Raw genomic sequence first — 57,671 nt, 5'->3', positions numbered from 1 at the left:
GAAACCCCTGTCTCAAAGCGAAAGTCCTCTTAAGAGGACTGAAGAACTCATTAAGCTGTCGCGCCTTTAAATTGCATATTCAGGGCGGGCGGGACGCCCAACCCCTACTCCCCACAAGAGTTAGATTGTTTTTTGACAGACAATTTAAATGCAGAACAGCTTAGTCCTCTTAAGAGGACTTTCGCTATTAGACAGGGAATTCATTCCCTGGCGGACTCGCGGGCTGACTAACGGGCTGGGCTGGCTGACAGCTTAAGTTGACACGCCTTGGGCACAGTGCGGTGTCCCTACCCCAAAATAATATTGTAATATTGTAGGGAAACAGCACGTGCAGTCTCCTGATTTCTTAAAAAACAGAATACCAAAATCCCCGACTTCTCCAAGAAGTCGGGGATTTAAGATACAAACATTTAGAGAATTTAGAGTAAAGCTGGTGACAGGATTTGAACCTGCGACAGGCTGATTACAAATCAGCTACTCTACCAACTGAGTTACACCAGCAGTGAAACTTAATATAGCAAACTTATAGTCATTAGCGCAACCCCCCCAGCCAATTTTTTTTCAAATTCGCTCAAAACCCCTCCCCGTAAGGGTAAAACCGGAATAGTCTGCCCACACCCGACTGCCAATTAAGGAATGAGAATTAAATAATATCAAATCCGGTAGCATCGGAATTATTCCTCTCTGTATTCTCTCCCTCTGCGTTCTCTGCGCCCTCTGCGGTTAAATCATTCCGATACAACCGGAAACGATATAACTTCCACAAGATTGTGGGATGGGCGGGACGCCCATCCCACAATAACAATTAAAATTGTAAGTTATTTAATTCGCGATCCTAACTAATCGCAGCGCCAAATCTTAATCGTCCGATCCGCACTCCCGCTGGCTAGCAAATTGCCCGAAGGTGCGATCGCCACCGAGTACACCGTACCCGAATGTCCCTTAAGACTGGTCAACAACTCCCCCGTCTGCAAATTCCAAATATTAATCGTATTATCATCGCACCCGCTAGCCAAAGTCAAACCGTCCCCACTGATAGCAACCGACTCGCCCCGACTCACATAATTCTGCAAAATATGCAGCGCCTCATTCGTTCCTAAATTCGTTACACCGTTTCCCCTCCCAGAATTAGTATTTAAAATCCGCAACAAACTGCCCGTCTGCAAATTTCGCAGCTTAATCGTATAATCATTGCTGACGCTAGCAAGAATCTGACCATCCGGCGCGATCGCCACAGAATTCACCCCAACATTCAACCCCGAAAGAGTCCGCAGCAACTTACCACTTTCCACATCCCAAACCTTGCTCGTCGCATCCGAACTGCCACTCGCCAATATTTTACCGTCCGGGCTAAAAACCACCGCATTCACATTATCAGAATGACCCCTCAAAGTCCGCAGCAACTCACCACTCCGCAAATTCCACAGCTTAATCGTATTATCAGCCCCGCCGCAGCTAGCAATTACCAGGCCCTTCGGGTTAATCGCCACCGAATTCACCTCCATAGAATGTCCCGGAAAAGTACACAGCAAATCACCATTGTGCAAATTCCAAAACTTAATTGTTTCGTCCGAACTGCCGCTGACCAACATTTTTCCGTCATAGCTAATAGCAACCGAATTTACGCGATCGGAATGTCCCGTCAGAGTGCCAATTAATTCCGTTGTTTCTAAATTCCAAATCTTAATAGTTTTATCCCAACTACCGCTAGCCAAAATTTTGCCGTCAGGGCTAATCGCCAGAGAATTCACAAACGATGAATGTCCCGGCAGCGTATATACACACCGCCATTTCTGATGTTTTAATTTGTGAGCTAATTCCTTCACCCGCTTAGCTGCAGCCTCAGCTTCCTCTCTGCGTTTGAGTTCAGCCTCCTCCAAACGCTGGCGTTCCGCCCTAGCTTTCGCCTCTCGCAGCGCCAGCCGCCGCATCTCTCCCTTAGAGACTATTCGCTGCTGCTCCTGAATTTCTTTAAGAGTTTCAATATACGGTTTTGCCCAATCTTTAGAAAACCATTCCTGAGCAAATTCCGCCTCTAATGTAAATAACTGAGGTTCGTGAGTAAAATCGATATTTAAATAATACAAATCCGCTAAAAAAGCGGCCAATAACTTGTGAATAGTCACAATTATTTGCCGAATAATTCGCAGGCTCAGCTTTCTATCTTTTCCCTCTGCCTCCAACTGTTGATAAACCTCTTCCCAATTCCAAGGCTGCATCGCTACTAGAGAAACGCTCTGATTGATGACTCCCCAAAAACCAACATGAAAATTCACTTCATAATCGCTGATATCGCTGTACAGTATAGCTGTCGGTACGGGAGACAACACAGTCTGCAACCGCTCCACATCAATATCAGAAATGGATTTTTTGAAATAGTCTCCGTAAAACTGAACCGGGCACAAATCTCCGTGCGGGGGGTAGTGCTGGTTCAAAAAAGCTCTTAACTTAGCCGGCAACTCGATATTCAGATTGTGGCGAAACGAATCGGGGCAATCTTGGCTAATTTTTGCGGGAGCAACTAACAGCAGCAATCGGTGCTGTTGCTGCTGCAAAATCTGTTCAGTTTCCTGCCTGCTCAAATTAGAAAACCAGTTGTCCCTGTCCCAAATAGTTTGAATTTCGTTCAGCTTAACTCGAATTGCTTCTGATTGAAATTCCCGCATTAAGTCGCGGCAAAGTCGGCTAATTGCCCGCTTATCTCTTACTTCTTGTGCCTTAATTCGATTAGCGCGTTCTTCTTTTACCCTTTCTTCTGCGCCGGCGATCGCGATTAATTCTTGTTCTCTAGCCTGCTGCCGCTGCAAATATCTCACTTGTGCTTTAATCCAGCGGGGGTCTTTTTTGATTTGCTGGTTCAAAGCTGAAGAACCAGAGGGCTCAATTTCTGCATAGCGTTCGTTGACAGCGCTTGCTCCCAATCTTTCTCCCAATTCAGAGGCTACAGGCTTCAACAGTTCAATTAGAGTGTCTGAGACTGGGCGGGGTAAGGACATACCAGTTAAAACTTTTTCTTACTTAAGGACGATCGCGCGAGTCAATCGATTTTAGATTTTAGATTTTAGATTTTAGATTTTAGATTTTAGATTTTAGATTTTAGATTTTAGATTTTAGAATTGAAGCATGACCCCACGGATAAATTCGGGAGCAAGTTTATCGGATACAGGTTTTTTATTTCTGGACGGATGAATCACGTGGCGGGTATCCTGGATGCTTTCGCTCAGGCATATCTCGATGGGGCGTGGGATCTTGGCATGATCCCTACATTTGGGCGATCGGTCATTCGATTTTAGATTTTAGATTTTAGATTTTAGATTGACTTGCGCGAGATAAATTCGGGGGCTTGAGGATTTTAGATTTTAGATTTTGGATTGATTCCACGGATAAATCACGTGGCGGATACCACATGAAGAAATTCGCTTGTCAACGTATCTAGAAGGCGTATCGTGCTGCCGCGCAAGTTTAGCACCTTAACTCAATCAGAGTATTTATACACTTTACATTTTACCCCGAATCTGAATCCAAAGCACCGACGGAAAAGACTTCAGGATATGCGATCGACCCTGAGTTCCCCCAATTTGTTTTTTTTGTTGCCTTTTGACTCGCTCTTGTCTATAATCGTACTTCACCACCCTAATTACGGTATTCCGACCTAATAACCGTACATTCACTAGAGGAACAAATATAATGAGCCCGTGGCAACGCCTAACTCAACACCTTCACTGGCCAAAACAGCCATCAGCCAGCACAAATCAATCATTTACTGCCATGAAAAGATTTGTATCGCTATTTTTAGTGGGAATAACTTTAAGTCTCGCCGTTGCATCCTGCGGCCAGGGAACCACCAACAACCCCGCAGGCACTCCAGGCGGTGCTACCCCAGCAGCCAACAAAGGCAACGTAGAATTAACCCTAGTATCCTTCGCAGTCACCAAAGTCGCCCACGAAGCCATAATTCCCAAATTCGTAGAACAATGGAAAAAAGAAAAAGGCCAAACCGTCACCTTCAACCAAAGCTATGGCGGTTCCGGTTCCCAAACTCGCGCCGTAATTGACGGTTTAGAAGCAGACATCGTACACCTAGCCCTCGCCTTCGACACTCAAAGAATCGAAAAAGCCGGACTAATTGAGCCTGGATGGGAAAAAGAAGTCCCCAACGAAGGCATAGTCAGCAAATCCGTAGCAGCAATAGTCACCCGCGAAGGCAATCCCAAAGGCGTCAAAACCTGGGAAGATTTAGGCAAAGACGGAGTAAAAGTGATTACTGCCGATCCCAAAACATCAGGCGTTGCCCGCTGGAATTTCCTCGCACTTTGGGGTTCGGTTGTTAAAACCGGAGGAGACGAAACCAAAGCATTAGACTTGACTACTAAAGTCTACAAAAACGTCCCCATCCTGACTAAAGATGCCCGCGAAGCCACCGACGTATTTTTCAAACAAGGCCAAGGCGACGCCTTAATTAATTACGAAAACGAGGTTATTTTGGCTGGTGAGAAAGGCGAAAAACCGACTTACACTATTCCAGACGTGAATGTGTCGATCGACAATCCCATTGCCATTATCGATAAAAACGTTGATAAACACGGTAATCGCGAAGTCGCCGAAGCATTTGTCAAATTTCTGTACAGCCCAGAAGCTCAGCGAGAATTTGCCAAAGCAGGCTTCCGCCCAGTAGATGCGACAGTAGCGGCGGAACCGGAATTTGCCCAAAAATATCCCCCCATCAAAACCCTATTTACAGCTCAAGACTTAGGAGGTTGGGGAGATATTCAGCAGAAATTCTTCGATGACGGAGCTATTTTTGACAAAATTCAAGGTTCAATTAGACAGTAGTGGCCGGGGCGGGTTTACCAGATGATTGGTTTTAGGCAATTATTTTTGGTAAAACCAGCCCCCGATCGCAATTATTCTTTCCAACTCAAAACTATTCACTTATGGCTGAATCATCTGCAATCAGTAACCCTCAATCTCCGATCGAAAATATCAAAAGGGCGATCGGCAAAATCACATTACCTTGGGGAATCACCCTAGGCTACCTCAGCTTAATGCTATTGCTCCCAGTTGCAGCATTGCTGCTGAAAGCCAGCACAGCAAACCCCGCCGAATTTTGGGCAATTGCCACCAGTCCGATCGCCCTTTCCGCCTACGATGTCACCTTCTTTACGGCATTAATTGCGGCATTAATTAACGGAGTCTTCGGCACATTAATTGCCTGGGTATTAGTCCGCTACGACTTTCCCTTAAAACGGATTATAGATGCAATCGTCGATTTACCCTTTGCGCTCCCTACCTCCGTCGCCGGTTTAACCCTCGCCACAGTTTACAGCGATAACGGCTGGATTGGTTGGTTTTTTGCACCTTTGGGAATCAAGATATCGTTTACTCGCTTAGGCGTAGGTATAGCAATGATATTTATTTCCTTGCCATTTATCGTTAGAACCGTACAGCCAGTTTTAAACGAGATGGAAAAAGAGATCGAAGAAGCAGCTTGGTGTTTAGGTGCTTCTCAATTTGAAACCTTCTGGCGAGTAGTTTTACCGCCGTTATTTCCGTCTATTTTAACCGGAGTAGCACTCGGCTTTTCGCGAGCGGTAGGCGAGTACGGCTCTACTGTAATTGTAGCTTCTAACATACCGTTCAAAGATTTAATCGCGCCCGTATTAATTTTTCAAAGATTGGAACAGTACGACTATGCAGGAGCAACAGTTATCGGCACTGTCATGTTAGGTATTTCCCTGGCAATGTTGTTCGCCATTAATCTCTTACAAGCATGGAGAAGACGCTATGACGACTAATATCAATTCACCCGCTGGTTACAAAAGTCCGCCCGCAGGTTCTAGTCGGAGCCAGGAAAAAGCTTGGGTAAAACCAACTTTAATCGGAATTGCGATCGGCTATCTCGCTCTTGTCTTATTTATCCCCACTCTCAACGTTTTTTATCAAGCCTTCAGAAAGGGATTTGAGCCATTTTTTTCTAATTTAACCTCACCAGATTTTCTTCACGCAGCGCAACTAACCCTGATAATTTCTCTGATAGTTGTGCCAATAAATACAGTATTCGGTTTGTGTGCAGCCTGGGTAATTGGCCGCAACAAATTTCGGGGGCGCACGCTATTAATCAGCCTTTTAGACGTGCCTTTTGCCATCTCTCCCGTAGTTGCAGGTTTAATGATTGTACTGCTTTACGGTCGGCTGGGATGGTTCGGGCCGTGGCTGGAGGCGGCAAATATCAGGGTTATTTTTGCCTTCCCTGGAATGGTGCTAGCGACTGCTTTTGTTACCTTGCCTTTTGTGGCCCGCGAAGTAATTCCTGTTTTGGAAGAAGTCGGAACAGATCAAGAAGAGGCGGCGAAAACTTTGGGAGCAAATGACTGGCAAATTTTCTGGAATGTCACGCTTCCCAGTATTCGCTGGGGATTGCTTTACGGAGTAATTTTGACCAATGCTAGAGCAATGGGAGAATTTGGAGCCGTCTCTGTGGTGTCGGGAAATATTGCTAAAAAAACACAAACTTTGCCTTTGTTTGTAGAGGATGCTTACAAGCAGTACGCGACGCAAGCCGCATTTTCGGCTGCGGTAGTTCTCGGTCTTTTAGCAGTTGTTACTCTCGTGCTTAAGGAGATTTTAGAACGAAAAACTAGGATTAAAGAAGTTGAAGAATAGTCATTAGTCATTAGTCATCAGTCATTAGTCATCAGTCATTAGTCATTAGTCATTAGTCATTAGGGTGCGCGCTGTGAACCTCATCCCTCAAACCACTCATTAGTAAGGTGCGGCGCTATCGACAATCTAGTGGGAAGCTCGAAAATCTCGCAGCAACGCACCCTACAAGATATTGGTACAAAATGTAAACTGAAACAAAAATTAGGAGTCCCAAATGTTAGCTCACAACACTAGCGAATCTCAATTTGAGCCGATCGACAATTTTCACAAAACCCAAGAATCAGATATTCCCAAATCTGAGATTGGCGACAGCAGACCAACTCAAACCCGCATTCGCATTCGTGTTCCTAAAGAATACCATCAGGAACCTGTAATCTCTAACCTGATTTCTGAATACGGTTTGACGGTAAATTTTAATGCCGCTTTGTTGGGTGTCAAAACTTTAGATGACGGTTGGTTTGATCTGGAACTTAACGGTACAAGTAAACAGATTGAAACGGCTCTGATGTATCTCAATGATTTAGATGTGGAAATCTGGAGCAATTCCAATTATCCCGATGAAGAAACTTGGTAATTAGTGAGTCTGGGACGCACCAACCTGGAAGATCAGCTAAGGATCGCGAATTAAATAATTTACACTCTTGAAAGTGGGATGGGCGTCCCGCCCGCCCTTTCTGGACGGGCGGGACGCCCATCCCACAAGAACCATCACGCATTCTAAGTTATTTAATTCTCATTCCTAATATTCTGGACTGACACGCATATTTTTTTCGACCCGATTTATTGAGCCTAATAGTCTCAAGTAATGTTAGTCATGAGTCAGCCTATCTCTTCCTGTAAAATAACCGTTATCAAGGTTCTAGTGAGGAATGCAAGCCTTCATAAAACTCAGAGGACTTGTTGCATTCCTCCCTACAAAGCAATTTAATGGCGGTTGTTCGTTAGCGAAGCTTGCAGAAGAGGATCGCAGGGAGCATCTCATATTTGTAAAAATACTTCTTCTGGCTCCTTCCTTCTTCCTCTTTCCTTCTGCCTCCTGCCTCCTGCCTCCTGCCTCAAAACTCCAATTTATAGCTGGGCTGCAAAGGTGAGATGCTCCCGGATCGCACATACCGATCATTCAGCAGGGAACAACTACCAAATAACACCAGCTTACAGCTAATAATCGTGATTGATGACTCTTGATTAAAAAATATCGATCGCCATCAATTAACTATTGGATTGACAATTTTTATAAAATCTGGTTTTTTCTCCATCTCTGGCATATCAATAAACAGCGCGCACGTCTTCTCCAACATTGTTGTAACAGCCGGAACAATATCCCCCTATAAAACTTCTAAACAATCAAACTAACTCAGTTATGGCAGGGCAGCATAAAAAAAAGTTTTTGTCAATATTCAATTTAGGTGAAAGTTAGGTTAGGTGAAATTAGGAGCGATCCTCTTCTGCAAGCTTCGCCAACGACTCTCATCCGCACTCAGCGGGAAAGCTCGATCGCTGCTGCGGTTGGTTTGTGATATGAATTTGATGTGTGCGTGTACCAGGAGAATTTGAACGTGGAACTCTATAAAGAACGGAAACACCAAATAGTTTTTGCTGATTCACAAGTTAAAGATTGCGAAAGTTTAACAGAAACGGTCAATTCCGATACAGAAATTGTTATTCTCAAAGCCGATCGCGACGGCATTGAGCAAATTGCCGAAACACTTAAACAGCGGAAAAACATTGCAGCCGTCCACATTTTGTCTCACGGCGCAGCAGCCAGCTTGCAACTGGGAGCAACAGAACTAAATCTGTGCAACATTGAAAGCTACCGCAATTATTTAGAAACATGGTTTGCTTTGCCAGCAGCCGAAACAAACTCGAACTCTTCAATTACAGCTAAACCCGAAATTCTACTTTACGGTTGCAACGTCGCCGCCACAGAAGCAGGTGTCGCTTTCGTCCAAAGGCTGAGCCAGCTCACCGGGGCAAATATTGCCGCTTCCGATAACTTGACTGGGAATGCTGCGTTGGGTGGAGATTGGGAACTCGAAGTAACTACGGGAAACATTGAAACACCTTTGGCATTTTCGGCTGAGGCGAGGGAAGCTTACAGTGGCGTACTGGCTGACTTGAACCAAAGGACTGGCGACTTTAACGGACTGGTAAATGCCATCAATGTTGCCAACATCAACAGTGGCATTGACACGATCACTCTCACTGCCGATATTACCCTCGCAGGGCAATTGCCGAGAATTACCGACACCACCACTATTGTTGGCGGTGGTTTCAAGATCAGCGGCAATAACAACCGTGCCTTTGTAGTTGATAACACAACATTTAACATCTCAAACCTCACCATTGATTCCGCACAAGCAGTAGGCAACGCAGGAACCGCCGGTGGTGGTGGCGCCGCAGGCTTAGGTGGCGCCCTTTTTATCAACAGCGGTACAGTCACAGTTGACAGAGTTACTTTTTCTAATAACTCTGCCGTTGGCGGTGCAGGTGCGGCGGGGAATGGTGGCAAGGGTGGTAGCGCGGATCTGGCTACTGTCTTTGGAGGCACAGCAGGGACAAATGGTAGAAATGGTAGAAATGGTCTACCAAGTAATGGCGCTGCCGGTGGGGTTGGCGAAGATGGCGAGGCTGGCGGTACTGGTAATGCTGGCGGTACTGGCGGTATTGGCGGCACTGGCGGTACTGGTGTTGGCGGCACAAACGGTGGTGCTGGTGGCATTGGTGGTGCTGGTGGTGCTGGTAGTGTTGTCGGTAGTGGCGGCGGTGGTGGTGGTGCCGGTGGCGGTGGCGGTCCTGCTGGTACTGGTATTCCAGGTAATGGTGGCAATGGCGGTGTTGGCGGTGCTGGCGCCTTTGGTGGCGGCGGTGGTGCTGGCGGTACTTCTGGTACAGGTGCGGTGCTTGGTGCTATCGGCGCTGGAGGCATTGGCGGCTTCGGCGGCGGTGGCGGTAGTGGCAATATTGCAAGCGCTGGAGGCACTTTTGGCGGTGCTGGTGCTACTGCTGGCGGCGGCGGTGCAGGTTTAGGTGGCGCGATTTTTGTTGGCGGTGGCACTTTGACCATGACCAACAGCACCTTATATAGCAACACAGTTACGGGTGGCAATGCTGGTAATGTTGCCGCAGGTGCGGGTACAGCCGCAGGTGGTGCAATTTTCGTCAACTTAGGTGCTACAGCTACCCTCACTAACAACACGATCGCTTATAACTCTGCAACAGCCGCCACAGTTGGCACACCGGCTAGTCTGATTGCTAGTGCCGGAGGAATTTACAACAACGGCGGTACAGTTACAGTCAAAAACACGATCGTCGCTGGCAACGTTGCTACTACCGACACTGATGTTACAGGGACATTCACCGGGAACAACAACCTGATTGGGGTTCTCGGCAGTAGCACTGGTTTTACAGCGACTCAGCAACTAACCGGTGCTTTGACAAATGTATTAGCACCAGTCGGCTCTGCCGGATTGAATGGCGCAACGGCTCCGGCTCCTTTCACCCTTGCCCTAGTTGATAACAGCCCGGTCACAACTAGCACTAACCAAGCCATTGGCGGTGGCAACAGCGCCGACGCAACAGCGGCCGGTTTAACTACTGACCAACGCGGTACAGGTTTCCCTCGGAAAATCGACAATACTCTTGTCAGCAAACCTAGTGTTGACATCGGTGCTTACGAGTACGGCCCAGTGGTCGTGGGTCAGAAATTCAACGACCTGAACGGGGATAGCCTGCAAGGTGCTGCGGCAACTGAACCAGGTCTAGGCGGCTGGACTATTACCGCAGGTACGAAGACTAATGTAACATCTGCGGTTGCTGCCACTCTCGGCCAATACACTCTCACGGATACTAAGGCCAATACAGCGATCGCAGAAACGTTACAAACCGATTGGGTGCAGACTTTAGCACCAACGGTGACGACTGGTACTGCTGATGTTACGGGTGCTAACTTCGGCAATTTCCAACTGACATCGATCGCGGGCAAAACCTACACCGATCTCGTCGGCAACAAAGTCTTAGACCTTGGCACCGACACCACATTAAACGGCGTCACGGTAACTTTATACAAAGACACCAACAACAACAACACGCTAGAAGTCGGCACAGATACGGTTGTGGGCACTCCACAAACCACTGCGGGAGCCGGAGATTACACATTCGCGGATATAGGCCCCGGCAATTACCTGATACAAGCCACTGCCCCAGCCAACTCCACTATCTCTTTCCCCGCTGCCGCACTTCCCGTTACCGCCCAAAGCGGTACTCCCGTCACCGGTCAAAACTTCGGCATTTTCCAAAACATCACCGTTAGCGGCACCAAATTCACCGACCTCACAGGTAATAGCTTCTCTGCTGACGACACCCCCCTCAACGGCACTACCATTCGCTTGTTCAAAGATACTAACGATAACAGCACTTTAGATAGCGGTGATACGGAAATTGCCTCTCAAGTTACCGGTACAGCGCCAGCGGCGCCTGGGACGTATAGCTTTGCCAACGTCGGCTCCGGTCGGCACTTTGTGAGAGAAGACGTGCCGGATGGTTTCTCACAAACCGCCGGCCCGACTTTTTATCCAATTAACCCGGTCAGCGGCACAAACATTACGGCTCAAAACTTCGGCAATTTCCAACTAGGCAAAATCAGCGGGATCAAATTTAATGACCTCAACAAAAATGGCATCCAAGATGGGCCAGAAGAACCACCGCTAGGAGGCTGGACAATTTACTTGGATGCCAACGACAGCGGCAGCCAAGATGCAATACCAGGCGAAACAGGCACCAACGCCACCGTCACCGATGTCGCCGGTAAGTATCAGTTCACCAACCTGCCAGCCGGCACTTATACAGTGCGGGAAGTGCCACAAACCGGCTGGACGCAAACTGTACCCCCCGTCAACCCAGCTAGGCCTACTGTTCCCGGCGCGTTTACGATCGCCGTCACCAGCGGCACAGACTCCCAAAACAACAACTTCGGCAACTTCAAGCCCAACTCGATTAGCGGTCTGAAGTTCAATGACCTCAACACAAATGGCATCCAAGATGCGCCAGCAGAAACAGGACTACCCAACTGGCAATTCTTCCTCGATACCAACGATAACGGTACTCTCGACACTGGGGAACCGAACACCCTCACCGATGCCACCGGCAACTACAAATTCCTCGATTTGTCAGCCGGAACCTATAAGGTGCGGGAAGTCTTGCAGCCTACTTGGACGCAAACTACCTCCGACCCGGCGGACATCACTGTCACCAGCGGTCAAGATATCGCTAATATCAACTTCGGCAACTTCCAGTCGAGCACTATCAGCGGTCAAAAATTCAATGACCTCAACAACAACGGCGTTAAGGATGCCGGAGAATTGGGGCTAGCTAACTGGCAAATATTCCTCGACAGTATCACTCCCGATGGCATCTTTCAGCAGGGCGAACCGACTACCATCACTGATGCAGCGGGCAACTACACTCTGCGAGATATACCTGCAGGTACTTACCAGGTAAGGGAAGTCCAGCAAAACGGCTGGACGCAGACGACCCCTAACCCCGCTCCCGTTACGGTTAATCCCTCGGATAACATCACAGGCATTGACTTCGGCAACTTCCTGCCCCAACCGGGGGCGATCCGAGGTCTGAAGTTCCAAGACACCAACAACAATGGCACTCAGGATGCTGGAGAACCGGGTTTACCCAATTTCCAAATTCAGTTAACCAATGTCGTAGCTGGAACTGCTCCTGCTCCTGTTACTACTACCACAGACAACAGTGGCAACTACCTGTTCGCGAACCTAACGCCGGGAACCTACCGCGTCAGGGAAGTCAACCAAACTGGGTTTACCCAAAGCACACCCGACCCTGCCGACATCGCCCTAACTTCAGGCGCTATTGTTACGGGCATCAACTTCGGGAACTTCCCAGCGCCGCCGCCGCCGACGCCGACTCCGACGCCGACTCCGACTCCGACGCCGACTCCGCCGCCAGTGCCACTGCCACCTGTACCGACGCCGACGCCTGCACCTGCGCCGACGCCTGCACCTGCGCCGACGCCTGCACCTGCGCCTGCACCTGCACCTGCGCCGACGCCTGCACCTGCACCTGTAACGACGCCGACGCCTGCACCTGTACCGACGCCGACACCGACACCGGAACCTGTACCGACAGATTTGGTTTGCCCTGAGAACTTCCCCAGGATAGCTACTCCCACTGAACCAGGTACTCCGACCGCGGGTAATGTGATCAATGGCCCTAACGGGGACGATACGATCGTGGGTAGTGCTGGCAGTGACTCTATCTTCGGGTTGAGCGGCAACGATTTGATCTTTGGTCGAGGGGGCGGTGACTATATCAATGGCAATACGGCCAACGATACTGTCTATGGAGGCATCGATAGCGATACTCTCTTTGGTGGCAAAGGGTTTGACCTGATTTTTGGCGATCGCGGTAACGATACGATTTATGGCAATCGTGGCAACGACTCTATTTCTGGCGACGAAGGCAATGACTTATTGTACGGGGGCAAAGCCGATGACGTAATTTTGGGAGGCGCTGGCGACGATGTGCTCTTTGGCGATCAAGGCAATGACACTCTCTGCGGCGACGACGGTAACAATACCTTAATTGGCGGCAGCGGTGATGATTTGCTCTTTGGTGGCACCGGCGATAACTTGCTCTTTGGTGGCATTGGCAGCGATACCCTCGTCGGTGGCAGTGGCAGCGATGGTTTTGTCTTATCAGCGGGGGGAGGAATTGACACGATTTTCAACTTCACTGCAGGAGTTGATTCGATCGAGTTGGTGGGAGGCTTGGACTTCAATCAACTGTCGTTAACCGAAACTAATGGCTCGACGGCGATCGGAATTGCCAACAGCGACCAGATTTTGGCTATACTGACGGGCGTACAGCCGAGCCAGTTATCGGCTCAGAGTTTTAACTTGCTGGTTTAGTCTGCCGATCAAAGTTTCGAGTGTCAGCCAAAGAAGGGGAACGAATTCCGTTCCCCTTCTTTGGTCAAATTTGTTCGAGATACTTCAGCAAGTCGGCCATTTCTTGCGGACTCGGTTGAAACTGCGGCATTGGTGGGGTTTGCCCGCTGGTGACTTGCCGGATCAGATCCAATTCGGATTTGCGCTCGGAAACTCCGTGCAAGTTGGGCCCGACTTGACTGTCTGAAACGGAGATGTGACAACCCGCACAGTTCATTTGAAAGATGGCGGAACCCTGAAACGGGTTGCCCGTGAGGGATAGGACGCTTTTGACGTAAGGATCGGCGACTTGAAATTGACGTATTGTGATAATTGCCAAGATGATGGCAAGCAACACCGCTAGCGCAAATATGGCAAGTCGCTCGATCGGGTTTTTAATTTCATTCCTGGCAAGTTGGTTATTCAAAGGAGTTCAATTAAAAATAGTATCTACAAGAAAATTTATTTCTCATAACATAGCTTAATCGTTCGCAGCGGGGAGAGCAAGGTCTGAGACCCACGGAAGGCTGCTTTTGGGAAAATTCATCTGTGTAAGTGCTGGTAATATTAAAAATAGGTTGTTAAATCTTAACGTTGAGGAGCTCTCATGGTAGAACCGCTACTTTCAGGTATTGTTCTGGGTCTAATCTTTGTTACTCTGGCGGGGCTGTTTTTTGCTGCTTATCAGCAGTACAAGCGCGGCGATCAGTTGGGTATCAATAAGTAAAAGGCTTGTAGGGGCGGTGCCTTGAGTGCCCGCCCTGCCTTGAGTGCCCCCCGACTCATCCGTGTATCCGTGTCCAAATCCGTGTTGGGCTATTCGCCTTTGTTTGTTAAAGATATCGATCGAGAATAGCAGCAGTTTCCAAGCCTGTTTTTTCCCAGCTAAATTGTTTTGCCCTAGCCAAACCGAGCTCCCGCAAGTGCGATCGAACTTTGGCATCGACTGCAAGCTCTTGCATAGCAGAGGCAATTTCCTCGACGCTGTAGGGGTTGACTAATAACGCGCCGTCCCCCGCCACTTCGGGCATTGAAGACAGGTTAGAGGTGATGACAGGAGTGCCGCACCCCATTGCTTCGAGCACGGGGAGCCCGAATCCTTCCCAAAGACTGGGGAAAACCAGGGCGATCGCTTGGTTGATGACTTTGGGTAAGTCTGCCGCGGGGAGGTAATCTAGGAATTTTACTCGATCGGCCAATCCCAATTCTTGAACCTGCGCCTTCAGTAGCGGGGTATAGCGTTTGTCTTCCGAACCTGCTATCCACAATTCGTACTCGGAATTATCATGCAAAGCAGCAAAGGCTGCTACAACTCGCTGCACGTTTTTATACGGATTGTGGCGGCCGATATAAAGAAAATAATTGCTTGTTGGCAAGTCTAAAAAACGGAAAAAACTGGTATCGTATCCGGGGAAAATTGGCGTAATTAAATTAGTAGGAATATTGCAAAAATTAGCGATATCTTTGGCAGTTGATTCAGAGTCACAAATGACGTGTTGAGCCTGCCGCAGCACTTGGGGAATGTAGTAGCGGTGGTAAGGTGTCAGAGGATCGAAGCGGCGGGGAAATCGCAGCGCTATCAAGTCATGTACTGTAATTATATAGCGGCAACCTGCAAATAGAGGAGCTTCGGGAATTGGGGAAAATAACAGGTTAGATTTTAGCTGTTTGTAAATTTTGGGGAGTTGGGTTTGTGTCCACAGCAATCGGTTGATGTGTCCTTTGGTTCCTTGTTCGGGTGTTAGGTTGGCGGGGATTTGGTAGCAGTTGTTATTGGGAATTTTTTCGGCTGTTAGTAATGTTGGGTTGAGGGGTTTTAGGTGGGGAAATAGGTTTTTGGCGTAGATGGCTAAGCCGGTTGGTTTGGAAATTAGGAAGGAGAGGTTGATGAGCAGGTTGGATTGGGGATTGGGCATGGGATAATATGTAGAGTGCGGTTTTTGGGTGGGATTTTTTTTATTTAACCGCAGAGGGCGCAGAGGACGCAGAGAGGAGAAAGGAAGAGAGGGAAGATTTAAAGATATTGTTGTAAGATGTTGGCGGTTGCTTTTCCGGTTTTGTGCCAACTAAACTGAGATGTTCTGGCTAAACTAGCAGTTTTTAAGTTCGATCGCACTTTTGAATCTGTGGCTACTGTTTGCATGGCTTCGGCTATTTCTGGGATGCTGTAAGGATTGACTAATAATCCGGCATCTCCGGCTACTTCTGGCATTGATGACAGGTTGGATGTGATGACTGGTGTGCCGCAAGCCATTGCTTCTAAAATTGGTAAGCCGAATCCTTCCCACAGTGTAGGGAAAACTAGGGCGATCGCCTGATTCATCAGTACGGGCAATTGAGAATAGGGAACGTAACCGAGAAATTTTACCAAAGATTGTAAACCTAATTCTTCAACTTGTGCTGTCAACTGCGGCGTGTAGGCATTGGGAGGCCCTGCTAGCCACAATTCGTAGTTTGCGCGATCGGGTAAACTCGCAAATGCAGCAATTAATCTCTCCAAGTTTTTGTAAGGATCGTGTCTGCCGGTATAAAGAAAATAATTTTTGGCGGGCAAGTCGAGATATCTAAAATTAATATTATCGCAAGCTAGGGGAATGGCGGTCATTTTCTTAGACGGAATCTGGAAAAAGTTAGCAACATCTGCCGCCGTTGCTTGAGAATCGCAAATAATGTGTTCTGCTTGTCGCAAAACCTGCGGTATGTAGTAGCGGAAATAAGCTGTTAATCGAGAAAACCGTTGGGGAAATCGCAAAGGAATTAAATCGTGAACTGTGACGATGTAGCGGCAGCCGGAATATAAAGGTGCTTCGGGAATTGGGGAAAATATCAGGCTTGACTGCAATTTTTTGTAAATTTTTGGCAAGTTGAATTGAGTCCACAGCAGCCTGTTAATTTGTCCTTTTGACCCTCGATCCGGTGTCAGAGTTTCTGGGATTTGATAGCAAGTATAATTGTTAATTTGCTGGGAAGTCAGTAATGTTGGTTCTAGCGGTTCCAGTTGCGGGAAAAGATTAGCGGCGTAAGTCCCGATTCCAGTTGGTTCGGGTGTTAAGAAGGACAAATTGATTAACAGTGAATTAGACATGATTTTAGGGAAAGATATCCGGCGACTGGAAGTCGCGACTACACATACAAAGTCCGCCTACGCGGACTAAAGAAAACGCTAATAAAATCGACTTTGATATTAGTCCTATGCAAGAGGACTTTAGCTTTGAGCCCGGGGTTTTAACCCCTGGTGGACTATTTAATTAGCCTTTAAGTTCGATCGAGCATTTGAGCTATATCGGCAGGATTTGGCAGCCGAATTGTAGCATACTCTTCGTGAAGAATATCAAAAAAACTATTGACTTTTTTCTCAAAATGTGCAAGTCTAAAGTTCTGACTGCGTTGCTGTGCACCAGCTTGAAGTTCTGCTAGCAAATCAGGATTAACAATTAGTTGATGTGAATGCTGGCACAGTTCCTCAACGGTATTGAACAAAAAGCCCGATCGCCCATGTTCCACAATTTCCGGTTGGCCGCCACCGTTGAAAACAATCGGAGCACAATAGTTGTGCATTGCTTCCACAGTCGCCATCCCGAAATGCTCAAATCTTTGAGGATTGACTTCACCCAAACCGCAGCCGTGCCAAAATATACTTGCTCTAGCATAAAGTGATTTTACCTCATCAAAGTCAGCATTGACTTTTAGCTCGATCGCCCTTGAATCTTGCTTCAATAAGTTCTGAACAGTCTTTAAATAAGGATTTTTCGGAATGCTGCTGCCAACCAAAATTAGTCGCCATCCTTGAAAATCTTCGGGATAATCCGCTAGCAAACTGCGGAAAGCTTTAATTAGTTCAATTTGCTTTTTTGTTCCCCCAGCTTCAAACTGTCCCACAGCCAAAATTATTTTTTCTTTCGGCACTTTAACTGTTGCCATTTCCACGGGCGGATAAAGCAGAAAAGTTGGCTGTAGGTTCCAGCGTTTTTCCAACCACTTGACGGTAAATTGACTGTTGACAATAATGAAAGTGTAATCATCGACAGCAAAGTGACGGTTGCGGAAGGTATTGGGAAAGTGACAGAAAAATACTGAAATTGGCGACAGTGGTTTAACTTTTTCCAGTTGGTTCGCGTTGATGAAAATATCGTAGTTTTTGCTTTCTCTGGCAATTTCATCAAAGGGATTTTCCATATCTTCCACGATGATGCTGGAATCGATGCACTGCATTCCGCGTTTATCGTAAAACGCCAAGGGCATAATTTTAATTTTGCATCCTGAAAGGTTGAGTCCGTACCACGATTCTAAGTCGGAAACAGCAACTGGTTTGTTGGCGATAAAAGTAATGTCAAATTCATTTTGCAGCAGCGAGGCGAGGGTAGCAACGTATTTTTGACCGCCACCAATAAAATGCAGTCCGTGATCGTAAATGGCGATCGACATTTTGCGATCGCCCCGAACCACCTGTAAGCGAGACAAAATGCGATCGATCTTCATCCGACTGTAAATCACCGCCAACTTTTCCGACAACTGTGGCAATACAGTTTCGATGATTTCTGGTTTCTGATAATCTAGAAGTTTTTTAATCGCTACAAATAAACTCTCGAACAGCAAATCGTACTGCTTATGGGTAAAAAAATCTGAAGTATGAATTGAAGATACTAATTGCAACGGTTCATGTTTCGCCAAATACAAAAACCGATTGCGGTTGCAGAAATACTCGGTGAGTTTGCTGCCTTTACTCGAACCCCGATACTCGTGATGGGCGATAGCGGCGGGAGTATAAAGCATTTTCCAACCGCGTTTGTGGCAGCGTTTGGCAAACTCTACATCCTCAAAATACATCACAAAATCTTCATCTATCGGCCCCACATCTTCCAGACATTTCCTGCGGAAAAGCACCGCCGCCCAACAAAGTCCTTCGACTTCCCGTTCTGTATCGTACTGTCCCGCATCTTTTTCGCCAAAACCGACATCTTGCCAATAAAAATTAGGTAATTGCTGAATACCAGCGCTGTTAATTCGCCCGTCTTTAAACAACAATTTGCCGCTAGTCGCACCTACTTCTTTATTAGTTTCTAGCCGTTTTACAAGAATCTCTAACCAGCGACTGTCAAGGGTAGCATCGTTATTTAGAAACCCGATATATTGCCCTTTTGCTTCGCTGATGCCGAGGTTGAGGGCTTTCGCAAAGTTGTTGGCGGAGTTGACAAAAATCCGAACTTTGGGAAATAGTTCGCGCAGGGAATTAACGGAATCGTCTTGAGAACAATTATCAATTACAATTAAATCAAGTTGCGATTCGGGATACGCAAGTTTTTGTAGAGATTTTAAGCAATCTTTCGTGTGGCGCAGACCGTTATAGTTGACTATAATTAACGAGCATATGGGCAGTGCAGTCATTCGATTTTAGATTTTAGATTTTAGATTTTAGATTGAGGAATTTAAGGATTGAAGAATTTTCGATTTGGGATTAAATCATTGAAAATTTGAATCATTGAAAATTTGAAGAATTGAGGAATTTTCGATTGGGGATTTAGGATTTTAGATTGAGGAATTGAATAATTTTCGATTTTTGATTGAAGCATTGAAGCATTGCTCTCGCGAATAAATCTGGGGCCTTGTGACCAAATTATTTTGGGTCATCTTTGATGCTTTATTTTTGTCGATCGAGCAATTGAGCGGTAATCTTCTCTAAAATAGCAGTATGTTGCTGCTGCACTGCTTTAATTTGCTCTATTTCAGACTGAAAAGTTGCGATCGCTCTTTGTTGAGTCTCAAGCTGTGCTGTAACTTCGGGATATTCGCTGCTGAATTCCGATTCAATTTTTTCAAAGATAGTTTGTTGATTTTCTTGCAATTTTTGCAATTGTGTGCTTAATGTATGCACGACCCGCGTATTAGCAAAATTGTAAATTACTTGTCGTTCGAGTACCGGTCTGAGCAATTTTCGGACTATTTTCCTAACGACGATGACTGCGGAACCGAGTCGCCTTTGGTAAGAGGTAATGGGGATATTATAAATGTCGAAACCTGCTTTTAAAAGGGCGATATCTTCGTCATCTTCATTTTGGGCGATCGCACTATTTTCTGTTCCCAACAGCGACAGCTCAGCAATACCAATTCGCGGCTCCAAAGTTTGCCGCAATTTATGTATTATCTGTTGAGTTGGTATTTCTTCGTACTGCAAACTTTCCTCTCCTTTAGATAACTTACTATGACTTATTATGGAACAGGAATCTTTGCTGTTTCCATCATTGTAATTAATTGTGGAACAGGCCGGAAAGCCTGTTCAAGGGCGGGCAGGATGCCCAACCCCTACTCCCCACAAGAAAATTTATCTCTTGCTAAATCAGGATTATTGCTTCCGATATTGGCAATATCTCAATTTAAGCTATAGCAATCCTAAATCATTTGTGAATTTCTTACTCCCTCCCCGAACCCGCGGGGAGGGTTGGGGGGGGGTAAAAAGTTGACGACTCCTGCAAGGATTGCTATAACTCAATTTGACTGTCATCACCAATCATAAACCGCAGAGCTTTTGGACGAGCCGGTGCATTGGTGAGTTGAGCTCGCTGCCCGATCACGCTGTCAACAATTCGCTGGTGAATGCCAACTATTTTCGCCCCTTGCAATATTACACTGTGTTCGATATCAGCATCAATCATCGTCACGCGATCGGCAATACTGCTGTAAGGCCCGATAAAGCAATTTTCTATGCGGCAATTTTCCCCAATTACCACTGGCCCGCGAACTGTAGAATTAATGATTTCCGTTCCTTCTCCTATTTGCACTCGCCCGATAATTTGACTTTTCGCATCTACTTTTAATTCAGTTGAAGCTACGATACAGCTATCTAAAATGATTTGGTTTGCACTCAGCAAATCATCTTTTTTACCCGTATCCAGCCACCAACCCTCTAAATTGCAGGCTTCTACCTGTTTTTCCTTATTGATGAGTTGTTGAATGGCATCGGTAATTTCGAGTTCACCCCGGGGCGAAGGTTGAATTTGATCGATCGCCTCGTGGATAGTAGGAGCAAAAAAGTAAATCCCCACCAGTGCTAAATTGGACGGCGGAACCTTGGGCTTTTCTACTAACTGCAAAACTCGGCCTTTCTCATCAACTTTTGCCACACCGAAAGCAGAGGGATTGGAAACGGGACGCAGCATAATCAGAGCGTCTAGTTTCTGCGTGTTAAAAATCTCTAAAAACGGATCTAACTGATTCTGAATTAAGTTATCTCCCAAATACATAATAAATGGAGAATCGCCCAAAAACGGTCTGGCAACTTTTACCGCGTGAGCGAGCCCTGCCGGCTCTGCTTGCAAGATATAAGTAATTTTCGCACCGAAGCGAGATCCATCTCCTGTTTTCGTCTTCACCTCTTCCCCGGTTTCGGGACTAATAATAATCCCAATATCCGTAATCCCAGCCGCCACAATTCCTTCAATTCCGTACCACAGTATCGGCTTATTTGCTACAGGAACCAACTGCTTAGCACCCGTATAGGTGAGGGGACGCAAGCGTGTTCCTTTACCGCCAGAGAGGATGAGTGCTTTCATTGGGTGAACTCTGAGTTATGCTTTAGGGTTTGCGGTGCTGGCAACTATTGCCTGCACTTGTTGCTCTTGTTGATTTTAAACTACCGCTACCCCGCTGGCAATAGTTGCAGTGTCTCCTGACACCAATGATTTATTTTGCTCATACTTTTATAGTGCTGGACACACAGAGTTTCAATCGATTTTAGATTTTAGATTTTAGATTTTAGATTTTAGATTTTAGAATTGACTTGCGCGAGATAAATACGTTCGGCAAGTTTCATCGGATACAGGTTTTTTATTTCTGGACGGATGAATCACGTGGCGGGTATCCTCGATGCTTTCGGTCAGAAACCAGGTTTATTGCCACAGGAAGCAGTTAAAAGCTGAGTTTTTTGTCAAAAAAACCCTTTCTTAAGGTTGCAAGTGCGCCCGTCCCGATTTAATTGTCTACCCTTTTAATAGCGGCCATATCGGGCAATCAATTGACTACCACTATTGTTTTGATTTGTCAACCAAGCCCACATCTGATCGCCCAGACAAAAATGCCACCATTCGTTTGGATGCTGCTGAAAACCCGCAGCTATCATCGCATCTTTTAATATTTTCCTGCGACGGTGATATTCTTGTTTTTTCGGATCCTTACTATTACAGAAGTAATCTGGATAAGAACGTTCTGATATTTCATCAATCGGAGAACCCATATCAATTTGCAGATTGTTTTCATCCACTAAAGTTATATCTAAAGCTGCACCTGTACTGTGAGGGGGCGGCGTTGCGCGATCGAGGCTGGGTAGTGCCCAAAATTGATATACGTGTTCTATAATCACTTGGCGTTTGTCTTCGGAAACCGGAAATTCGCAGCCTTGAGCTATGGCAATTTGATTAAAAGTATAATCTACCATAAATTGCTGCACTTCCACGGGTCGATAAGCGTCAAATATCAGAATTTTCCAATTTTGATGATTTTGCTGTAGCTGGGTTTGAGCGGCGATTAAACTATCTACAACTCCTTGCCGCAAGTAGAAAGGGGAATCTGCTTTGCTGTTGTGATAGGGTGCACCCAACTTTTGATAAGGGTGCGGTATTTCAAAGGCAAAATGTTCTGCTGGAATAGGGACTAAAGGTTCGCCACATTCGTCGATCGCTATTTGCTGGTATGGTTTCATATCAAGGTGTTACCCTACTTTATGATTACTGATGAACTACAATACTCAGTATATGCTTTTCACTTGAGTCAGCCGCGCGGCAAATAGCAAAGCAGCTAGAATATCCTCATGTTCTAAATCGTCATAGTCATCTACAATTTCTTTAGCATTCATACGAGAACTGAGTAATTCAAGAATTAACTCTACTGGATATCGGAGACCGCGAATACAGGGTTTTCCGTGACAGATATTTGGATCGAGTGTGATGCGCTGCAAAAGTTCGTTTTCCATATTTTAGGAGCACATATTAAATATATCCTAACCTAAAGAGCGTAGCTTTCGATCGGTTTGTAGTAAGGACTTTAGTGCTTTCAATCTTCACCTAAAGTCCTAAAGTCCTTACAGCCAAAAAATCCTAACTTTGGCGGTAAGCAACTACCGCATAAAATGGATCGCCGCTTGGTATTCGCAGCATTTGCATAAAACTCGGCAAGTTAGGCTTGCGAGCAATTACTTCCGGCTTGCTAAATCCGGGTATATTCGCTCCTTTGACAGAATCAAAGTAACTCTTGACTAATTCTACCCGATCGCCCTCGGAACCTTCCCGCCAAGCCGCGATCGCCTTTTGATAAAACATCCGGTTGGAAAAGCTCATAATTGCTACGCCACCAGGCTTCAAAATGCGGTGAATCTCGGCAAAAATCGCATCCGGGTGCTGCAAATACTGTACCGAAACACAGTTGACAACGGCGTCAAACTCTGCATCCGGCAGTGGCAATTTGGGATTTGCGTTCAAATTCTGCACGAAATAATGATTCAGTCTGCGATTTTTTGCCAACTCTTCTTCATTCATGCCGTGCCCTTCAACATGGGCAAATTGCATCTCGTCGGGCAAGTGAGAAACCCAACTGCTCATCATATCAAAGACCCGAGTATTCGGTTTCAGCCGTTCCCGATACAAATCGGTTAGTTGCTGAATGAATCCATCGTCTACGTGCGTTACAAACCGAGGATAGGAGTAGAACAAATTGTCGTCGGTGTCATCTAACTTGGTGCGCTGGTCGGCTGGAAGCAACATAAATTCAGATCGCGAACTAGATTTACTCTTTCTAGTTTAAGAACAATTAAGAATTGTTAACATATCCGGCAGAGGGTGGATTCCCGCTTTTAGCGTAGCATTCGATCGCCAAAAAACTGACTTGCACCCTTTGGGGCTTGTGGCAAGAAGACGGTTTGCCGACTTCCAGCATTGGCGACAAACTGCAAGAGGTAGGCCAGACGCTGACAGGCGCGATCGATCGCATGGAAGAAACAGGCCTAGTCCGCCGGGAGAGATCCACGCGCGGCTGACAGATGCAGGTAGGGAACTGCAAAACGTCCTACCGCCGCTAGTAGCTGAAATCCGAGACAAGTCAATGACTGGAATTTCACAGCCCGATCAAGAACGCTTCTGAGAATCGATCGGGCGATCGTCAATCTTTCCTAAACCGACAAATCGCTCTTTTGGATGAAACGCAGGAGCCTCTACCTCTACTAAATTATAAATAACCGCAAAATACTACGCACTCTTAAAAACAGCAGTCTTAATAAATACTTGGACACGGATACACGGATGAATTTATAAGTCGGGGATTTGAGTTGTTTAGGGTTAAGGCCGACTAGCAGCAGAAATCCCGGACTTCTGGGAGTTGGAGAAGTTTGAGAAGTCGGGAATTTGATTATTTTCGGTTAAAGGCGATCGCCCTTGCAATATCATCTTAAAAAGTTAGGTATCTGGTATAGCGATCCTCGCATCATTTCCATAATTCTTGTAGGGGTAGCACTACCCCTACAAATCCTCATGAATGATGCGAGGATTGCTATAGTGAAAACCCAACCGAAATCTCGTTCACCAGCTAGAAAACGTATTGTTGCTTTGTGATGAGTGGCGATCGATTCAAATCGGAAAAATCTAATTGCCAAGAAAACCCTTCTATGGTATACTAGAAGATTGTGAATATTAATCAAAAGTAAAGTAACAAGCCGGGAGAAATCAAAATGACACAGCAAACCCTGCACGGAACCAGCCGCAAAAGAAAAAGAACATCCGGTTTTCGCGCCAGAATGCGTACCGTAACCGGTCGATTGGTAATCAAAGCTCGCCGCAGCAAAGGTCGCCACCGCCTCGCAGTCTAGCACTGCATCAAGGTTGAGAGGCCTCAACGATCGCCCTACGCCATGTTGCCCGATACAAACCGACTTAAGCACCGAAAAGACTTCAGCGCCGTATACCGCAAGGGAATGCGCCGTAACTCGGCCCATTTCAGCTTAAAAGCTCTGCGTAAACCAAAAAGCGCCGACTTTGCGAAACCGACAGCCGAAAAATCCTTGCAGCCAACTCGCACAGGCATTTCCATCAGCCTGAAAGTCAGCAAACGCGCTGTAGTCCGCAATCGGATTAAGCGTCAGATTCGGGCAGCTTTGCGACAGCTATTGCCCCGATTAAAATTCGGGTGGGATTTAGTAATTGTCGTGCGTCCGATCGCACAAGAGTGCAATTATGCAGAAATTCTGCAAGAATTAGAGCAGTTGTTGGTAGAAGCCGAGGTACTAGATGGGAATTCGAGAGGAAGTATATTATGAAGGCGGCCCCGCGCCCGGAGACTTGATCCTCAATTTACTCCTGGGGCTGACTGTGGTGGGAATCCCCCTAGCAGTAGGAGCAATTGTCCGGGCTCTGTGGCTGCGGTATCGGATCACGAGCCGCCGAGTGTCCGTAACTAGCGGTTGGATGGGGGGCGAACAGACAGACGTTATCTACTCAGATATAGTCAAAATCGTCACAGTACCTCGCGGTTTCGGGACTTACGGAGACATGGTGCTCACCATGAAAAATGGCAGCCGCTTGGAACTCAGAGCTATGCCGAAATTTCGAGCAATGTATGACTACATTAACGAAAAACTGCCCGCAGCCGCTCAAAAAGCAAACGCGGCCCAAGCTAAATAACCGAACCGCTTTCACCCAGATTAGAGGCCCAATTCAGTGCGAGTATTGGCAAACTCATTAAAACAAACCCGCAGACCGGGCGGTCGATCGACGGGCAATGTCCTAAGATAGAGACAAAACCCTAAAAATTGAGGCGGCTCGCCTTCAGCGGGTAAAAATAGTTCTCAACAGCAAACATAGAGCACCTAAATTAACTCAAAGCGAATGGATTTCGGTATCTCGTTTCTCTCCAACAACCTCATGCTTCCGATCCTAGATTTTTTCTACGGGATCGTGCCAAGCTACGGTTTAGCGATCGTAGCTCTGACGCTCGTGATTCGCTTTGCTCTTTATCCTCTCAACGCAGGCTCTCTTCGCAATATGCGGCGCATGAAAGTAGCGCAGCCATTGATGAAAGAGCGAGTAGATCAAATTCAAAAACTCTATAAAGACAATCCTGCCAAACAGCAGGAGGAAATGAGCAAAGTATACAAAGAATTTGGTAATCCTCTAGCAGGATGCTTCCCCTTAGTGCTGCAAATGCCAGTGCTGTTTGCACTGTTTGCAACGCTCAGGGGTTCGCCGTTTTCTGACATAAATTACAGCGTTAACGTTCAAGTTTTGCCCAAAGAACAAATCGAAACTGTTCAACCGCAAGCTTTTGCTACACCGCCCCAAAATATTTACGTCACAGGTACTTTTCATGCTCCAGTTGTGGGGGTAATTCCAGGGGGCGACAAAATCGCAGTCGGCGACACAACAAAGATAAATTTTCAAACCCCAGAGGGCAAACCTCTAAAAGTTTTAGCTGCAGAAAATAAGAGCGAAATCGACTTTGAACCCGGCTGGAAAGTCATCAAAGGCGAAGAAGTGGTCAAGGTAGATGAACAGGGCAACATCACAGCCTTAGCGCCCGGTGAAGCCACAGTTCAAGGCACAATCCCCGGATTGGCTAGTAACAAAGGATTCCTGTTTATTGAAGCTCTAGGCCGCGTTGGCGCGATCGACTCAGACGGTACACTCCACTGGGATATTTTGGTGATGATCCTGGGCTTCGGCATCAGTTTGTACATCAACCAAACCCTTTCAGGACAAGCACAAGGGCCAAACGACAACCCCCAACAGGCTACAGTTAACAAACTGACGCCAGTCATATTTTCAGGGATGTTTTTGTTCTTCCCGCTGCCCGCCGGCGTGTTGATGTATATGCTGATTGCTAACATCTTCCAAACAGTTCAATCGTTTATTTTGTCGCGAGAACCGCTGCCCGAAAACCTCCAAAAAATAGTGGACGAAGCAGAGGCGAAAACCCAAAAAGAACAAGGATTAGATGCACTTCCCTTTGAGCCCAAGCGTTCTAAGAAAAAGGCTTGATTTTAACAACAATGAAAGACTCTCAAATGCAGCGCGGACAGGCATGGTTAGAAGAATTGCTACAACTGTCCGCAATTCCTTCAAAAGTGGTATGCGAACAACAAAAAGATTGCTATTGGATGACAATAGATGAAAGCAATCTGACTCCCGAACAAGTTGCAATCTTAGTCGGGCCAAACGGTAATGTAATAGATGCCATTCAGTACCTCTGTAACACGGTTCAGAATATAGGTCAGGAAGTAGAGGAGTCAATTCCTTATACAGTTGAACTAAATGGCTATCGCATCCGCCGCCAAGAAGAATTGCGATCGATGGCAGAGTACGCAGCAGATCAAGCCCGATCGACGGGAGTTGAAGTTGAAATAAAATCGCTGTCTTCGGCAGAACGCCGTCAAGTCCACAGCTTTTTGAGCGAATGTGAGGATATAGAAACTTACAGTCAAGGACAAGAACCCGATCGGCGTTTGGTAGTGCGGCTGCGCTGACGCTAAAGAAGGAAGAAGGAAGAAGGAAGAAGGAAGAAGTTAAAAATTAACTATTCCTTTTGACCTTTGAATTCAAGAAGTAGGAAGGCAAAAGATTATGGAGACAATTTATATCCCTCATCTCCTCACAAAAAGTGAGCGGAAAGAGGTCATTGATTTTGAAGAATTTATCCCCGATTTAGAAACTCTTACTCCGGTGCGAGGACGACTGCAAGTGACTCACCAAGGGAATTATCTTGAGGTGAAGGCGAAAGCAGAAACAATAGTTACTCTCACCTGCCACAGATGCTTGAAACAATACAATCATCGTTTGGCACTCAACTCATCGGAACTAATCTGGCTCGAAGAAACAGCAAATCAAACAGATTCCAGTTCAGCAGAAATAGAAGTGGCTTTAGAAGATTTGGTGGAAAATTTGTCCCCAGGTGGCTATTTCTCTCCGGGCGATTGGGTGTACGAGCAAATGTGTTTGGAACTGCCGCACAAACAGATATGCGATATTGAATGTCCGGGAATTTCTTTAACTGATGATGCCAATACAGAAAGCACCGAAACAGTCTCAGACAGTCGCTGGGCGTCTCTGGAAGCACTTAAACGGCAATTGCCTTAGTCAGTTGGCAGTGGGCAGTTGGCAGTGGGCAGTTGGCATTAGCTAATAAGAAATAACAAAGAACAAATAACAAATAACCACTGACAACTAACAACTAACCACTGACAACTGACTAATGACTATTTTTAGCGACGAGTTTGAACTACTCCTGCGATCGCGCTACCCCCTAATTTACATTCCCACACGGGAAGAAGAGCGCGTAGAAGCCGCGATCGCCCAAAGTGCCAAAAAACAAGGTTCTCGCGCCGTCTACATCTGGGATTTTGTTGATGGCTACCAAGGCAATCCCAACGATACAGGTTTTGGCAAGCGCAACCCGCTCCAAGCTTTGGAATTTCTCGAAAAATTGCCCGCCAGCGCGCCGGCAATTTTTATTCTGCGCGACTTTCAGCGGTTTTTGGAAGATGTCTCGATTTCCCGCAAGCTGCGGAATTTGGCGAGACTCCTCAAATCAGTACCCAAAAATATTGTCATCATATCTCCTCTAGTTTCGATCCCCGAAGACCTCAGCGAAGTGATGACTGTTTTGGAGTTTCCCCTGCCTGCGGCGGCGGAAATCAAAATTGAGGTAGAAAGGCTATTAGGGGCTACCGGACAAGCCATTGAGGGGCGTTTGCTGGACGAAATAGTACGCTGCTGTCAAGGGCTGTCGATCGAACGAATCCGTCGAGTTTTGGCCAAGGCGATCGCCACCAGAGGCGAACTCCATTCCGACGACGCGGAACTGATTTTAGAAGAAAAGCGCCAAACAATTCGCCAAACTCAAATTCTGGATTTTTACCCAGCCCGCGAAAATATTTCCGATATCGGCGGTTTGGACAATCTCAAAGAATGGCTGCTGCGACGTGGCGGTGCTTTTACCGATCGAGCTCGCCAATACGGTTTGCCCCATCCCAGAGGTTTGTTGTTAGTCGGAATTCAAGGAACCGGAAAATCCTTAACAGCAAAGGCGATCGCCCACCACTGGCATTTGCCTTTACTGCGGTTGGATGTCGGGCGCTTGTTTGCCGGATTAGTCGGAGAATCGGAATCCCGCACCAGGCAAATGATTCAGCTAGCGGAAGCTTTGGCCCCCTGCGTGTTGTGGATTGACGAGATTGACAAAGCTTTTGCCGGATTAGACGGTAAAGGGGATTCCGGGACAACCAGCCGGGTGTTCGGGACATTTATTACTTGGTTGGCAGAAAAAACTTCGCCGGTGTTTGTAGTCGCAACAGCCAACAACATCCAGTCTTTGCCGCCAGAAATGCTGAGAAAAGGCAGGTTTGACGAAATATTTTTTGTGGGTTTGCCCAGCCAGGAGGAACGGCGGGCGATTTTTGAGGTACATTTGTTGCGGTTGCGATCGCACAGCATCAAAAATTACGATGTAGAGCGCTTGGCTTACGAAACTCCCGATTTTTCAGGGGCCGAAATCGAGCAAACTTTGATTGAAGCAATGCACATTGGGTTTAGCCAAAATCGAGACTTTACCACTGATGATATTTTAGAATCAGCTAGTCAGATGGTGCCCTTAGCCAGAACGGCTCAAGAACAAATCCAGTTTCTCCAAGATTGGGCCGCTGCTGGGAAAGCTCGCCTTGCTTCTAGATACGGCAGTCTGAGCCGCCGGATTCAAGGCTAACCTTTTGAAGTCAGTAGTCAGTAGTTCGTAATCACTTGTCAGTGGGCAGTTACCAGATTTTACTCAATATTCAGCAGTCAACACTCAACCTTCTTCCTTCTTCCTTCTTCCTTCTTCCTTCTGCCCTCTGCCTTCTGCCTTCTGCCTGACATCCGTTACATCCGTTACAGCATCCGTTGCCGAACTTCCTTCATTTGCGGTTTTATGAACACTGTATATAGCGTTTTCAAATTTTTAGTGGGTTTTCTGCTCGCGATCGTCCTGATGGCAGGTGCTAGCGTGGCTGCTGCACTTTACTTTGCCGCTAAGCTAACTACTATCCCCGAAAAACCTGTTTTTTCCAACGACAAAACACCAGCTCAGGTTGCGGGCGCTGCGCCGAAGTCAACAGCCCAGGCTAGCCCTGTTTCTACATCTAGCGATGCCCCGTCTCCCAAACCGCTGGAACCGGGAGCTTACCGCGCGATGGTGACTCAGCCGATCGGCTTAATTCTCCGCGATACTGGTAGCCGAGACTCGAACCGCATTGGCGGTGTTGCTTACAAGGAAAGAGTCGTAGTTTTGGAAGAGTCGCCCGACAAAGAGTGGCAGCGAATTCGCATTGAGGATGGCAATCGCGAAGGTTGGGTCAAAGGTGGCAATACTGAAAGAATTGAGGGCGAATAGGAATTAGATAACAAATATACTCATCTCATTGTGAGGGCAGCGAACCAATCGCAGTGTGAAAATTGTTCACCAACGCCGGGTTTTTTCCTGTGTATTGTTGCCAAGGGCTATATACACATTTATTGCAAAAAGTCAAGTTAAATTTATTTTCGATATTTGAGATTGCAGTTTGATGCGCTGAGACTGCGGGTGCGATCGCCCCTGCCAAATCCTGAATTTGACATAAAAGCCCAGCAGACAAAAGGTTTCAAGAGCTCAAAGTCAACATAAAAACTTGAAAAAACATAATTTTAACTTATGTAATTCAGGAGAGTATGTTAAGAAAATTAGCAAAATTTTAAGGTTAGTTGCAAAACCCAGGCTGTTGTCACCGCTGAACAGGTAAGAGTGGTAGCTTGGATTACAAGATGTAAGTTTTCTGCTATTGAGCTAGCAACAATAAAAAATATGTACGACAAACGTCCCGATCGAGATTTGGCGACTGCTGCTGTTACTGCGGCTTTGGGAGCTGGGGTCGTTACCTCTTTTGCCGTGAGCAGAGGCCAAAACCCGCTGGTAGCCCTCGCAATTACTGTTTTTGCAGCAGGAGTAGCTGTAATTTGCGATCGGTTCGGCTTAATTTAAGCGAGCGTCGATTTTTTAATACACAGTCAACTTACGAGATGTTACACCATTCTCAATAAGCTTTTTATGAACAGGCAAGAAGCCTATTCCACAAGAAAATTCACTCTTTGTGGAACAGGCCGGAAAGCCTGTTCTTAAGAATGATGCAAGATGTGAGCTTATCAAAAAATCCCCGCCCTATTTGCAACTAGCAAAAGTGGGGATTTTTAGTGGCTAGTTTTTGGGTTAAGCAGCGGTACTTTCCTAGGGCGTCGGTTCAGTATTCGGACTTGACAAAACTAAAGGTCTATGATAGGGGAATTGAGAAGCCGGTTAAATTCTAACAATCAGGAAGAAAGAAGAAATTTTATGCGTCCTCCCTCATGGCATCCTCCCATTGAACTGTCAGACTCAGAAGCGTTGATTATCAAACGCATCAAGAGAGCCAAGCTATTCACATTTCTTCGGCTAAACCGTTCATCCATATTTAATGATGAATTCCAAGACGAACTCGCTACAATTTTTAAAGACAGCACTGTTGGCAACTGTCCAGTGCCTCCTGCACAACTTGCGTTGGCAACAATCCTTCAAGCCTATATGGGGATTTCCGATGATGAAGTGATAGAAGAAATGGTAATGGATCAACGTTGGCAGTTGGTTTTAGATTGTCTGGGTTCCGAAACTCCACCCTTCAGTAAAGCTACCTTAATTAGATTCCGGAAGGGGTTAATCAAAAAAGAACTCGACCAACGTTTAATTGACCGCACCGTTGAAATTGCTAAACAAAAAGGTGGGTTTGGCTCATCTCAATTAAGACTCGCCTTAGATTCCTCACCATTATGGGGGGCCGGTAAAGTCGAAGATACATATAATCTATTGGGTCATGCTTTGCGTAAGGCAGTGAGTGTGATAGCTCGTCAGCAGGGGCGGGGGCTGACAGAAATGGCTGATGAAGCCGGTGCGCCAATTCTCAAGAATTCCAGCTTAAAAACTGCCTTACCATTATGGGGGGCCGGTAAAGTCGAAGATACATATAATCTATTGGGTCATGCTTTGCGTAAGGCAGTGAGTGTGATAGCTCGTCAGCAGGGGCGGGGGCTGACAGAAATGGCTGATGAAGCCGGTGCGCCAATTCTCAAGAATTCCAGCTTAAAAACTGCCTTAGACTTAAACTGGGATGATCCAATCGAGCGTCAAAACGCACTTTCAATTATCCTAAACAGCTTAGATTCTGTAGAAAAATGGATGCAAAGCCAGTCCGATTGTGATGAAATTGAAGTTGCCAAAGAAACTCTGGATATTGCTCGATTCATTGAATCCCAAAATGTGACTTTAGATTCTCAAGGATCTCCTATTCTCACCAAAGGGGTTGCCAAAGACCGTCGCATTTCTATTGAAGACCCAGATATGCGGCATGGACGGAAAAGCCGGTCTAAGAAAATAGATGGGTATAAACGTCACGTCCTCAAAGATTTAGATATAGGTGTAGTTCGGGCTGTGGCTTTGACGAAAGCAAATACTCCAGAATCTGCTGCTACGGTTGACCTAGAAAGTGACTTAAGATTCCAAAATCCTCACCTAGCTGAGTTACATATTGACCGAGCTTATTTATCCAGTCATTGGGTCACACAGCGGGATGAGCAATTAAAAATATTTTGTAAGGCGTGGCCGGTCAGAAATTCTGGCCGGTTTGATAAAAATGCCTTTTTCCTAGACTGGGATACGCATTTAATTAGCTGCCCAAATCAGGTAAGTATCCCATTTGAACCTGGAAAAGTTGTTCATTTTCCTGAGAGTGAATGTGCAATTTGTCCTCTGAGGGAAGACTGTACGAACAGTAAAAAAGGACGCAGTATATCAATTCATGCTGATGAAGCCTTAATGCAAGAGTTGCGAGCGCGTCAATCCACTACTATTGGTCGTCAAGAATTGAGAGAGCGTACTACAGTTGAACATTCTTTAGCTCATATTGGTCATTGGCAGGGGAATCGTGCCCGCTATATTGGACAACGTAAAAATCTCTTCGATCTACGCCGAGTCGCTGTTGTCCATAACCTTCATGTCATTGCTCGAATGGATAAGGTTCTGCCAGTTAAACCGAGCATAGAGTCGAACTCATTGACAGGGTAACTGCATACAGCCTTTTTCTTGTCAATACCTAATACTGAACCGACGCTCTAGACGCACTCGCCACATCAAGAAGCCGCGTTTCTTAACAAAAAACCTGCGGTTTCAAACTCTTTACCCGACAACAAATTAAGGTGATGACAGCCTGCGCGCAACTCTTGTGGTAATTTCTGCAGCAGCCAGATAAAATATTAGCCACCACTACCCCAGAACTTATTGTCTTTTAGCCTTAAAGGCTAAGACTATGCCTGCAAACTTTTTTGCTGAGTCTCGCGTCTCTAGAAGCAGCGATGCTATCTTGGTTGTTACCTGTAATTATTTTTGACAGTAAATTTTTTAGAAAAACGGGTGCTTCGCGCTTTCCCAGTAGAACTTAGCGTTGATAAAATCCAAGCCAAGCGTGCTAAAAATGATTTTTGGCAGTTTGCTCCCACAATCCACCCACAATTTCACACTAAAAAATTATGGAATCTCTTGCTTACCTCGAACTTGCTCTTGTTTGCGAAGCACCCCCAGAGTCGAAAATTTTTGATGAACCCAAGTGGCAAAACCTATCGAGTCAGACTTACGTCCGTTTGCTGTCTCTGGCTTTGATGCTGTCGGTTTTGAGTGCAGCCGGTGCGGCTTTTGCTCAAATAGATCCGGGATATCCAAATGTGCGCTCTGTTCAAGACAGGTTGCGGGAACTCGGTTATTTTCCCAGATCATCGACAGGTCAACTCGGCCCGGTAACAAAACAAGCGCTGACTAACTTTCAGCGAGACTATCAACTGTCGCTGACTGGTAGGCCCGATCGAGCTACTGTGATCGCACTCAACAGTTTTGCCGGGGACGATCGACCTTTTAATACTATTTATACAAATTATCGGGAGCTGCGTTTTGGAGACGCGGGTGCAGATGTTTCAGCTCTCCAGCGCAGGTTGCAGCAGCTAGGCTACTTCAGCGCCCATCCCACAGGGAGTTTTCGCGAAGTTACTCAAAATGCGGTTAGATACTTCCAGCGAATTAATCGACTGCGGGTAACTGGAATTGCCAATAGGCAAACTTTAGCTTTGCTGTTTGGTTCCACCCGGCCGGTTCCCCCCGTGACGCTTCCGGGGGATATTTCGGGAAATGGCGGTTGCAAGGGGCTGCGGTTCGGGGACAGAGGGGCGACGGTAGACTTGATCCAGCGGCAATTAAAAGCTTTGGGCTATTTTGAAGGCGGCGTTGACGGCAAGTTTCGGGAACGCACTCTCTACGCTGTGACTCGTTTTCAGCAAGATTACAATCTCGTTTCTGACGGCTGCGCTGACACTGCTACTTTGACTGCTATAGATGCCCAGATGAGGCAAGCTCAAATTACCTCATGGACTGAGGAAGATTATCAACAGAGTAATGCCGGAGATTTTCTGGAGTTGGGCGACAGAGGCCGAGAAGTAGAATTTGTCCAGCGGCGGCTGCAAGAATTGGGTTATTACAGGAGCCAGATTCACGGTTGGTTCGATCGACCAACTCAAGCAGCTTTGATCCGCTTTCAGAGAGATAGCGGGATGTTCGGGACTGGAAGAGTCGATCGCAGCACTCGATCGGCTTTGTGGCAAGGCAACAGGCAGGCCTCCGCGCCTGTGCCGCAAATTGCCGCTGGTTTGCGACGGGGCGATACTGGGCCTGCTGTCCGACAACTTCAGTCTGCGCTCAGAAGTCTGGGCAAAAACCCCGGCCCGGTGAACGGAGTATTTGGAGCCGAAACCGAGTTTGCCGTGCTGTCGTTTCAGCAGGAACGCAATTTGTCACCGGCGACGGGTATTGCCACTCCGGCGACTTGGGCTGCGCTCCAAAACGGATTAGCTGGGCGGCTAGCTGTTCCTGCTGTTCCAATTAGCAGCAGTTTCAACTCTCGTCGATCGAGCATTCAGCAATTACAAAGGCGGCTGCAAGACCTCGGCTTTTACACAGGCTCGATCAGCGGAGTTTTTGATACTCCCACGAGAGACGCCCTCGATCGAGCTCAGCGCAGTTACGGGGTCAGCAGCGACGATTTGTTGAGCCAAACTTTTTAGCCCCAGCCTTGCGGCTACATCAAGGAAATCGGGTTTCTGCTTTCCGACTCATTCCTGAAATGATGTATTTTTCCTAAGAAACCCGGTTTCCGCGTAACTGCGATCGCACTTGGGCTACCGATTTTTGTTAAAAATTGTAACAAGCCGTACTTAAAATGCGAAAATAGTGTACCGTCACTCGATTGAATCCGGGGCGCTGCTGCCGTTTTGGGCGATCGACCTCGGACAAGACCAATTGCTAGAAACCAAAGACGGCCATCCCATCCGCAAAGCTTCGTGGCACACCGTATGAATGGTTAGCTGGCAGTCTAGCAGGTGCAACCCAGACTTTTCAGCTTGCTTCATGCCAATTTTCAAAATCGAATCGTTGTTAAATTCGATCGTTCTGTTGCACTGAACGCAGACTAGGTGGTGGTGGTGATGCGGGTAAGGCTGGTTTATTTCATAGTGTTTGTGACCTTCTGCTAGTTCGAGTTCGCGGAGGAGGCTCATCCTTGCCATTAACTTTAAAGTTCGGTAAATGGTAGACAAGCTAATGTTTTCGCCGCGATTTTTTAACAAAGTGTACAAATCCTCCGCACTCAGGTGATTGCCTTTGGGGAGGTTCTGAAACACGTGCAAGATGGTTTCCCGTTGGGGAGTCATCCGCCAGCCTTTGTCATTGAGTTCGGATTTGAATGAGGACGCGGTATAAAGTGCCATAGTGACCCTCTCAAGAAAGTCTGCCTATTGACAATAATACACAACGATCGAGATATTTTGCAAATATCGCAGCTTATTGAAAAAAGATTGAGGAAAAAATTTGGTTTATGATATTTATTGACTTTTAACCAGCTTTATGAATGATATCAAATCCGGTAGCATCGGAATTATTCCTCTCTGTATTCTCTCCCTCTGCGTTCTCTGCGCCCTCTGCGGTTAAATCATTCCGATAGAACCGGAAACGATATGAAAGCATCCAGGATACAAGCCCCCGGATTCATCCGTGGGGTCAATTCTTTAATCTAAAATCTAAAATCTAAAATCTAAAATCGATTGACTTGCTGCAGAGGACAGAGAAGCTGTTGAGAAGTAAATATTGTTACTTCTGCCGAATGCCTCATGCCTTCTGCACAAGTGCCAAATGCCTTGATCCCTGATTAATCGCGCTGACTGACCGCCCAAATTTAAGTCAAAGACTCCAGATAGTCGCGGACGCGGTTGCGACGCTTAGGTTGGCGGAGTTTTTGCAAAGCTTTGGCTTCAATTTGACGCACTCGTTCGCGGGACAAGTCGAGGGCGCGACCGATTTCTGCCAGCGAATAGGGGTGTCCGTCACCCAAACCAAAGCGCATCAGAATTACATCTCGCTCGCGGCTGGTCAAATCTGCCAGCAATTGCTGCAAGTCGCGGTGCAGAGCTTCTCGCATCAGCATTTCTTCTGGGGAGATGCTGTCGGTTTCGAGCAAGTCGCCCAACTCTGTATCTTTTTCGTTGCCCACTTTAGTTTCCAAAGAAACAGAACGGGGGACTCGCAGCAAAACTTCTCGGACTTGGGGCGCCGTCATGTCCAACTCAACAGCGATGTCTTCGATCGTAGCTGTCCGACCTTTTTCTTGAGAAATTTTGCGCTGGGCTTTTTTGATTTTGTTCAGTTTTTCGGTGATGTGGACGGGGAGGCGAATGGTGCGGCTTTGAGTGGCGATCGCCCGCGTAATTCCCTGCCGAATCCACCAGTAGGCATAGGTGCTAAACCGATAGCCCCGCGTCGGGTCAAACTTTTCTACAGCTCGCTCCAGTCCGAGAGTACCTTCTTGTATTAAGTCGAGCAATTCTAAACCGCGATTTTGATATTTTTTCGCCACCGAAACCACCAGGCGCAGGTTCGCCTTAATCATGTGGTCTTTCGCTTCGATGCCTTCAGCTTGAACTCTTTCGATCGTCTCAACCGTCATCTCGGCTAACTCGGCCCACTGGCGCTTGCCTTCGGCCATAATTCGCTTGAGTTCTGGCACGTCACCGACGCCGGCAGTTAATGCCCAGCGTTCCAAGGAAGGTTTGTGTCCCAACTGTGCGGACAAGCGATCGCGCACTTCAATTAAATGCACGAAACGCGCAATTAGCCCTTCTTCCTGGGAGGCGACGGTGTTGCGTAATTCCAGCAATTTGATATAGCGCTGAACTTTTTGAGCTTCCGAGACTTCTTCGTCTCTACCCAAGAGACGAACCCGACCTATTTCTTGGAGGTACAGGCGCACTAAATCTGTAGTGCGACGGTTGGCATTTTTTTGCAATTTGGCTGCTGGGTCTGCATCTTCTGTCTCTGCTGGGTCTTGGTCGAGCAGTTCGTCTCCAGCTTCTTCAACATCTTCATCCAACACATCACCTGGCAAGGGATTGACTCGCAGTTGTTCGTCGAATTCAGCTTCAGCGTAAAAAGAGGTGGCTGGCATAGTGATTTTCTCAGTGGCTCCGGTGAAAAGATGCTACGCTTGGCGGTTATTTATAATTAAGATGCCCACTTGGTTAAGACGAAGCATCACCGCTTTGTGTTTCTTTAGTAACTTTCCTGACTTTTTTGCTGTTGGAGAGATCGAACTTTTGCTGCCCCACTTGTTTTACCAAGATTCTGGAAAACGCTAAGAACTTTCTGATGTAACAGGTTGAAGGCCCGAAAAGTGTGTTGTACTTCTTTGTTTATGTAGCTAGTATAGATAGTGACTCGCTATAAACAAGTGACGTTAGTCAGAAGTTAAGTTAATCTTCATCACCGATTACCTGGTTCCCGATCACTTCGGAAAATTAGCCATTTTTTTAATAAAACTTTATATAACTCGGCGCTCTTGATTAAATACGCTGCCGTGAGCGCGGAAGTTTAATCCATTATAGAATATGGGTCTCAGAGTTGCTAGAGTCCCCTGTACCGAGTTATTGGCTGACGCAAAAACCGGGTTTCTCGATGTCTTTTGCGTAAGTCATGAGTTTGAGGGGGCGATCGACCGATAATTGTTTTGCTATGGGCTGCTGCTTCGGGCTTAACATCAGGCCGAGAACCCCAGCATCAGAAACGGGGTTTTTTGCACCATGCCGTCACAGAAAGCGCAGGTTTTTCGTTGCTGTTGACTCGATCGGGTCTTAAAGCCCTGGACGTAGGGGTGCGTCGAAACCGGGTTTTTTCACCAAAATACTTGATTAAAGCCCTAAATCTCGGTTAAAAAACCCGGTTTCTTTGTGGGCGAGTGGCTCAATCCTATCTTACTGAGAATGGTGCGATCCTCTTCGAGGGCTTCGCTAACGGGCGCGAGTCAACTCAAATTAAAATTGCTAGCGTGGGTAAAGTTTCATCAGTTCCCTCACCTGTTCGGCGTGATAGGAACTGCGAGTTAAGGGAGAAGCGACAACTTGCAAGAATCCCAAAGATTCGCCAAACTTTCTCCAAGCATCAAACTGTTCTGGAGGCACAAAGTTTTCGACGTTCAAGTGCTTTTGAGTCGGTTGCAGGTACTGTCCAACTGTTAAAATATCGCAGCCGACAGCCCGTAAGTCCTGCATCGCCTCCCGAATTTCGGCGTCTGTTTCTCCGAGTCCCACCATGATGCCGGATTTGGTGTAAACCCCAGGTGCGAGTTCGCGGCTTCGCTGCAATAGTTCCAAGGTGCGATCGTACTTTCCTTGCGGCCGCACCTTCCGGTAAAGTCGCTTTACGGTTTCGGTATTGTGGTTGAGTACCTCTGGCCCGGCTGCGAGAATAATTTCTAAAGCTTGCCAGTTGCCACACAAGTCGGGAATCAAAACTTCTATAGTTGTATCGGGCATCGCCGATCGCACTGCTTGAATGCACTCGACAAACTGAGACGCGCCCCCATCCGGCAAATCGTCCCGGTTGACAGAGGTAATCACGACGTGGTTGAGTTTAAGCCGCTGCACCGCTTGGGCCAATCTTTGGGGTTCTGTGGGATCTAAAGGTTGGGGCTTTTTCTCAAAATCGATGTCGCAGTAAGGACAGGCGCGGGTACAAGCCGGGCCCATAATCAAAAATGTCGCAGTACCTGCGTTGAAGCATTCGCCGATGTTCGGACACGACGCCTCCTCGCAAACCGTATTCAGGGATAAATCCCGCAAAATTTCTTTGACGTTGCCGACGCGCTCCCACTGGGGGGCTTTAACTCGCAACCACTGGGGCTTAACTGTCACGTCTGTCTCCGCCTGAGTAGTGTTTTACAAATAATTATATACGAGGTTGCTAAATTTTTACTTGAATGTGATAAGCTTAAAATCTAGTGACTAATTTCGGGATGTAGCGCAGCTTGGTAGCGCACCTCGTTCGGGACGAGGGGGTCGCAGGTTCAAATCCTGTCATCCCGATTATAAAATTAAATTGGATATGCTCCAGCAAGTGAGTTTGTTTTGGGCGATCGTCCGGCTGTGTATATTTCTGGTTGGGATAAATTAAAGAATCGGGCGATTCCCTACGGGATAGCTGCGCTTCACGGGCGGGTTAATTTTCCTTTGCCAAAAAATCAACTCTAGCGACTGTTTTGGCAGACGGAATTATAGAATAAAACGTAAACAATCAGAGCAGCAGTAGAGAGTAGAGAACAAGTCTTTGCCTTCTCCCTCTGTGATGATTTGGGACTGTGTTCGATCGCAGGTACTTACTCAATGCTGAGAACTTTGAGCAAGGTTTGAAACCGGAGGCAAGTATAAATACTGCAATAATTCTTAAATACAAGTTAATTAAGATTTACATCTTGAGATAGATGAATTAATAGCTGAATGAGCTTATAATAAAAGATAGTTCTTAGCGGGTCTAAAATTAACCCGAAAACCGGAGGATATTCCAATGCAAATAAGTGGCAAAGCCTTCGGCTCCTGCTCTCGCTGCGAAACAGTACCCGCAAAAATAGAGGGCAGCGGAGGTCTATACCTGTGGTTTCCAGTATCGCACACGCTCAAAAAGGTTATTTCTGCACTAACCAAGGCTAAACTTGAATTCAAGCTTTTAGAAGAGAGCAAGTGTTTGTACGTTATGCTTGAGGGAATAGCGAGAGAAAATTTTAGCGCACTAGCATCATCGGTGCTGACAAGTCAAGAGTTGAAAGAGACTAAAGTTTTGTGGATGCGGGAAGTTGAACAGCCTAAATTTAGCGATTTTTATCGCAGCACTTCCTTAGACTCTTTTATTAATTTCAGCAAGTCTGATTGGCTGTTAGATTTATTGTCCGAAGAACGAATTACTACGCATTTTCAGCCCATTGTTTATACTTCAGATACTTCTAAAATTTTTGCTCATGAAGCCCTACTCCGAGGAATTGACGAGCAAGGAAACTTAATTTATCCGGGTCGGATTTTTGCCCAAGCAGAATCAGCAGGCATAATTTTTCAACTAGATGCTTTAGCCCGGACTCGCGCTATCCGGGAAGCCCATGTGTACGAGCTCAAAGAATTACTTTTTATTAATTTTTCTCCGACTTCAGTTTACGATCCCGCTACGTGCCTGCGAATGACTGTACAGGCTATTGATGAAGCGGGAATTCCTCACAGCAATATTGTTTTTGAAGTAGCGGAATCTCAGCACCCCCCCGATATCGATCACTTGATTAATATTCTGAGGTTTTACCGAGAGGCGGGATTTTTAATTGCCCTAGACGATTTTGGCAGCGGTTCTTCTAATTTAAATTTGATGCACCAATTGCGTCCAGATTTTATTAAGTTGGATATGCAATTAATTCGCAACGTCGATCAAGATTATTATAAGGCCCTAATTACTGAAAAGATGTTAGAAATTGCGTCTAAATTAGAGATTAAAACTGTTGCTGAAGGTGTGGAAACTTTGGAGGAGTTTGAGTGGGTGCGGGAACGGGGAGCAACTTTTGTTCAAGGTTATTTGATTGCTAAGCCGACTTCTCCGCCGATCGCACTTACAAGCTATATTGGTGCTCAACCACTACCTATTTCTGCTTAAATGGTTTTCAGGTGCGATTTTGCGTTACATTTGCTCATTACCAGGCAGAGCCTGGTAACGAGAATTACTAGCACTTTAAACGCTCAAATTGCGCCGCAAAAAGCTTTCTAAGGATTCCATTTTCATGCTGTAGATTGATTCCAAGTTTTGCACTTCTTCGGGAGTACAGAAATACTCATTACCCAGCAATACCCGCAAAGTTCCTAAGTCTTTTTGAGCTTGAGGATTCAATAAACCCAAGGCATTTCTCAAACCGTCAAACACAACCAGTGGCGGGTTGATTACCATCGGTTCGCGCTTGAATAATCGTCCGAAAATGCGGGGAATGTCATCCCTTGTCAGCACATCCGGGCCACCGACTCGCAGAATTTGGTTGCGTGCGCCTTCGACTGTTGGCGAGTTTGCGGCAATATGAGCTAAGTCGTCGGTACTGACAACAGAGGTGCGGTTTTTGCCGTCGCCAATCAGCAGGTAAAGTCCGGTTTCTCGAAATCTTTCTGCTAGGGGTAACAAGCTGGAAGCAAAACCGGCAGGCCGCAAGATTGTATAATTCAATCCACTGTTTTGCAGGTATTTTTCTACTTCTCGCTTGGCTTTGAATACTGCGGAATCTTCGTATCCTCGATCGACTCCCAGTACCGAAAGAAAGACAAAGTGCTGCACTCCGGCTTCTTTGGCACAGTCGATCAATTCTATGTTAGCGCGGTAGTGTACTGCTTGAACGTCGCCCCCGGTGCCGTGGCTGCTGATGATGTACTGCACTCCTTGGCAGGCTTTTTTAATATCTTTGTCTTGTTTCAAGTCGCCAATAAAAATCTCAGCGCCTCGGTTTTCTAGTTCAGAGTAGCGAGATGCGAGGCGAACGAATGCGCGGACAGGCTTTTCTTGCTGTCTGATTTCTCGTACAATTCGGCGGCCTAGTGCGCCTGTTGCTCCGGTTACTAAGAACATGATTTTTGGTTGTTGGTTGTTATTAACTGGATCGGGAGTTACGCATAGGATCGAGAAACCGGGTTTCTTAAATTTATCGTTGCTCAACCTAAGATTTATGGTAGAAACCCGGTTTCTTTTGCCTTAGTTTTATTTATAACTCATAAATCAAATTTCGACAATTACGGGGGCGTGGTCGCTGGGTTTGATTAATTTTCTGGGAGCAATGTCTATTGTACAGTTTTTTGCTTGTTCGTACAGGGGAGGGCTGAGATAATGGTGGTCGATTCTCCAGCCGTTGTTGCGGGGAAATGCGGCGGCGCGGTAGTCCCACCAGCTATAATGACCGCCTTCTGATGTGAATTTGCGAAAGGGGTCGTTTAATCCTAATTCTATGATTTCTGTTAGTGCGAGGCGCTCGGCAACAGACAAGCCGACGGAGTTAGCATTGGCTTTGGGATTGTGGATATCTCGATCGTCCGGGACGATGTTGAAGTCGCCGCAAATGCACAAGTTGGGGGATTTATCTAGTGCTATTTTGAGGTATTCTTGCAGCAGTTTGAGCCACTTTAGCTTGTACTCATATTTCTCGCTGCCGACTTCGGAACCGTTGGGAACGTATACGCAAATAATGCAAATATCGTCTATAATCCCCGCTATGAGGCGTTTTTGTTCGTCAAACATACCTGTGGCTTCGTCGCCGAGAAGGGGGGCAAATCCGGTGCTGATTTGCGTTAGGGGCGATCGGCTAAAAATGGCAACGCCGTTGTAGGATTTTTGACCGGAAATGTAGCAGTTGTAGCCGAGGTTGGTGAAGGGTTCTAGGGGGAAGTCTTTGTCTGTAACTTTGGTTTCTTGGAGGCAGAGAACGTCTGGGGAGTTGGTTTGCAACCAGCTAGTAACGTGTTCTATGCGGGTGCGGATTGAGTTGACGTTCCAGGTGGCGATTTTCATTAATATAGTAATCCTAAAGGTTAGGTGAGAGGGAGAGCGATCGCACCTATTTTAAGCTATTTTTTGCCGTGTCAACTCACTTGATTTGATAAATGTAAGCATCTTCGACCCACGTCTGATTAATCCGATCATTCGTCATTCTTCTGCCTGATAAGTCTAAATTCCAATCTTGTTGTATCTGACGTAAGCCCTCAATTAAGTCATGTTTTGGGCTTACTGCTACAAGTGCTGTCCAATCGATTTTCAATTCAGGTTTAACTTCGCGAAAGACTGACAGAATTTCCCCATAAGTTTTAAGAGGCCCTTCGCTATCGTACAGAGGTGAGGTGAGCATTAGCCGCCATGTTTCTGGTTCTGGTGCGTAGTTCCAGAGAGCAGAGTCAACTGATAGATGTGCTGCATTTAGAGCGTCTATTAGTCTTTGACCTTCTGCTATTTCGTGACTTAATAATGTTGCTGTAGCCATTGTAAAACTCCGTGAGTGGGGTCAGTAATTGCTAAGTAAATGCAGATTCAAGACTTACGCATCAATATCAAAGAAACCGGGTTTTTTACCAAATTCTAGGCAGGGATGCAGTATTTTCGTAAAAAACCCGGTTTCTGCCTCCACGACTAAAAATGATAAGTTTATCAGTTTTTGTTTCGGGTTTTGTTGATTATATATTCTCTGATTACTGGCCCGATCGTAAAGTGCGATCGCCCATTTTGTTTTACTGTTTCAACTAATGACCGTCGTCCTAAAGATTGCATGACTTTCAAGAGTTCTGGCGGTGATAGTTGCAGGTTTTCTGGTATTTTTGAGATGTCGGCTGGTTCGGGGGTATTGGCTAGCCATGCGATCGCCTGTTGTTCGGATGCGGTTAGGCGATCGCACTGCTGGTCTAGGAGTGATTCTAAGTCACCTAAGAATAGGGTATCATAGGAGAGGAATTCGGAAACGCTACCGCCGAATAAGTCTTGAATCAAAGTGGCAACTATATTTAACCATAAGGGATTGCCTCGGTAAAGGTCGATTAATTCTGACCATTTCTCCGGTTCTGCTAATCCTTTTTCTCTGAATATTTCTTGTGCTTCCGGGCCTAAACCGTTGAGTTGCAGAGATTTGCAGGGGCGGTTTTCGCCTTCTAATGCGGCGATTTCTCTGGGTTTTTCCCAACTCAGGAGGATTAAGCAACTGTTGTGGGATGATTCTGTTATTTGTTTGAAGAATGCGCCGTAATTTTCATATCCAGGTTGGTAATTTCCTGCGAGTTGTCCGCTGCTGAAGATGGTTTGGATATCATCGAGGATGATCAGACAGCGGTGCGATCGTAAATAGTTGATTACCCCCCCCAACCCCCCCTTGCTAAGGGGGGGAGAAAGAGGTTTAATCTCTTCGCCGCGCCTGGGAGAAAGAGGTTTAATCTCTTCGCCGCGCCTGGGAGAAAGAGGTTTAATCTCTTCGCCCCCCCTTGATAAGGGGGGGTTGGGGGGGTTAGTTTCTTGCTGCTGGGAGAGGAATTTAATTAAGTCGGTTTGGAGTGATGCCAGCGGTGGAGAGTTGCGGAGACTTCGCCAGATGATGCGATCGAATTCGTGTTGAATTTGTGAGATTAGTTGGAGGGTAAGGGCGGTTTTGCCAATACCGGATAAGCCTAAAATAGTGATGACGCGGGTGCGGCCTAAAATCCAGTTTTCGAGGGTGGTGAGTTCGGATGTGCGGTTATAGAATAGGTTGGGTTCTGGTGCATCGGATAAGTCTAATCGCTGTTTGGGCTGAGTTTTGCTAGAGGTGTCCTGATTTTTATTTTCTAAGTTTGGGGTTTCTAAGGATTCAGGATGGTTTGCACAAACCTTAAACTTACCAACTTGTGCATTGTCGCCAAAATGTGATGAAACTATCGAAAATAGCCATCTTTCCACTGTATATGCAAAGTTAGATTGATTGATGTCTTCACCTAATGTTTCTGATAGAAGTTTCCATAATTTTGCTGCAACTTTCTTGACATGAGCTTCGCTACGGTGGCAGTTGGTGGCAATTTCTGGGTATTTCTGGCGTTGCCAAGTGCCTCGCAATATACCTTCTTGTAGATGGTTGAGGTGTTTTTCTGTCTTAGCGAATACGAGATCGTCAGCCACTTTTAAGACTTCTTCAACGTCCATAGGTCGAGTCAGGGTTTGGGTTTTGCCTATTGCGATCCTACTTTATCCTACGGTTTGATACTTTAGCAACTAAATCCTACTTTATCCAACTGAAAGAAATCAGGACAGGTAAAAAAATGCCTACTAAATCCTATTGATTTGATTTGATTTGAGTATATTTTTCACATATGCTAAAAAATCAGGACGCAATAAATTTAAGCAATTTTTAAGAAGCAATGGCTAACATCAATATTGCAAATACTCCCGATGCACAAGGCACAGAGGATGATGATTTCATTCGTGATACTGATGGCAGCCGCAGAACGTTCGGCTTGGGGGGTAATGACTGGATCCGTGGCTTGGGTGGCAATGATGAACTGTTCGGGAATCAGGGTCGTGACACACTAGATGGTGAGGGCGGGTTCGATACCCTCTACGGTGGTAAAGATGCAGATACTCTTGACGGTGGACTTGACGATGACGTTTTGTTTGGGAATGCGGGCACTGATACCCTTATTGGTGGACGCGGCAACGATCAAATGTTTGGGGGGCGTGATAACGACAAGCTATCGGGTGGCGACGGTGCGGACATTTTATCTGGAGATTTAGGTTTTGATGTTCTGAATGGAGGAGCTGGACGAGACACGTTTATCCTTCAAGATGAAGTCGCTACTAATACAGTAGATTTTCTGCAAGACTTCTTCCCTGGGGAAGACAAAATTGCACTTCCACAAGGTCTGACATTTGCTGACATCGAAGTCCTGACATTTGAAACTGCTGGGTTGAATCCACGTTTCGTGGAAAGGCAGTTTGAACCCTGGAATGCATTTTGTGGCGTCTGCGCTGGTGCCGATCAAAATCTAGCTCTACGAGTTAAATCCACTGGTCGAATTATTGGACTTGTGGATAAATCGCCAACTTCTCAGGTTCCTCTAACACCAGCGAGCTTGACAGCAGCGGACTTTATCAGCAGTTGAGGATTCTGCTATGCTGGCTGGTAGCCTGTCGCTATCGGAAATAACGTGGGAGGGTGAAAACCCCTGCGATTTATGGAGGGGATGAAACCCGACTCAACAGGTTAAAACCTGTTGTCTCTCTTATTTCCCGCGTTGATTTTTAGTGTACTTTTTAACTACTAATGAAGAATCTACTGAAAATAAGTAGATAACCAATTGGCAGCAAGGTAAGTAAATGCAACTCAGCAAAAGTGATATAGCTCATAAACATTAAGGAAAGGGGCGATTCGGCGAAGGCAAATACGCTGCGACGAATCGCATTTTTTGATGATATAGCAATCGCTTTTCAATTGAGAAATAACCAAAAGGCGATCGCCCTTACATCCCAATTTGTCAAAAAGCGCGATCGCGCCTCTTCCCCTGTACTTGCAAAAAAAATACATCCAAGATAAACTAGGAAATAGAAACTAAGCAACCTCTGATGCTGAAAGCAAAAATATAATGAAAACTAAAAGCTTCACAGTCATCATTTACAAAGAAGAAGATATGTACATCGCCGAATGTCCAGAAGTCGGCACAATTGACCAAGGCGAAACCATAGAACAAGCGATCGCCAATCTCAAAGAAGGTACAAGGCTCTATCTCGAAGAGTGTCCTTTACCCGACGAAATCACTCCTAGGTTTGTAACTAGCATAGAGGTTAGCTATGCCTAGGTTGCCCAGAATATCAAGTAAGCGAAGTAATTCGCGTACTAGAGCGTTTAGACTTTAAAATACAGTCAATCCTAACAAAGCTATTAAATAAACGTGGTGTTCTAGATAGGAAATAACTCCTGATTCTACTTGCTTTAATACCCCTTGGTGCAGATTTAATTCCGGTAAAATATGCACAAAAACATAAGCTACCGAAACCCCACTTGCTGCTGAAAGCCAGCGGTTGCGAGGAATAGGGGCAAACCGCAACTTGCCGCAAAATAAATGTGTCAGCGCTAAACCAATGGCACTCAGCGCGGTTAAAGCTAAAGTATTAGGAGCCGATCGCAAAGCTGCTGTTATTACCATAACTCTGCTCAACAAAATTAATCCTCTCCTAAAGCTTTAATGACTTGGTGATACCGTTCTTGCACATCTTTCTGGTCTTGCTCCTGAGAGATTTGTTCGCGGCTACTATTTAAAATCATCTCCGCGTGACGGCGTAAAGCTTCTCGTTGTTGGGAATTGCGGGTGTAAGTGGCGATGCAAGCTATAGCTTCCAATAAGCGAATTGTTACCGCCACATCTGATTTACTGTATTGGCGAATTTGGTTAAATGCAGTATTGACTAAGCCTTCAAACGTCACTCCTTCAACAATGACGCGCAAATTATGTTCATCGTCGTAGCGATAGGGGGAGGGAAAATCCCTTTGAGCGAGGCGGGATAATCCAGCGCTGAGTCGATCGATACACCGAATCGCAGTAAACGGATCGTTGATACCAGGAGAAATTGCACGCAAGGCGATTTCCACTAACTGATCGATGGGAAATTCTACATCTTGATATTCATTCCGTTCTTTGCCCAGAATAAAAGCATCATTAATTTTTTGGTTCAGGCTTTGATTCACCTGTTTTCCCGGAAAAACCATCGCTACATCGCTACCCTTGACGATAAACTTTCCCGGTCGAGTTTTAAGACGTACAAGCAGATTGTACTGACGGGAAATTTTCATTAATTCCTCGTCATCGATTGCTTGCAAATAACCCTCGCCAGTGGCTTTAATTGGACTTGCTTCCGAGTCAAAATTTGCCGGAATTTCTCCCACTTTTCGCGCGTTGTTCGGTTTACCTTCTCCGATTTTTCCGGGAAACAGACGATCTAGAGCTTTGTCTAAATCGCCACTAACCTGAGTAATTACATGGGAGGCTTGAATAATGGTTGATGCGTGATGGATAAAGTAAATCAGTACGCCGATACTGGCAATTGCCAATCCGGTACCAACTGTAACCGAGAGTTGGGGTACAAAGAGACTGTATCCTTCTCCTTCTGCATGAATGGTTCGCAGTACGAGTAAACAGTAAATAAACGTGGCAATGAAGGTGCCAAGCACGATTTGATTGCCCGTATCCTGCATAAAACTACGCAGCAATCGGGGCCCAAAATTGGAGCTCGCCAACTGAAGCGCCACAATAGTAATAGAAAAAGCTGTAGCAACAACGCTGATCATTGAACCGGCAACCGATGAAAGAACCGCTCGCGCACCATCGGCTCCACCCGTGTAAATCCACCTCCAGTTTGGTATATTACCCGTGCGGTCAATTGTCAGCATGGCGATCGCCAAAATCATCGACCCCAGCGCCATCAAGGTTGGGATAAACCAGTAGCTAGAGTGGAGCGAGTCCCAAATTTTGCTTAACTTGACATTTTTCATGAGTTGTGGTGGGGTGGCGATTGTCCGTTGCCGTCAGATTGCGATCGCTGTTCAATTAGTTGTCGCAGAGAACCGCTGATGCTGCGGGGTTTGGGAACTTCGCCATTACCAGCGGGCCATCCTTCGCGTTGACGTTTGCGATCGCCATCCGTCTCTTCGGTTTGGTCGTGAAACAAAATTTGCTGCGTAGGAAAGGGCAAGTCGATGCCATTAGCAGTCAGCTTTTCCTTAATCGCAGAAAGTACCTTGTCGCGCGATCGCAAATCGTCAATTCGTCGCGGCGGAGCAATCCACCATCGAGCGCGGATATTGACGGTACTTCCTGCAAGTTCCATCAGCAGCACGTCAGGAGCAGGGTCATTCAAAACCTCATCCACACTGTGCATGGCTTCCATCATTAACTCCTTGGCTCGGTGAATATCATCCCCGTAGCCGATACCAACGTCGTATTCCATCCGGCGTTTATCAAACGCGGTATTCACCATAACAGAATTGGTGAACAATTCCGCATTGGGAATTACAATCCGGCGACCATCATAGGTTCGGATTGTTGTAGCGCGAGTTTCAATATTTTCTACCGTTCCCTCAAAGTTTTTAAACACAATCTGGTCATCGATTTGGAACGGTTCCGTCAACAGAATTAGGATACCAGCTAGGAAGTTTTGTAAGATATCGCGAAAGGCAAAACCAATCGCTACCCCGCTAATTCCCAGCAGTTGCACCAAATCGCCTGCTCTAAATGTGGGAATTACAATCGACAAGGCAATAAACAGACCAACCAAAACAGTAATACCCTGCGCTAACCTTCCCAAAACCAGTCCCAAATTCCGGGATTGGCGGTGGTTGCGAGTAAGCCGCCTGACCGCTCTCTTAATTGACCTCCCAACAAAGAAAAAGATTCCGAAAACAAGGAACGCTAGTATCATATTAGGCAGCAGGACAATGAAGTCATTGATCATGCTCTCAATCTTGTCCCAGACTCCAGATATTTCTGCTGTCATAAAAGTTCCTCTTGCATCAGTCGTTATTGATAGTAGTGAAATTAGCCACGTCAAACTCTATCTTAAGGCTGTAGATTTCTGTTACGTGAGGCTAATTTAGGACTTACACGGTCACAGTAAATATTGGGGATGGTTCGTTACGCAGAAAGCTAACGCACCAACAATTTTTTTCAAGTGGATATCGCAGCCACATCTTCACCGTCGAGTTTTTGTGCGATCGCATCCAGCACCCTCTGTTCTGCTTCAGAAACCTCTCCCTTACTTTCGGCAATGCGACGGCATTGAGCTAATAGCGGTACTGCAAAGTCCGGGTTAAGTTGCTCTAACAATGCACCCAATGGTTTGGGGGACTTGATGTTAGCAGCAATCCTTTGGAGAGAATCGGCATTTAATTGCAATGCCTTCAATTCTGGCAGAATATCTTCCCAGTTTTTGTTGGGATAACTTGCCAAAATCATGTGAACCATAATTTGATCCATTCCTGCTTGCTGGGCGATCGCCACATCAAGATATTTCTCGCTTTGTTGCTGAATCGCTTGCAGCGTTTCGGTTCCAGGTTCTTCAGTCTCTTCCCTCACTTTGGCTTCGTAAAACTCGCGCGCCGCATATCCCAGCGCGTACAGCATCGTAGCATTCGTACTCGCACCAATCATCGCGCCAGCCAGCGGTACGTTGCGTAAAAAGCCCAAACCAGCTCTCATGGCGTTGCTACCGCCGAGCGCTAACCCAAAAATTGCCAAAACCTCACCTTTTCGGGCTGGCTGTTGCAAATCCATCCCATAAGCGGCGGCAATTTCATAAACCATTTCGGTTTGAATCGCAGTAGTCGCCGCTAAATCGATCGCCAGCAGTGCAGCCGCGACACCCGGTAAAATGCTGCTAGCAAATCCGACACCACCGGCTTGAATCGCTTTTTCCACCATAATGCGATGGGCAATTTCGCTGGGATATTCATTGGGATACTTTTGTTGGAGTTCATTGACTTGAGCTTCGGCTTTGGCTAAGTCGATGCGATCGCTGACCCCAACTAACCAATCAAGCCTGAGTACCCCCGCCACTTGTTTAACAAAGGGAAGATTGCCAACATAAGTTACCGCATCTCCGGTTCCTTGCGTCGCTTGTCCAATCAATCGATAAGTTTGTTTAGCAGCAGCTTCCCCCCAATCAACTGCTGTATCAACAACCGCTTTGCCTGTATTCAGTGCAGATTCTGTTGTCTCGGCAATGAAATTTAACAAACCAGGTTTTTGCTGTGAATTAGTTTCTTTTTTGGGGTTTGATTGGTCATCCATCACTGTTTTTTCAATTAACTACAATACGCCAGGTTTTCAGCTTGGACGTAGCCTCTCAGAGGCACTGTAATCGGCACCCAACCATCTGTTCCTATACTTTCAATCGTCACTCTTCGTCCACTCGCGACGACTCCAACCCTTTCCCCATCAGTGGAAGGTGCTTGATGTACATTAATTCCTCTGGCTGCTGCAACTTGGCGGCAGTCAGTAGGAGGCGGGGCGGTTGCGGCTTCACACGCTCCGAGAAAACCACCATATACGTAGCCTTGTAGCGGGGCTGAAATTGGTACCCAGCCATTCTCACCAAGATTTTGAATCGTCACATTTCGTGCGGAACCGATGATACCAACCGCTTCGCTGTTAGCCGTCGGTTGTCGCCGAACATTAAGGCCATTCCTCGCAATAACCTGGCGACAGTTGTCTGAAGCTTGCGCTAGTAGATAGTCACCTTGAATCTGTTTTTGATTTGTATTAGCGGCGAACGAGGGAGCAACTAATACCGTTGCCGTTAACAAGATCGAACTTGTTAACCTGGTATATTTTTGCCAGATACTCTGCTGTTGCATCGCTTTATCTCCTTTTAAATCTCTATGCCAAAACCTTAGAAAAGGTTTTTAGCTTGTTCATCTGTCTTCCCCCTTGGAGACCCCCACGCTCACCTGTACTCAGGGAGCGTGGTGGGAGTCCAAGGGGGGCAAGGTTTATGCTGCATACGAATAACCATCCTTTCTGTGAATAATTGAACAATATTTGTGGCTAACCCCCGACACCAATTCTGATGCGGAAATATTAAACGAACCACTTGTTCTGACGGCAACACGCCCAACATATTTACCAACTTTCTTGCCAGAAGTAACGATTGCTTTGACAATATCTCCAGTTTGAAAACCTTTAACAAACTTAAGCCGGGGAACATAGCGACATGGAAATCCAAACTTATCGGTACGACACATTTGGCGCGTCCCATGCCCAGTAGCTTTAATTAACAACGGCTTGTTTGTTAAAATTTTCAGCGATTCAACGTTCCCAACACAAGCTGCATCTAACCAGTGAGTTTTAGCTAGACTTAATCGAGTGCGATTGAACTTTGTTAAGCCACCACTGCCAGTAGAAACAGGCAAACCAATCATGCTAAGCCGATTAAATAATGCCCAACGAGTTGAATTGACGGCTGTCGCATCTTTTAAAGAACGCTTTGCTTGAGACAAAACCCGTTTTAAAACATCTGGCTTTTTAGACAGGAATTGCTCTATATTTTGAGTTCCTTTCTTGATATTGCACTTTTCACAAGCAAGGCAAAGATTAGAAATGCGATTAGAACCACCCTTAGCTTTGGGATGAATATGTTCGACTTGTAATGGTGTATTTGTAATACCACAGTAAGCACACTTTCTCTCCCACTTGTTGAGCAAATATTCCCGAACCTCGTAGCCACACAAAACGCCTTGTTGGTACTCAATTCCAGAAATTTCCGGGTTTTCTAATTGTTGTAAGTCAAACCGCACAAGTTCTTGAACAATAGAAACAATGGGGGCTACTTTCATCAATTTAGTCACCCATGTTATAGTTGTTTCAACGCGATGTTGCAAACTTGGGGCTAGCCAACCTTTAAGGCGAGTTCTATTTAGGAATCTAGCTGGACGATAACGAGTATGGCGATTTCTCCGGACTCTACGTAATGAACGACGAGATTCAAGGCTGGCTTTAATAGCTTGACCTCGGTGAGTCAGTTCTGCGCCAAAGATTACTTTTTCTCCTTGCAGTAATGCGAACCCAGTGGTTTGAGAGCCAGGGTCTATTTTGAGAGTGATTGGTTTTTGGGTTGCTGTTACCTCTACCTTGAGAATTAGTGTGAATGGATACCCTTTAAAAACAGCAGCTTTGCCATTAGTTAGCAATTTACGGGCCATTCCTGGGTGGATTGGATTGAGCGGTCGTTTTTGGGTATCTAGTACAAAAACAAAGTTAGACATTTTAAGTCCTCCCTTTCGGGGTAATGTTAGCTTCGTCAATGTTTAAGGTCGGTAACTATCTTAAAAGCACTGGCTTAACCCTTACACCTGTTTAACTTTTAAGTTCTAGAGCAGAGAACTAGCAACGCATTCTCTGGTAGGTCTTTAACACTTGCCTTAAACGTAGTGATTTAACACCTAGACTGGTCAACTTGGCAATTTCTGTGCCCCCACTATATCGGTACTCCGATTAGTGGTGGGTGGTTGACCGCTAATCAAGCATAAACGCGAGGTTTGCGAGCGCCAACAGCACCACCCATCATTGCCGCTGCCAAACTCAGCAAAGAGCCAAGTAGAAAAGACCAAGTAGCTTTAGCTGTATTACCAGCTATATCGCGAACTTGATTTGGGCCTACATTCTGGGCTTGATTGGGTATATTAACGCCGCCCTGTTGTTGTACTTGATTGGCAATTTCTCCAGCATTAGCAGCGGCAGCGCCAACAGCACCCGATATCCCGCTTCCTAATAACCAAGCACTAAGTGCTAATGTAGCTCCCCAAAGAATTGCTGCATTCAAAAATGCTGTTTTCTTGGTCATCGGGCCGCAGCTTTGAGCCATCACCCAACCGCCTAAAAAAAGGGAAATCAGCAAACTGATAATCGACCAAATTACGACCCCAATACCAACGGAACCTGCATCCGCGCCTGTTGCACCTGCGGTTAATCCGATCGCCATTCCCAAAGCGCTTAAAATTAGTTGAGTACCCAGAGCGATCGCAATTCCTGCCAAAATTGGCCCCCACCTCACTCGATCGTGGTAATCCACCAGCGGATTGACGATTGTAGGCTCAGTGAGTGGACTGCCCGATCGATCTGGATAAGTCATAAAAGATTAACCCCTGCGTTACGTGAGCATTTTTTTTCTTGAAGGTAATTTAATTTTACTTAATCATCATTACCAAAATATCTACCGATGGGCATAATCTTTTTAAGTTAAAATTTTTAAATATCAAAAGTAGTAACTTCGATCCTAAAATGGAAATTTCCTTTAAAAAAAAACCAGCAGATCCTTTAGAGATGCCCTTGATTTTCTAGGATATCCCCTAGTTAAGGTGATAGTTAAGGTGATAATAAAACCTAATAAATCCTTGTGATATTTGCTGGCAGAAACGTTGTAGGTTCGCTCCACCCAACCTACGAATGATTAGATAAATTCACCCTTTTGAGTACAGGAATCCTAAATTCATCTACCTAAAGATAGAAAAATATAAAAAATTATCGCTATTTTGATGATTCTCAATTTGCTGAATCATTCATAAGAAGGAAGTATTAGACCTGATATCTATCTAAAGTAGGTACACAAGTTGATGTAGATAGTACAGGAAACAACAATGTTACTTTACAAAATTGAGGATTTTAATCCCAACTACCGCCAAGCCGCTTTTGAGGACGATGATATCAAAGGGCTGGATGTGTATGGCGGAAGTACCGATGATAAAATTGGCACGATCGATACTGTGCTGGTAGATGAGACAGGACGTTGCCGCTATTTTGTGGTAGAGACTGGTTCTTGGATTTTTGACAAAAAAGTTTTACTTCCCATCGCTCTTTGTCACATTGATTTTAATGGGCGGCGTGTTTACGCTACAGGTTTGCAGAGTAAAGACAAAGTGGAAAAACTACCCAGGTATGAGCATGGGATGGCAGTTGATTACGATTATGAAGAACAAGTGCGGGGTATTTATCGAACTTCAACAGTAGAAGCGTCTGTACCAGTAGAAGCATCATTACCTTTAGAAGCACCCGTTCCAGTTTCTACAACGCATTCTGTCTTGCCTCAAGCTAGTAATCCTGCTTATGACCGGGATACCTATACTTACGAGCGAGAGCCCCAATTGTATCAGATGAACGAACAGGATCATCAAAAACTCAAACTGTACGAAGAACGATTAGTTGCAGATAAAACCCGTCGCAAAACAGGCGAGGTAATAATTGGCAAACAAGTTGAGACCAAAACGGTACAACTGGAAGTTCCTGTAGAAAAAGAGCGAGTTGTGATTGAGCACACAACTCCCGAATATGTAGGGAGTCGCGTAACTCCAGATACCGCCTTCAATCAAGAAGAAATGGCACATTTGGAAATCTACGAAGAAACCGTCAATATCAAAAAGCAAGCGTTCGTGCGCGAGGAAGTGCAAATCAGAAAAGAAGTTGAGCAAGATACGGTTGAGGCAACAGACACAGTACGTCGCGAAGAGTTAGATGTTGTAAAAACAGAATGGGAATCGGATAGAAAAAAACGTAATCCGCTTTAACTCAGCCAAATAGTATCGTTAAAAATGCAAAAATCAGGAGGAAATTTATCATGACTAATCGCAGGCATTTACCGTCAATCAGCGTAGCCTTTTTAGCTTTAGCAATTAGTGTCAGTGGCACTGGCTTTGTGCTAACTTCCCAGCAAGTTGCTGCTCAACAAGCTAAATCGAAATTTCCTGATGTACCGCCGAATTACTGGGCGCGTCCGTTTATTGATTCCTTAGCTGAAAAAGAGATTGTTACCGGATATCTAGACGGAACTTTTAGACCCAAACAGGCTGTGGATCGGGATGAATTTTCGGCGATGATCCGCCAAGCTTTTAATCGAGCCAGCGTTAGAAAGATACCGAGTGGAAGTTACTTTAAGGATGTGCCTAAAAACTACTGGGCAGAAACTCCGATTCAAGAAGCTTATGAAACGGGATTTATGAATGATTTTCCCGGAAATGAGTTTCGTCCGAAGCAGTCCTTGACTAAGGCACAAGCATTAGTTGTGTTAATGAGGGGTTTAAATATGGATTACAATCCCCCTGTTGTCAAAACCGATCGAGCTGCTGCAACTCCAGCAAGGCAAACTCCAGTAAATAAACGTCGAATTGCTAGGAACCGTTTGGCATTTCCCCTCGCAGCGACTGTTTTGATGCAGCCGTTATTACCTGTAGTCGCAAGGCTGCAGCCTGGGGCGGCCCCCACACCTAAACCGGCTAAGACTGTTCCACCAACAACGACAAAAGCTGCAACTGCGCCTGCTAAAAATTCAGCATTAGATTTTCTCAAGTCGTACTATAAAGATGCCGAGAAACTTCCTAAATATGCGGTTGAGCCAGTGGCAGCAGCGACAAAGGCAAAGATAGTGGTCAACTATCCAGATCCCAGAGCTCTTAATCCGAACGAGTTGCTGAGTCGGGGTAGTGCTACTGCCCTAATTCATCAAGCTTTGGTCAATCAAGGTCAGATACAACCGCTTCCAGACAAGAATACTGCTAAGTACATTCCTACGAGCCCACGTCGCTAGTTCTTCCCTCAACATTAACTTTTTTACCCCTGGATTCGATTGACTCGAAACCAGCGATAGCCGTAGGCTTCTAAGGGAATAGATGGCGATTCGGCATCGAGAGATTCATAGAGCCGATCGCCAAATAAGTCGCACAGATTGCTGTATTCGTTAGATTTGAGCGTAGCGGTACAAGGTTTGTCGGCGAGATTGTGGACAGCAATCACCGTCCTGCCTTGCCAGTCGCAGCAGTGGGCTAACACCGAGGGACAGTCGGTTTCCAGAAGGTGCCACTTGCCCCTACCCAACTCAGGACATTGCTTGCGGATGCTGATTGCACGTTCCATCCAGTTAATTAATGAGCCAGGATCGCGCTGCGCTGCGACGACATTGACTTGTTTGTAACCATATTCTCCCGTGGCGATCGCAGGTCTGGCAAGAGTATCAGTTGCAGCCGTCGAGAAGCCACCATTCGCTGCATCTGACCATTGCATCACCGTGCGAACGCTGTCTCTACCTTCCAGCGAAAGGTCATCCCCCATGCCAATTTCTTCCCCATAGCGCAGCATGGGTGTACCAGGCAGGGTGAACAGCAAGCTGTAGACAAGTTCAATCCGGCGACGAGATCCTCCCATCATCGGTGGTAAGCGGCGACGAATCCCGCGCCCGAAAATTTGCATAGTTTTCTCAGGGGCAAACGCTGCAAAAATTTCCTCTCGTTCCGATGAAGTAATGCGATCTAGCGTCAGTTCATCATGGTGGCGCACAAAATTAAGCCACTGACAAATATCAGGAATATCCGGTAAGGTTTTTAGTCCCTCGCGCAATGCTGTGGATTCTTGACGCGCCAGGGCCAAAAACAGATGCTGGTTCAGCAAAAAGTTGAACAGGATGTGCATTCTGTCGCCCTTAGCAAAGTAGATAGAAATTTGCTCGCGATCGACATTTGCTTCTGCCAGCAACACAGCATCACCCTGACGCGATGACACAAAATCTCTCATTTCTTCCAAGAAACCTCGCAGCTTTTCGGGGTCTGCACCTTCGATGCCAATTCCTTTAATTAAAAACGGAACAGCATCAATGCGAAATCCAGACACGCCCAGTTCTAGCCAGAAACCCATAATTTTGCATATTTCTTCTCGTACAGCCGGATTGCCAATATTCAAATCTGGCTGTTCTTTATAGAAGTGATGCAAATAGTAAGCTTTTGCTTGTTCATCGTACTCCCAAATACTGTCCTCGACATCGGGAAATATCAGTTGTTCTGGATCAGTTTTGGGTGGATTTTCTGACCACACATAGTAATCGCGATACTTGGAGTTTTTATCGCTTTTGGCTGCCACAAACCAAGGATGCTGATTGGACGTATGATTTACTACCATATCGATCAGTACGCGAATGCCTCGTTCCCTTGCTTGGTGCATGAACTCGACAAAATCTCCCAGGGTTCCCAGTCGCGGATCGATGTTGTAGTAATCCATCACGTCATAACCATTGTCCCGGTTAGGGGAAGGATAAAACGGCAGCAACCACAAACAAGTAATTCCTAGCGCGGATAAATAGTCTAGGCGGTCGATCAGTCCTTGAAAGTCGCCGACACCATCGCCGTCCGAGTCCATGAAGGTTTCAACATCGAGGGAGTAGACAATTGCGTTTTTATACCAGAGGTCTTTCATTGCAGTAAATTTCTTAATAGAGAAACTGTTGGAAATGGCTTTGTTCAGAAACCCTGCCACAGGGCTATTTAGGAAGCTGAATGCCACCGATATAGCTCATTTTTAGGAATATGAGCCTAAGTTTTGTTTGTCCAGATTCAAAATCTATCCATCTCAAGCTCGATGAAATATCTGTCGCTATAATAAATCAATTACGAAAAAAAATGGTTGCTCAGACTGACTACCATTAGCAGGAGCGATCGCTATTTCCGATTAGATGTTCATGCAAATAGCCAACTTGTTTAGCTTGTAGCTGCACTGTCTTCGCTCTCTGGGAGCCAAGGCAGTGCTTTCGCCACCAACCTTA

47 protein-coding genes, 2 tRNA genes and 1 pseudogene are annotated in these 57,671 nt (G+C 46.1%); 24 read left to right on the top strand and 26 right to left on the bottom strand.

What is annotated here, in order from left to right:
* Positions 1-428 precede the first annotated feature (428 nt).
* A tRNA-Thr gene (locus tag QT973_RS02000) sits at positions 429-501 on the bottom strand.
* A gap of 338 nt (positions 502-839) precedes the next feature.
* Positions 840-2,996, bottom strand: a complete 2,157-nt coding sequence (locus tag QT973_RS01995) for a WD40 domain-containing protein (protein ID WP_333259106.1) — start codon at positions 2,994-2,996, stop codon at positions 840-842.
* A 691-nt stretch (positions 2,997-3,687) separates the two neighbouring features.
* Between QT973_RS01995 and QT973_RS01990 the strand changes: the two genes are divergently transcribed.
* The 5 genes from QT973_RS01990 to QT973_RS01970 all read left to right on the top strand — a co-directional run bounded on the left by QT973_RS01990 (position 3,688) and on the right by QT973_RS01970 (position 13,598).
* Positions 3,688-4,833, top strand: a complete 1,146-nt coding sequence (locus QT973_RS01990) for a sulfate ABC transporter substrate-binding protein (protein ID WP_333209814.1) — start codon at positions 3,688-3,690, stop codon at positions 4,831-4,833.
* A gap of 101 nt (positions 4,834-4,934) precedes the next feature.
* Entirely contained in the window at positions 4,935-5,795 is an 861-nt protein-coding gene (gene cysT / locus QT973_RS01985; protein ID WP_333057938.1) for a sulfate ABC transporter permease subunit CysT, read from the top strand.
* The gene (gene cysW, locus QT973_RS01980) at positions 5,785-6,663 is read left to right on the top strand and encodes a sulfate ABC transporter permease subunit CysW (protein WP_333057939.1); all 879 of its coding nucleotides are present in this window, start codon (positions 5,785-5,787) and stop codon (positions 6,661-6,663) included. Before cysT ends, cysW begins: the two co-directional genes overlap by 11 nt.
* A 214-nt stretch (positions 6,664-6,877) precedes the next feature.
* Positions 6,878-7,237 (top strand): NIL domain-containing protein, encoded by a 360-nt coding sequence (locus QT973_RS01975; protein ID WP_333231441.1) that lies wholly within the window; start codon positions 6,878-6,880, stop codon positions 7,235-7,237.
* Between the two features lie 982 nt (positions 7,238-8,219).
* On the top strand, positions 8,220-13,598 hold the full coding sequence (locus QT973_RS01970) for a DUF4347 domain-containing protein (protein ID WP_333390456.1): 5,379 nt from the start codon (positions 8,220-8,222) through the stop codon (positions 13,596-13,598).
* 64 nt (positions 13,599-13,662) lie between these two features.
* Here QT973_RS01970 and QT973_RS01965 read toward each other — a convergent pair whose 3' ends face one another.
* Positions 13,663-14,043 carry a cytochrome c gene (locus tag QT973_RS01965; RefSeq protein WP_333057942.1) on the bottom strand — a complete coding sequence of 127 codons (381 nt, stop codon included), beginning with the start codon at positions 14,041-14,043 and terminating at the stop codon, positions 13,663-13,665.
* 180 nt (positions 14,044-14,223) lie between these two features.
* On the opposite strand from QT973_RS01965, the gene petG reads away from it, so the two are divergent.
* The gene (gene petG / locus QT973_RS01960) at positions 14,224-14,343 is read left to right on the top strand and encodes a cytochrome b6-f complex subunit V (RefSeq protein ID WP_006632329.1); all 120 of its coding nucleotides are present in this window, start codon (positions 14,224-14,226) and stop codon (positions 14,341-14,343) included.
* A 106-nt stretch (positions 14,344-14,449) separates the two neighbouring features.
* On the opposite strand, the gene QT973_RS01955 is transcribed toward petG, so the two are convergent.
* The 8 genes from QT973_RS01955 to QT973_RS01920 all read right to left on the bottom strand — a co-directional run bounded on the left by QT973_RS01955 (position 14,450) and on the right by QT973_RS01920 (position 23,365).
* On the bottom strand, positions 14,450-15,532 hold the full coding sequence (locus QT973_RS01955) for a glycosyltransferase family 1 protein (protein WP_333057943.1): 1,083 nt from the start codon (positions 15,530-15,532) through the stop codon (positions 14,450-14,452).
* Between the two features lie 98 nt (positions 15,533-15,630).
* A complete protein-coding gene (locus QT973_RS01950; protein WP_333390453.1) occupies positions 15,631-16,701 on the bottom strand; it encodes a glycosyltransferase family 1 protein in 1,071 nt (356 codons plus the stop codon).
* Positions 16,702-16,871: 170 nt separating this feature from the next.
* Entirely contained in the window at positions 16,872-19,001 is a 2,130-nt protein-coding gene (locus QT973_RS01945; RefSeq protein WP_333390450.1) for a glycosyltransferase, read from the bottom strand.
* Between the two features lie 253 nt (positions 19,002-19,254).
* A complete protein-coding gene (locus QT973_RS01940) occupies positions 19,255-19,788 on the bottom strand; it encodes a hypothetical protein (RefSeq protein ID WP_333057946.1) in 534 nt (177 codons plus the stop codon).
* 304 nt (positions 19,789-20,092) lie between these two features.
* Complete coding sequence (locus QT973_RS01935) at positions 20,093-21,163, bottom strand: glucose-1-phosphate thymidylyltransferase (RefSeq protein ID WP_333209822.1); 1,071 nt, start codon at positions 21,161-21,163, stop codon at positions 20,093-20,095.
* Positions 21,164-21,597: 434 nt separating this feature from the next.
* Positions 21,598-22,308 (bottom strand): M15 family metallopeptidase, encoded by a 711-nt coding sequence (locus QT973_RS01930; RefSeq protein ID WP_333390447.1) that lies wholly within the window; start codon positions 22,306-22,308, stop codon positions 21,598-21,600.
* Between the two features lie 45 nt (positions 22,309-22,353).
* Positions 22,354-22,578, bottom strand: coding sequence for a DUF433 domain-containing protein (locus QT973_RS01925; protein WP_333057949.1), 225 nt, complete (start codon positions 22,576-22,578; stop codon positions 22,354-22,356).
* A 124-nt stretch (positions 22,579-22,702) separates the two neighbouring features.
* On the bottom strand, positions 22,703-23,365 hold the full coding sequence (locus QT973_RS01920; RefSeq protein ID WP_333209826.1) for a class I SAM-dependent methyltransferase: 663 nt from the start codon (positions 23,363-23,365) through the stop codon (positions 22,703-22,705).
* A 137-nt stretch (positions 23,366-23,502) separates the two neighbouring features.
* Between QT973_RS01920 and QT973_RS01915 the strand changes: the two genes are divergently transcribed.
* The 12 genes from QT973_RS01915 (at position 23,503) to QT973_RS01860 (ending at position 34,783) form a co-directional block, all read left to right on the top strand.
* Positions 23,503-23,637 carry a MarR family transcriptional regulator gene (locus tag QT973_RS01915; protein WP_333231454.1) on the top strand — a complete coding sequence of 45 codons (135 nt, stop codon included), beginning with the start codon at positions 23,503-23,505 and terminating at the stop codon, positions 23,635-23,637.
* Positions 23,638-24,324: 687 nt separating this feature from the next.
* Positions 24,325-24,462, top strand: coding sequence for a 50S ribosomal protein L34 (gene rpmH / locus QT973_RS01910; protein ID WP_015174196.1), 138 nt, complete (start codon positions 24,325-24,327; stop codon positions 24,460-24,462).
* A gap of 42 nt (positions 24,463-24,504) precedes the next feature.
* Positions 24,505-24,909, top strand: coding sequence for a ribonuclease P protein component (gene rnpA, locus QT973_RS01905; RefSeq protein WP_333057956.1), 405 nt, complete (start codon positions 24,505-24,507; stop codon positions 24,907-24,909).
* The gene (locus QT973_RS01900; protein WP_333057957.1) at positions 24,881-25,273 is read left to right on the top strand and encodes a PH domain-containing protein; all 393 of its coding nucleotides are present in this window, start codon (positions 24,881-24,883) and stop codon (positions 25,271-25,273) included. The genes rnpA and QT973_RS01900 overlap by 29 nt, the downstream gene beginning before the upstream one ends.
* Before the next feature lie 204 nt (positions 25,274-25,477).
* Entirely contained in the window at positions 25,478-26,626 is a 1,149-nt protein-coding gene (yidC, locus tag QT973_RS01895) for a membrane protein insertase YidC (protein WP_333240900.1), read from the top strand.
* A gap of 11 nt (positions 26,627-26,637) precedes the next feature.
* A complete protein-coding gene (locus QT973_RS01890) occupies positions 26,638-27,111 on the top strand; it encodes a R3H domain-containing nucleic acid-binding protein (protein ID WP_333039170.1) in 474 nt (157 codons plus the stop codon).
* 97 nt (positions 27,112-27,208) lie between these two features.
* Positions 27,209-27,721, top strand: a complete 513-nt coding sequence (locus QT973_RS01885) for a YceD family protein (protein ID WP_333057959.1) — start codon at positions 27,209-27,211, stop codon at positions 27,719-27,721.
* Between the two features lie 115 nt (positions 27,722-27,836).
* The gene (locus QT973_RS01880; RefSeq protein ID WP_333057960.1) at positions 27,837-29,345 is read left to right on the top strand and encodes an AAA family ATPase; all 1,509 of its coding nucleotides are present in this window, start codon (positions 27,837-27,839) and stop codon (positions 29,343-29,345) included.
* A gap of 204 nt (positions 29,346-29,549) precedes the next feature.
* Positions 29,550-30,011 (top strand): SH3 domain-containing protein, encoded by a 462-nt coding sequence (locus tag QT973_RS01875; RefSeq protein ID WP_333057961.1) that lies wholly within the window; start codon positions 29,550-29,552, stop codon positions 30,009-30,011.
* A 447-nt stretch (positions 30,012-30,458) separates the two neighbouring features.
* Entirely contained in the window at positions 30,459-30,635 is a 177-nt protein-coding gene (locus QT973_RS01870; protein WP_293253839.1) for a hypothetical protein, read from the top strand.
* 348 nt (positions 30,636-30,983) lie between these two features.
* Positions 30,984-32,744: an IS1182 family transposase gene (locus QT973_RS01865; RefSeq protein ID WP_333390444.1), complete on the top strand. Its 1,761-nt coding sequence runs from the start codon at positions 30,984-30,986 to the stop codon at positions 32,742-32,744.
* A gap of 461 nt (positions 32,745-33,205) precedes the next feature.
* On the top strand, positions 33,206-34,783 hold the full coding sequence (locus QT973_RS01860; RefSeq protein ID WP_333390442.1) for a peptidoglycan-binding protein: 1,578 nt from the start codon (positions 33,206-33,208) through the stop codon (positions 34,781-34,783).
* Positions 34,784-34,957: 174 nt separating this feature from the next.
* Here QT973_RS01860 and QT973_RS01855 read toward each other — a convergent pair whose 3' ends face one another.
* The 3 genes and pseudogenes from QT973_RS01855 to lipA all read right to left on the bottom strand — a co-directional run.
* Positions 34,958-35,485, bottom strand: a complete 528-nt coding sequence (locus tag QT973_RS01855; protein WP_006632310.1) for a transcriptional repressor — start codon at positions 35,483-35,485, stop codon at positions 34,958-34,960.
* Positions 35,486-35,949: 464 nt separating this feature from the next.
* Positions 35,950-37,215: an RNA polymerase sigma factor SigC gene (gene sigC / locus QT973_RS01850; protein WP_333057963.1), complete on the bottom strand. Its 1,266-nt coding sequence runs from the start codon at positions 37,213-37,215 to the stop codon at positions 35,950-35,952.
* 871 nt (positions 37,216-38,086) lie between these two features.
* A pseudogene (gene lipA / locus QT973_RS01845) lies at positions 38,087-38,962 on the bottom strand (lipoyl synthase); the annotation flags it as partial.
* Between the two features lie 91 nt (positions 38,963-39,053).
* Here lipA and QT973_RS01840 point away from each other — a divergent pair.
* Both QT973_RS01840 and QT973_RS01835 read left to right on the top strand, forming a co-directional pair.
* A tRNA-Pro gene (locus tag QT973_RS01840) sits at positions 39,054-39,127 on the top strand.
* Between the two features lie 478 nt (positions 39,128-39,605).
* Positions 39,606-40,727 (top strand): EAL domain-containing protein, encoded by a 1,122-nt coding sequence (locus QT973_RS01835; RefSeq protein ID WP_333053780.1) that lies wholly within the window; start codon positions 39,606-39,608, stop codon positions 40,725-40,727.
* 75 nt (positions 40,728-40,802) lie between these two features.
* Here QT973_RS01835 and QT973_RS01830 read toward each other — a convergent pair whose 3' ends face one another.
* The 4 genes from QT973_RS01830 to QT973_RS01815 form a co-directional block, all read right to left on the bottom strand.
* On the bottom strand, positions 40,803-41,678 hold the full coding sequence (locus QT973_RS01830) for an SDR family oxidoreductase (RefSeq protein ID WP_333053779.1): 876 nt from the start codon (positions 41,676-41,678) through the stop codon (positions 40,803-40,805).
* Between the two features lie 147 nt (positions 41,679-41,825).
* Positions 41,826-42,611 (bottom strand): exodeoxyribonuclease III, encoded by a 786-nt coding sequence (xth, locus tag QT973_RS01825; protein ID WP_333390439.1) that lies wholly within the window; start codon positions 42,609-42,611, stop codon positions 41,826-41,828.
* Between the two features lie 76 nt (positions 42,612-42,687).
* The gene (locus tag QT973_RS01820; RefSeq protein WP_333212820.1) at positions 42,688-43,077 is read right to left on the bottom strand and encodes a hypothetical protein; all 390 of its coding nucleotides are present in this window, start codon (positions 43,075-43,077) and stop codon (positions 42,688-42,690) included.
* Positions 43,078-43,241: 164 nt separating this feature from the next.
* A complete protein-coding gene (locus tag QT973_RS01815; RefSeq protein WP_333390436.1) occupies positions 43,242-44,753 on the bottom strand; it encodes an ATP-binding protein in 1,512 nt (503 codons plus the stop codon).
* Positions 44,754-44,968: 215 nt separating this feature from the next.
* Here QT973_RS01815 and QT973_RS01810 point away from each other — a divergent pair, with 215 nt between their 5' ends.
* Both QT973_RS01810 and QT973_RS01805 read left to right on the top strand, forming a co-directional pair.
* Complete coding sequence (locus QT973_RS01810) at positions 44,969-45,709, top strand: calcium-binding protein (RefSeq protein WP_333211172.1); 741 nt, start codon at positions 44,969-44,971, stop codon at positions 45,707-45,709.
* A 480-nt stretch (positions 45,710-46,189) separates the two neighbouring features.
* Positions 46,190-46,402 (top strand): type II toxin-antitoxin system HicB family antitoxin, encoded by a 213-nt coding sequence (locus tag QT973_RS01805; protein WP_333053772.1) that lies wholly within the window; start codon positions 46,190-46,192, stop codon positions 46,400-46,402.
* A gap of 54 nt (positions 46,403-46,456) precedes the next feature.
* On the opposite strand, the gene QT973_RS01800 is transcribed toward QT973_RS01805, so the two are convergent.
* The 7 genes from QT973_RS01800 to QT973_RS01770 all read right to left on the bottom strand — a co-directional run bounded on the left by QT973_RS01800 (position 46,457) and on the right by QT973_RS01770 (position 53,225).
* Positions 46,457-46,750 (bottom strand): hypothetical protein, encoded by a 294-nt coding sequence (locus QT973_RS01800; protein ID WP_333211176.1) that lies wholly within the window; start codon positions 46,748-46,750, stop codon positions 46,457-46,459.
* Between the two features lie 17 nt (positions 46,751-46,767).
* Complete coding sequence (locus QT973_RS01795) at positions 46,768-48,093, bottom strand: DUF2254 domain-containing protein (protein ID WP_333390432.1); 1,326 nt, start codon at positions 48,091-48,093, stop codon at positions 46,768-46,770.
* The gene (locus tag QT973_RS01790; protein WP_333053768.1) at positions 48,090-49,094 is read right to left on the bottom strand and encodes a mechanosensitive ion channel family protein; all 1,005 of its coding nucleotides are present in this window, start codon (positions 49,092-49,094) and stop codon (positions 48,090-48,092) included. The genes QT973_RS01795 and QT973_RS01790 overlap by 4 nt, the downstream gene beginning before the upstream one ends.
* 170 nt (positions 49,095-49,264) lie before the next feature.
* Positions 49,265-50,386 carry a hypothetical protein gene (locus QT973_RS01785; protein ID WP_333390430.1) on the bottom strand — a complete coding sequence of 374 codons (1,122 nt, stop codon included), beginning with the start codon at positions 50,384-50,386 and terminating at the stop codon, positions 49,265-49,267.
* Between the two features lie 14 nt (positions 50,387-50,400).
* Positions 50,401-50,952: an SH3 domain-containing protein gene (locus QT973_RS01780; protein ID WP_333053765.1), complete on the bottom strand. Its 552-nt coding sequence runs from the start codon at positions 50,950-50,952 to the stop codon at positions 50,401-50,403.
* 135 nt (positions 50,953-51,087) lie between these two features.
* Entirely contained in the window at positions 51,088-52,359 is a 1,272-nt protein-coding gene (iscB, locus tag QT973_RS01775; protein ID WP_333053764.1) for an RNA-guided endonuclease IscB, read from the bottom strand.
* A 254-nt stretch (positions 52,360-52,613) separates the two neighbouring features.
* Positions 52,614-53,225 carry a hypothetical protein gene (locus QT973_RS01770; protein ID WP_333053763.1) on the bottom strand — a complete coding sequence of 204 codons (612 nt, stop codon included), beginning with the start codon at positions 53,223-53,225 and terminating at the stop codon, positions 52,614-52,616.
* A gap of 505 nt (positions 53,226-53,730) precedes the next feature.
* Here QT973_RS01770 and QT973_RS01765 point away from each other — a divergent pair.
* Both QT973_RS01765 and QT973_RS01760 read left to right on the top strand, forming a co-directional pair.
* Positions 53,731-54,654, top strand: coding sequence for a DUF2382 domain-containing protein (locus tag QT973_RS01765; RefSeq protein ID WP_333053762.1), 924 nt, complete (start codon positions 53,731-53,733; stop codon positions 54,652-54,654).
* 50 nt (positions 54,655-54,704) lie between these two features.
* Positions 54,705-55,670, top strand: coding sequence for an S-layer homology domain-containing protein (locus tag QT973_RS01760; RefSeq protein WP_333053761.1), 966 nt, complete (start codon positions 54,705-54,707; stop codon positions 55,668-55,670).
* A 23-nt stretch (positions 55,671-55,693) separates the two neighbouring features.
* Here the strand turns inward: QT973_RS01760 and QT973_RS01755 are convergent, their stop codons facing one another.
* Positions 55,694-57,325, bottom strand: coding sequence for an alpha-amylase family protein (locus QT973_RS01755; protein ID WP_333390427.1), 1,632 nt, complete (start codon positions 57,323-57,325; stop codon positions 55,694-55,696).
* Positions 57,326-57,671 lie beyond the last annotated feature (346 nt).

This window comes from Microcoleus sp. Z1_A1, assembly GCF_036700305.1.
In the GTDB taxonomy this organism is placed as follows: domain Bacteria; phylum Cyanobacteriota; class Cyanobacteriia; order Cyanobacteriales; family Microcoleaceae; genus Microcoleus.
Note: the sequence above shows the minus strand (reverse complement) of the source record. Positions and strands in the feature narration are given on the sequence as shown.

Coding starts and splice junctions, on each gene's coding strand:
- QT973_RS01770 (WP_333053763.1), bottom strand. CDS start 53,225: ATGACTTATCCAGATCGATCGGGCAGTCCACTCACTGAGCCTACAATC.
- QT973_RS01835 (WP_333053780.1), top strand. CDS start 39,606: ATGCAAATAAGTGGCAAAGCCTTCGGCTCCTGCTCTCGCTGCGAAACA.
- QT973_RS01860 (WP_333390442.1), top strand. CDS start 33,206: ATGGAATCTCTTGCTTACCTCGAACTTGCTCTTGTTTGCGAAGCACCC.
- QT973_RS01890 (WP_333039170.1), top strand. CDS start 26,638: ATGAAAGACTCTCAAATGCAGCGCGGACAGGCATGGTTAGAAGAATTG.
- QT973_RS01820 (WP_333212820.1), bottom strand. CDS start 43,077: ATGGCTACAGCAACATTATTAAGTCACGAAATAGCAGAAGGTCAAAGA.
- QT973_RS01865 (WP_333390444.1), top strand. CDS start 30,984: ATGCGTCCTCCCTCATGGCATCCTCCCATTGAACTGTCAGACTCAGAA.
- xth (WP_333390439.1), bottom strand. CDS start 42,611: ATGAAAATCGCCACCTGGAACGTCAACTCAATCCGCACCCGCATAGAA.
- QT973_RS01920 (WP_333209826.1), bottom strand. CDS start 23,365: ATGTTGCTTCCAGCCGACCAGCGCACCAAGTTAGATGACACCGACGAC.
- QT973_RS01925 (WP_333057949.1), bottom strand. CDS start 22,578: ATGGAAAACGAACTTTTGCAGCGCATCACACTCGATCCAAATATCTGT.
- QT973_RS01760 (WP_333053761.1), top strand. CDS start 54,705: ATGACTAATCGCAGGCATTTACCGTCAATCAGCGTAGCCTTTTTAGCT.
- QT973_RS01995 (WP_333259106.1), bottom strand. CDS start 2,996: ATGTCCTTACCCCGCCCAGTCTCAGACACTCTAATTGAACTGTTGAAG.
- QT973_RS01815 (WP_333390436.1), bottom strand. CDS start 44,753: ATGGACGTTGAAGAAGTCTTAAAAGTGGCTGACGATCTCGTATTCGCT.
- cysT (WP_333057938.1), top strand. CDS start 4,935: ATGGCTGAATCATCTGCAATCAGTAACCCTCAATCTCCGATCGAAAAT.
- rpmH (WP_015174196.1), top strand. CDS start 24,325: ATGACACAGCAAACCCTGCACGGAACCAGCCGCAAAAGAAAAAGAACA.
- QT973_RS01830 (WP_333053779.1), bottom strand. CDS start 41,678: ATGTTCTTAGTAACCGGAGCAACAGGCGCACTAGGCCGCCGAATTGTA.
- QT973_RS01800 (WP_333211176.1), bottom strand. CDS start 46,750: ATGGTAATAACAGCAGCTTTGCGATCGGCTCCTAATACTTTAGCTTTA.
- QT973_RS01875 (WP_333057961.1), top strand. CDS start 29,550: ATGAACACTGTATATAGCGTTTTCAAATTTTTAGTGGGTTTTCTGCTC.
- yidC (WP_333240900.1), top strand. CDS start 25,478: ATGGATTTCGGTATCTCGTTTCTCTCCAACAACCTCATGCTTCCGATC.
- QT973_RS01930 (WP_333390447.1), bottom strand. CDS start 22,308: ATGAAACCATACCAGCAAATAGCGATCGACGAATGTGGCGAACCTTTA.
- iscB (WP_333053764.1), bottom strand. CDS start 52,359: ATGTCTAACTTTGTTTTTGTACTAGATACCCAAAAACGACCGCTCAAT.
- QT973_RS01880 (WP_333057960.1), top strand. CDS start 27,837: ATGACTATTTTTAGCGACGAGTTTGAACTACTCCTGCGATCGCGCTAC.
- QT973_RS01935 (WP_333209822.1), bottom strand. CDS start 21,163: ATGAAAGCACTCATCCTCTCTGGCGGTAAAGGAACACGCTTGCGTCCC.
- QT973_RS01790 (WP_333053768.1), bottom strand. CDS start 49,094: ATGACAGCAGAAATATCTGGAGTCTGGGACAAGATTGAGAGCATGATC.
- QT973_RS01755 (WP_333390427.1), bottom strand. CDS start 57,325: ATGAAAGACCTCTGGTATAAAAACGCAATTGTCTACTCCCTCGATGTT.
- petG (WP_006632329.1), top strand. CDS start 14,224: ATGGTAGAACCGCTACTTTCAGGTATTGTTCTGGGTCTAATCTTTGTT.
- QT973_RS01885 (WP_333057959.1), top strand. CDS start 27,209: ATGGAGACAATTTATATCCCTCATCTCCTCACAAAAAGTGAGCGGAAA.
- QT973_RS01810 (WP_333211172.1), top strand. CDS start 44,969: ATGGCTAACATCAATATTGCAAATACTCCCGATGCACAAGGCACAGAG.
- QT973_RS01955 (WP_333057943.1), bottom strand. CDS start 15,532: ATGCCCAATCCCCAATCCAACCTGCTCATCAACCTCTCCTTCCTAATT.
- QT973_RS01945 (WP_333390450.1), bottom strand. CDS start 19,001: ATGACTGCACTGCCCATATGCTCGTTAATTATAGTCAACTATAACGGT.
- QT973_RS01765 (WP_333053762.1), top strand. CDS start 53,731: ATGTTACTTTACAAAATTGAGGATTTTAATCCCAACTACCGCCAAGCC.
- QT973_RS01780 (WP_333053765.1), bottom strand. CDS start 50,952: ATGCAACAGCAGAGTATCTGGCAAAAATATACCAGGTTAACAAGTTCG.
- cysW (WP_333057939.1), top strand. CDS start 5,785: ATGACGACTAATATCAATTCACCCGCTGGTTACAAAAGTCCGCCCGCA.
- QT973_RS01805 (WP_333053772.1), top strand. CDS start 46,190: ATGAAAACTAAAAGCTTCACAGTCATCATTTACAAAGAAGAAGATATG.
- QT973_RS01870 (WP_293253839.1), top strand. CDS start 30,459: ATGTACGACAAACGTCCCGATCGAGATTTGGCGACTGCTGCTGTTACT.
- QT973_RS01785 (WP_333390430.1), bottom strand. CDS start 50,386: ATGGATGACCAATCAAACCCCAAAAAAGAAACTAATTCACAGCAAAAA.
- QT973_RS01795 (WP_333390432.1), bottom strand. CDS start 48,093: ATGAAAAATGTCAAGTTAAGCAAAATTTGGGACTCGCTCCACTCTAGC.
- QT973_RS01900 (WP_333057957.1), top strand. CDS start 24,881: ATGGGAATTCGAGAGGAAGTATATTATGAAGGCGGCCCCGCGCCCGGA.
- QT973_RS01990 (WP_333209814.1), top strand. CDS start 3,688: ATGAGCCCGTGGCAACGCCTAACTCAACACCTTCACTGGCCAAAACAG.
- QT973_RS01855 (WP_006632310.1), bottom strand. CDS start 35,485: ATGGCACTTTATACCGCGTCCTCATTCAAATCCGAACTCAATGACAAA.
- QT973_RS01950 (WP_333390453.1), bottom strand. CDS start 16,701: ATGTCTAATTCACTGTTAATCAATTTGTCCTTCTTAACACCCGAACCA.
- rnpA (WP_333057956.1), top strand. CDS start 24,505: ATGTTGCCCGATACAAACCGACTTAAGCACCGAAAAGACTTCAGCGCC.
- QT973_RS01975 (WP_333231441.1), top strand. CDS start 6,878: ATGTTAGCTCACAACACTAGCGAATCTCAATTTGAGCCGATCGACAAT.
- sigC (WP_333057963.1), bottom strand. CDS start 37,215: ATGCCAGCCACCTCTTTTTACGCTGAAGCTGAATTCGACGAACAACTG.